Source organism: Streptomyces sp. NPDC006265 (assembly GCF_040613555.1).
Classification (GTDB): Bacteria; Actinomycetota; Actinomycetes; order Streptomycetales; family Streptomycetaceae; genus Streptomyces.
In genome coordinates, this window is the sequence record NZ_JBEXSH010000004.1 from 1 (window position 1) to 42,842 (window position 42,842).

Consider the following 42,842-nt stretch of genomic DNA (forward strand, 5'->3'; position numbering starts at 1 on the left):
AACCGGGGATACCCCATTTGTGGGGTATCCCCGGTCGGGATCGCTCAGGTCATCGAGACGCCTGTGGTGTTCAGACGAGCTCGGTGACGGAACCGCCGGCGGCGGTGATCTTCTCCTTGGCGGAGCCGGAGACGGCGTCGACCGTCACCTGCAGCGCCACGGAGATCTCGCCCTGGCCGAGGACCTTGACGAGGCTGTTCTTGCGAACGGCCCCCTTGGCCACCAGACCCTCGACGGTGACCTCGCCACCCTCGGGGTAGAGCGCGGCCAGCTTGTCGAGGTTCACGACCTGGAACTCGGTCTTGAACGGGTTCTTGAAGCCCTTCAGCTTCGGGAGGCGCATGTGGAGGGGCATCTGGCCACCCTCGAAGCGCTCCGGAACCTGGTAACGGGCCTTCGTGCCCTTGGTACCACGACCGGCCGTCTTACCCTTCGACGCCTCACCACGACCGACACGGGTCTTGGCGGTCTTGGCGCCCGGGGCGGGACGGAGGTTGTGGATCTTGAGCGGGTTCTGCTCCGCCATGATCAGTCGACCTCCTCGACCGTCACGAGGTGGCGGACGGTGTGCACCATGCCGCGGAACTCGGGACGATCCTCCTTGACGACCTGCGTGTTGATGCCCTTGAGACCAAGGGAGCGCAGGGTGTCACGGTGGTTCTGCTTGCTGCCGATGTACGACTTCGTCTGCGTGATCTTGAGCTGTGCCATTACGCAGCACCAGCCCCGGCACGCGCACGCAGCAGAGCCGCGGGGGCGACGTCCTCGAGCGGCAGACCACGGCGGGCCGCGATCTCCTCGGGACGCTGCAGACCCTTCAGGGCCTCCACGGTCGCGTGCACGATGTTGATCGCGTTCGACGAACCGAGCGACTTCGACAGCACGTCGTGGATACCGGCGCACTCGAGCACGGCACGCACCGGGCCACCGGCGATAACACCGGTACCGGGGGACGCGGGCTTGAGCAGCACGACGCCGGCAGCCTTCTCACCCGTGATCGGGTGCGGGATGGTGCCCTGGATGCGGGGGACCTTGAAGAAGTGCTTCTTGGCCTCCTCAACACCCTTGGCGATGGCGGCCGGCACCTCCTTGGCCTTGCCGTATCCGACACCCACGGTGCCGTCACCGTCGCCCACCACGACCAGCGCGGTGAAGCTGAAGCGACGACCACCCTTCACAACCTTGGCGACGCGGTTGATCGCGACGACGCGCTCAACGTACGCGGTCTTCTCGGCGGCAGCTGCGCCGCCGTCACGGCCCTTCCGGTCCCGCCGCTCGCCGCCACCGGCACCGCCACCGCGGCGCTGGGGTCCAGCCATTGGAATTACCTCTCTCTGTCTCCGCTAGCTACGGAACCAGGACTCAGAACTTGAGTCCGGCCTCGCGGGCGGCGTCCGCCAGGGCGGCGATGCGCCCCGCGTACTGGTTACCACCACGGTCGAACACGACGGCCTCGACGCCGGCGGCCTTGGCGCGCTCGGCGACCAGGGCGCCGACCTGCTTGGCCTGCGCGGACTTGTCGCCCTCGCCACCGCGGATCGAAGTGTCCAGGGTGGACGCCGACGCCAGGGTGTGACCCTTGATGTCGTCGATCACCTGGGCCACGATGTGGCGGTTCGAGCGGGTAACGACCAGACGCGGACGCTCCGCCGTACCGTTGATGTGCTTACGGATCCGGATGTGGCGGCGCTTGATCGCGGCGCGCTTGTAGGCGTCGCCCTTAAGGATCTTCTGTCCGTATGCCATGGCTTACTTACCCGCCTTTCCGACCTTGCGGCGGATGACTTCGCCCTCGTACTTGACGCCCTTGGCCTTGTACGGGTCGGGCTTGCGCAGCTTGCGGATGTTGGCCGCAACCTCGCCGACCTTCTGCTTGTCGATGCCCTCGACCGAGAAACGGGTCGGGGACTCCACCTTGAAGGTGATGCCCTCGGGGGCCTCGACCAGGATCGGGTGGCTGTAGCCCAGGGAGAACTCCAGGTTGGAGCCCTTGGCCACGACACGGTAACCGACACCGCTGATTTCGAGCTTCTTGATGTATCCCGTGGTCACACCGGTGATCATGTTCGCCACCAGCGTGCGGGACAGGCCGTGCAGGGCCTTGCTCTGCCGCTCGTCGTTGGGCCGCAGCACCTGAAGGGTGCCGTCCTCGGCCTTGGCGATGTCGATCGGCGCGATGACGGTGTGGGTCAGTTCGCCCTTGGGGCCCTTGACCGCGACCGTACGGCCGTCGATGGTGACGTCCACGCCGGCGGGAACCGGGATGGGGAGCTTGCCGATACGCGACATTGCTGTCTCTCCTCCGTTCCCGAGTTACCAGACGTAGGCGAGGACTTCCCCACCCACGCCCTTCTTCTGCGCCTGCTTGTCGGTCAGGAGCCCGTGCGACGTGGAGATGATGGCCACGCCCAGGCCGCCCAGAACCTTCGGCAGGTTGGTGGACTTCGCGTACACCCGGAGACCGGGCTTGGAGATCCGCTTGATGCCCGCGATGGAGCGCTCACGGTTGGGGCCGAACTTCAGCTCCAGGACGAGGTTCTTGCCGACCTCGGCGTCCTCGACCTTCCAGCCCGTGATGAAGCCCTCCTGCTGGAGGATCTCCGCGATGTGCGACTTGATCTTGGACGCCGGCATCGTCACGGAGTCGTGGTACGCCGAGTTCGCGTTCCGCAGACGCGTCAGCATGTCTGCGATCGGATCAGTCATGGTCATGAATTGGCCTGTGGCCTCTCTCGCCGGGGTTTCCTGGTGCGCCATCCCTCTCCCCGATCCGAGACGGGACGGGTGCGGCGCGGTGGACCTACGGCGTAGTAAGTCGTAAGGGCGGCGGCAGACGCCCAACCCCACAAGCCTAAGGCATGTGGGCTGGGCGTCCTGCCGCCCCAGATGCTTACCGAGAGCCCTGCAAATCCCCTATTTGGGGGATTACCAGGAGCTCTTGGTCACGCCCGGCAGCTCGCCACGGTGAGCCATCTCACGAAGGCACACGCGGCACAGGCCGAACTTGCGGTACACGGAGTGCGGGCGGCCACAGCGCTGGCAGCGGGTGTAGCCACGCACACCGAACTTGGGCTTGCGAGCAGCCTTAGCGATCAGAGCCTTCTTCGCCATCTCGCTCACGCCTCCTTGAAGGGGAAGCCGAGGTGACGAAGGAGCGCACGGCCCTCAGCGTCGTTGGTCGCCGTGGTCACCACGGTGATGTCCATACCCCGGGTGCGGTCGATCTTGTCCTGGTCGATCTCGTGGAACATGACCTGCTCCGTGAGACCGAAGGTGTAGTTGCCACGGCCGTCGAACTGCTTGGGGGACAGGCCGCGGAAGTCGCGGATGCGCGGCAGCGCGAGCGACAGGGTGCGGTCCAGGAACTCCCACATGCGGTCGCCACGGAGCGTGACGTGGGCACCGATCGGCTGGCCCTCACGCAGCTTGAACTGCGCGATGGACTTGCGGGCCTTGGTGACGGCCGGCTTCTGACCGGTGATCGTGGTGAGGTCGCGGATGGCGCCCTCGATCAGCTTGGAGTCGCGGGCGGCGTCGCCCACACCCATGTTGACCACGATCTTGACGAGACCGGGGATCTGCATGACGTTCTCGTACTTGAACTCGTCACGCAGCTTGCCCGTGATCTCCTCACGGTACTTCTGCTTCAGACGCGGGCTGGTGGTGGTCGTCATCAGATGTCCTCACCCGTCCGCTTGGCAACGCGGATCTTGTTGCCTTCGTCGTCGAAGCGGTAACCGACGCGGGTCACGACCTTGTTGCCGTCCTTCTCCACGACCAGCTGGACGTTGGAGACGTGGATCGGCGCCTCGGTGGTGACGATGCCGCCGGCCTGCGAACCGCGAGCCGTCGGACCGGCCTTGGTGTGCTTCTTGACCCGGTTGACACCCTCGACCAGGACGCGGTCCTCACGGGGGAAGGCCGCGATGACCTTGCCCTGCTTGCCCTTGTCCTTACCGGTGATGACCTGAACCAGGTCGCCCTTCTTGATCTTCATGCTCACAGCACCTCCGGCGCGAGGGAGATGATCTTCATGAACTTCTTCTCGCGCAGCTCCCGGCCGACCGGGCCGAAGATACGGGTGCCACGAGGGTCGCCGTCGTTCTTGAGAATGACGGCGGCGTTCTCGTCGAAGCGGATGTACGAGCCGTCCGGACGGCGGCGCTCCTTGACGGTGCGAACGATGACCGCCTTGATGACGTCACCCTTCTTCACGTTGCCGCCGGGGATCGCGTCCTTGACGGTGGCGACGATGACGTCACCGACACCCGCGTAGCGGCGACCGGAGCCGCCGAGCACACGGATGCAAAGGATCTCCTTCGCACCAGTGTTGTCGGCGACACGCAGTCGCGACTCCTGCTGGATCACGTCTATCTCCTGATTGTCTGCCGGTTCCCGGGGCGGGCTGCGAAACTCGCACACCCGCCCCGAGCCTGGCGGAACGATGCCTAGGGGGTCCCCCTAGGAGGGATTACTTGGCCTTCTCGAGGATCTCGACGACGCGCCAGCGCTTGGTCGCGGACAGCGGCCGGGTCTCCATGAGGAGGACACGGTCGCCGACACCCGCGGCGTTCTGCTCGTCGTGGGCCTTGAGCTTGCTCGTACGGCGGATGACCTTGCCGTACAGCGCGTGCTTGACGCGGTCCTCGACGGCGACGACGACGGTCTTGTCCATCTTGTCGCCGACGACCAGGCCCTCGCGGGTCTTGCGGAAACCGCGGTCCGTCTTGGTCTCTTCAGTCACGTTGCTCTCGCTCATCAGGCGCTCTCCACCGTCTCGATGCCCAGCTCGCGCTCACGCATCAGGGTGTAGATCCGCGCGATGTCCTTGCGGACGGCCTTGAGCCGACCGTGGTTCTCGAGCTGACCCGTCGCCGCCTGGAAGCGGAGGTTGAACAGCTCTTCCTTGGCCTCGCGGAGCTTCGCGAGAAGCTCCTCGTTGCCCAGCTCGCGCAGCTCAGACGCCTTGGTACCGGCCGACATCACGCTTCACCTGCCTCGCGCTTGACGATCTTGCACTTCATCGGCAGCTTGTGAGCCGCACGGGTCAGGGCCTCGCGCGCGATCTTCTCGTTGGGGTACGACAGCTCGAACATCACACGTCCGGGCTTGACGTTGGCAATCCACCACTCAGGAGAACCCTTACCGGAACCCATGCGGGTCTCGGCGGGCTTCTTGGTGAGGGGGCGGTCCGGGTAGATGTTGATCCAGACCTTGCCGCCACGCTTGATGTGGCGGGTCATCGCGATACGAGCCGCCTCGATCTGGCGGTTCGTCACGTAGGCCGGGGTCAGCGCCTGGATGCCGTACTCGCCGAACGCAACCTGCGTGCCACCCTTGGACATGCCGTTGCGCTTGGGGTGGTGCTGCTTGCGGTGCTTGACCCTACGGGGGATCAGCATGACGGTCAGGCCTCCGTTCCGGTGCTCTCAGCCGGAGCGGCGGCGGGAGCCTCGGCCTTGGGGGCCTCGGCGCCGGCAGCCTGCTGCGGCTTACGACCGCGCCCGCCACGCTCGCCACCGCGGCCACCACGGGCCGGGCGGTCGGCGCCACCACGGGCCGGGCGGTTACCCGCACGGGCCGCAGCGTTCTCGGCGCGGACCTCGGCGATGTTCTTGACGTCGCCCTTGTAGATCCAGACCTTCACGCCGATGCGGCCGAAGGTCGTCTTGGCCTCGAAGAAGCCGTAGTCCACGTTCGCGCGGAGCGTGTGCAGGGGCACACGGCCCTCGCGGTAGAACTCCGAGCGGGACATCTCGGCGCCACCGAGGCGGCCACCGCACTGGATCTTGATGCCCTTGGCGCCGGCCTTCATCGCCGACTGCATGCTCTTACGCATGGCGCGGCGGAAGGAGACGCGGGAGGAGAGCTGCTCGGCGACGGCCTGGGCAACCAGCTGAGCGTCGGTCTCGGGGTTCTTGACCTCGAGGATGTTCAGCTGGACCTGCTTGCCGGTGAGCTTCTCGAGGTCACCGCGGATGCGGTCGGCCTCGGCGCCGCGGCGGCCGATGACGATGCCCGGACGAGCGGTGTGGATGTCCACACGCACGCGGTCACGGGTGCGCTCGATCTCGACCTTGGAGATGCCGGCGCGCTCCATGCCGGACGTCATCATCCGACGGATGGCGACGTCTTCCTTGACGTAGTCCTTGTACAGCTTGTCGGCGTACCAACGCGACTTGAAGTCGGTCGTGACACCGAGCCGGAACCCGTGCGGGTTTACCTTCTGGCCCATTACCGGGTTCCTTCCTTGCTGCTGACGACCACGGTGATGTGGCTGGTCCGCTTGCGGATCCGGTAGGCACGGCCCTGGGCGCGCGGACGGAACCGCTTCAGGGTCGGGCCCTCATCGACGTAGGCCTCGGAGACGAAGAGGCTGTCGACATCGGTGTGGTCGTAGTTGTGCGCGGCGTTGGCGATGGCGCTGTCGAGCACCTTGCCGACCGGCTGGCTCGCGGCCTGCGGGGCGAAACGCAGGACCGCCTGAGCCTCCGTGGCGTTGAGGCCACGGATGAGGTCCACCACGCGGCGGGCCTTCATGGGCGTGACGCGGATGTACCGCGCCTGGGCCCTGGCTTCCATGGTTGTCCTTCCAGTGTCTGTCATGGTCATTCCACCCCGCGCTTAGCGGCGCTTCGACTTCCGGTCGTCCTTGACGTGACCCCGGAAGGTGCGCGTCGGCGAGAACTCGCCGAGCTTGTGGCCGACCATCGACTCGGTGACGAACACCGGAATGTGGGTCTTGCCGTTGTGCACCGCGAGCGTGTGGCCGAGCATGGCCGGCACGATCATGGAGCGACGGGACCAGGTCTTGATGACGTTCTTGGTGCCGGCTTCGTTCTGGGCGTCCACCTTCTTGATCAGGTGGTCGTCGACGAAGGGCCCCTTCTTCAAGCTACGAGGCATCTCAACCCGTCCTTAGCGCTTCTTGTTCGTCTTGCGGCGGCGGACGATGTACTTGTTCGACGCCTTCTTGGGCGAACGAGTACGGCCTTCCTTCTTGCCCCAAGGGGACACCGGGTGACGACCACCCGAGGTACGGCCTTCGCCACCACCGTGCGGGTGGTCCACCGGGTTCATGACCACACCACGCACGGTCGGGCGAACGCCCAGCCAGCGCTTACGGCCCGCCTTACCCCAGTTGATGTTGCTCTGCTCGGCGTTGCCCACCTCGCCGACCGTGGCGCGGCAGCGCTGGTCGACCAGACGGATCTCACCGGACGGCATGCGGAGGTGGGCCATCGAGCCCTCCTTCGCGAGCAGCTGCACCGAGGCGCCGGCGGAGCGGGCGAACTTCGCGCCGCCGCCCGGACGCAGCTCGATGGCGTGCAGCGTGGTACCGACCGGGATGTTGCGCAGGGCAAGGTTGTTGCCCGGCTTGATGTCGGCCCCGGGACCGTTCTCGACGCGGTCACCCTGCTGCAGGTTGCGCGGGGCGAGGATGTAGCGCTTCTCGCCGTCGGCGTAGTGCAGCAGCGCGATGCGCGCGGTGCGGTTGGGGTCGTACTCGATGTGCGCGACCTTCGCCGGCACGCCGTCCTTGTCGTGACGACGGAAGTCGATCACGCGGTAGGCGCGCTTGTGGCCACCACCCTGGTGGCGGACGGTCACACGACCGGAGTTGTTACGGCCACCCTTGCTGTGCAGGGGGCGGACCAACGACTTCTCCGGCGTGGACCGCGTGACCTCGACGAAGTCGGCGACGCTGGAGCCACGACGGCCCGGCGTAGTCGGCTTGTACTTGCGGATTCCCATTTCTCAGTCCTCGTCCGATATCGGACGATCCGACCCGCTTACGCGGTCGGACCGCCGAAGATGTCGATACGGTCGCCCTCAGCGAGGGTCACGATCGCGCGCTTGGTGGACGCGCGCTGGCCGAAGCCGGTGCGGGTCCGCTTGCGCTTGCCCTGGCGGTTGATCGTGTTGACCCCGGTGACCTTGACCGAGAAGACCGCCTGGACGGCCTGCTTGATCTGGGTCTTGTTGGCGCTCGGGTCCACGACGAACGTGTACTTGCCCTCGTCGAGAAGCGCGTAGCTCTTCTCGGAGACGACCGGCTTGAGCAGCACGTCACGGGGGTCCGTGAAGGACTTGCTCAGCGGGGTCTCGACGGTGTTCTTGCCCTCGGCGGCGTGGCGGCGCGCCTTGGCGACGCGCGCGGCCTTGGCCTTCTTCGCCGCCTTGGAGGCGATAGCGGGGTGACGGATAGCCATCAGACCTCGCTCCCTTCGGTGTCATTGGCCTTCGGGCCGGACACGAAGGACTCGAAGGCGGCCTTGGTGAAGACCACGTCGTCCGAGACGAGAACGTCGTACGTGTTCAGCTGGCCCGGCTCCAGGATGTGGATCTGGGGCAGGTTGCGGGCGGACAGCCACGCGGCCTCGTCGGCGCGGTCGACGACCAGGAGCAGGTTCTTGCGCTCCGAGATCTTGCCGAACAGCGTCTTGGCGGCCTTCGTGGAGGGGGTCTCGCCCTCGACCACGCCGGAGACGACGTGGATGCGGTTGTGGCGGGCCCGGTCGGTGAGGGCGTGGCGCAGGGCCGCGGCCTTCATCTTCTTCGGGGTCCGCTGCGAGTAGTCACGCGGCTGCGGGCCGTGGACGACGCCACCGCCGGCGAACTGCGGCGCACGGGTCGAACCCTGGCGGGCGCGGCCGGTGCCCTTCTGGCGGTACGGCTTCTTGCCGCCACCACGGACTTCACCGCGACGCTTGGTCTTGTGCGTGCCCTGGCGGGCAGCGGCGTTCTGCGCGACGACGACCTGGTGGATCAGCGGGATGCTGATCTTCTCCACGCCGAAGAACTCCGCGGGGAGCTCGACGCTACCGGTCTTCTCGCCTGCAGGCGAAAGGATGTCAACAGTGCTCATCGGTACCTCAGGCCCCCTTGGCCGCGGTGCGGACCAGGACGAGGCCGCCGTTCGGACCGGGAACCGCGCCCTTGATGAGCAGCAGACCCTTCTCCGCGTCAACGGCGTGGACGGTCAGGTTCTGGGTGGTGACACGCTCGTTGCCCATGCGACCCGCCATGCGGAGGCCCTTGAACACGCGGCCCGGGGTGGCGCAGCCACCGATGGAACCGGGCGAGCGGTGCTTGCGCTGGGTGCCGTGTCCGGCGCCGAGGCCCTTGAAGTTGTGACGCTTCATGACACCGGCGAAGCCCTTGCCCTTGCTCTTGCCGGTCACGTCGACCTTGAGGCCGGCCTCGAACACCTCGGCGGTGATCTCCTGGCCGAGGGTGTACTCGCTGGCGTCAGCGGTACGGATCTCGACGAGGTGGCGGCGGGGAGTGACGTCGGCCTTGGCGAAGTGGCCCTTGAGGGGCTTGTTCACCTTGCGCGGGTCGATCTCGCCGAACGCGATCTGGACGGACTCGTAGCCGTCGACGCCGTTCGTACGGACCTGGGTGACGACGTTGGGGCCGGCCTTGACGACGGTGACCGGAACAACACGGTTGTTCGCGTCCCACACCTGCGTCATGCCGAGCTTCTCGCCCAGGATGCCCTTGATCTGCTTAGCCATTCTCAGATCACCGGCCTTCAGAGCTTGATCTCGATGTCGACACCGGCCGGGAGGTCGAGTCGCATCAGAGAGTCAACGGTCTTGGGGGTCGGGTCGAGGATGTCGATCAGGCGCTTGTGCGTGCGCATCTCGAAGTGCTCGCGCGAGTCCTTGTACTTGTGCGGCGACTTGATGACGCAGTACACGTTCTTCTCAGTGGGCAGCGGCACCGGGCCCGCGACCGACGCACCAGTACGCGTCACCGTCTCGACGATCTTCTTCGCCGAGGAGTCGATGACCTCGTGGTCGTAGGCCTTGAGCCGGATGCGGATCTTCTGTCCCGCCATGGCTACTCAGTAGTCCTGTCTCTCGTAACGCTCTGGAACCCGGTGTTCACTTCGTTCTCTCCGACCCACGCGGTCGGGCGTGTCGCACTCTCGCTGACATGGATGCCCCTTGTTCGAACATCCCTGCGGGATTGCACACGGCCCTGCCGGAACCGCGAGCCGGGGGCGGCTGCGTCAATCGTCCGACGCGGGCCCACCGGGTGCCTGGCCGGTGCCGCACTGACACTTCCCGAAAGATTCCCGTACGTCCGCCCCAGCGCTGCCGTGTGGCAGTTAGGGCGACGAGTACTGTGGGACTCGCTTCCGGTCCCCCCGGCGGGAGGCGCGCAGCATCAACACTCGACCGAGCAACTCGGACAGTCTGCCATATGGGGCAGGGCCGACGCCAATCGAGCCGAGGAGAATACCCCGGGGGTGACTTAGGTCAAACACAAGGCCGGACGGGTCCGGGCCTGTCCCCCTCGACAAGCCGCTCCAGCTCTGCGTCGTAGGCCCGGTAGCCGGCCTTCTCCACTCGGGTGCGTCGGACGCCGGGCGGAGGATGGGGGGGAGGGGACGACGCGCCACATACGGTGGATGTCGGCGGGCGTGATCCGGTCGCGGCCCGGTTCGGCGAGGCCGCATGCACGGAGGATCTCCGCGATTCCGGCGGTTCCCTCCCCGGCTCGGTGCCGGCGGCGAGGGCGGCGGTGACGAGGGCATGCAGCAGCCGGGTCACTGGCATCAGGACGGTACTGCCCGGCTGGGAGAAGTTCGGATGCCAGTGAGCTGACGGACCCCTTCAACGAACTGCGCTTCCCCGTCGGAGGTGAGACCGCCGAGGCGGCTGCCGTGGTTAACGGCCCCTGACGAACTGGGCGAGTCGCGTGAGCTGTAGTCCGGCACGATTGATGGCGATATCTGAATCTCCTCACCACGTGCTCGGGTTGGCTCCAGAGTTGCTCGGCTTGATTCCCCAGATAAGGGCGCACCCTCCAGTCGGCCGCAAAGGGAGAGGCCGCCCGGTGGCCGGCTGCATCACGGGCGCGCGGCTCGACCCTGCGGGCCTCAGCAGTCGAAGCGATGGGTATAGGGGGTGTCGGGGCAGGCGCGACAGACGAAGAAGTACATGCCGCCGAGGTCGGCCAGGGCCATGCGGTGCCCGAACGCGTCGAGAGCGGCGGGATCGGCCTCGGCCATCCAGCACGGAGTCGCGGTCTCATCCTGGCTGGAGGCCCAGTCATTCAGGGGGAGCCACCGGCCCATGCTCGGCTCCGTCGCGGTGACGCTGAGCAGGTGTTCCATGCGGGTGCCGCAGCCTGCGCAGTCAGGCCAGTCGGGCGGCTGAGTCCACCCCGGGTAGCCCCCGACCTTGCTCTGTTGCGTGGTCGCAACTTCGAAGTAGTCGTAGCCCTTTTCTTCTTGCAGGGCCTCGAACCGCTGGTCAAGCAACTCGCTGAGTCCCTCCGGCAAGTCCCAGTTCGGGTACTCCACGGCCGGAGTGGGGGAAACGGTGCATGGGCGAGGCAGGTAGTCCTCGTCCGCGGTATGCGGGCGAGGCGGCTCCCCGGCCATGGCGCCGGCGGACGTCAGCGCGGCGTTGCGCCAATGGAGCCGGGGGTTGGCCGCGTGCTGATCGTCCTCATGAACGAGCGGGCACCACAGAATCTGCAACAGATCGGTGCCGGCAGGGAAGACCAGGCTGGGCACATCCCGTGCGTACAGCTGGACTACCGGGACCATCGCGACCGGATCCGGCCCGACGGGCGGTTCGAGCGGCTTGTAGTGGCCCGGTTCGGCGCAGATCGGCCAGGCCTCGTCGGCTGGCCACAGCAGCGGCCCGCCGACAGAACTGTCACCCGCTCCCGGCTGCCCGGCCCGGGGGTAGAGGAGGGTGACATCACGCGCCGTACCGATCAACTCCGGAAAGACGGCCTCGACATCGCAGGGAAGCGGAGCCAGCGGCCGGGGCCCGGTCGGCTGATCTACGGCGGTGCCCTGCTGCGCGTTCCCTGACGGCATGGCGCCTCCCTGCGGCTGATGGTCCCAACGCGCCGACCTTAGCCCGCGCGCGACCCGGCCCAGCAAGGGGCATGGCGCTCCCTGAAGCTCTCCACTGCCCGCCGGGGGCTGTCCCCACCTCCGCTCTCCGGCCCACCGGATGGCTCGCCCCCCGCTCCCCCAGGCACCGTGAGGACATCGACCACACAGCAGGGGGACCCATCCGTGCGCACCGCCACCGTCACCGCCACAGCCACCGCCCTCACCCTGGCCCTCGCCGCAGCCGCCACGGCGCCCGCCACGGCCGCCTCCACCCCCGGCAAGCCGGGCACCGACGGCCTCTGGCGCATGGACGGCTACGGCACCGTCCTCTCGCTCGACGGCGACACCCTCCAGGAGTTCCAGACGACATCCGTCAGCTGCCTCAAGGGTGACAGTGCCCGGCGGACCGGCCCCGGCACGTACGCGACCGCCGACGGCGCCACACTGACCGTCCGGCCCGGCCCCGGCGCCAACCGTGCCACCCTGGGCTACGACACCTCGGTCGGACACCGCTCGCTGCGGCGGGTCCGGGAACTGCCGGCCGACTGCACCCGCCCCACCCCCGAGGACGCCCGCGCCGCCTTCGATGTCTTCTGGCACTCCTTCGCCGAGAACTACCCCTTCTTCGCCGCGAAGGGCGTCGACTGGCAGGCCATGAGGGACCGTTACCGGCCCGAGGTGCACGCGGACACCACCCGCAAGGAGCTCTTCGGCATCTTCAGCGACATGGTGCGGCCTCTCCACGACGCCCATGTCGCCATCCTGGACGAGGGCCAGGTCTTCGCCCAAGTGCGGCCCGGGACCGAGCCGCCCTCCCCCGAACTCGACGCCAAGGTCAAGAAGTTCATCACCGAGCGCGACCTCGAAAACGCCCCGTACCGCCAGGACTTCGCCAACGGCCGCATCACCTACGCCGACCTCCCCGGCCGTGCGGATCAGGGCTACTTCCGCATATCCGGCTTCGCCGGCTACACCGCCGAGAACGCCCCCTACCCCGCCCACCTCGCCGAGCTGGACAAGGCCCTCGACGCCATCCTCACCACCGAGCGCACCCAGCGCCTCAAGGGCCTGATCATCGACCTGCGCATCAACGGCGGCGGCTCCGACGCCCTTGGCATCCACACCTGCAAGAAGCAGGTGAAAGAACCCGACCGAACCCCACCCCCCTCCCAGCCGCAGGGCTGCCTCACCCTCGCGGGTGAACATCACCAACTCAGCTGGATTCAGGGGGCCCTCGCCTGCCGACACCCGAACCGGCGGCACCCCCACTCCGGCCTGGTGCACGACGATGCCCGCCACACCACCCGCTTCACGGTGATCGGCAACCACCTGGCCCAGCACCCGGAGCTGTCCCTGCTCGCGATCGGGCTGTCGGTGCACATCCAGTCGCTCCCGGCCGGCGCCCGCATCGACATCAAGTCCCTTGCCGCCCGCTTCCCGGAGGGCACCATCCGCATCGCCGCGGCCCTGCGCGAGCTGGAGACGCACGGCTACCTGCGCCGCACCCGCGAGCGCGTCCCGGACGGCCGGATCATCACCCGCACGACCTCCTGCAACCAGCCGGGTCACGGCGGTAGGGACGCCCCGCGCCCCGCTCCGAGGAAGCGGACGAGACAGCCCGGCGGCAAACCCCTCCCCGCGGTACCGCGCCCGGCATACCCGGCCCCCGCCCTCCTCCAGCAGGCCACGGACCTCCTCAGCCGGCTCCGCCGCGACGACTCCCGCCTCCTCCTGTCCACGTGCGACACCGCCCACCTCGCCCCGGGCGTCGCCGCGTGGCTGGAACGCGACGTCTCCCCGGCCGCCGTACGGCACGCCCTGACGGCGGACCTGCCACCGGAGCCCCTGCACCGCCCGGCCGCCCTCCTGGCCCACCGCCTCACAGCCCAACTGCCACCCCCACCGCCCTTCGCCCCACCGCAGGCGCCCCCGCCGCCCACCCGGCACCCCCTCCAGACCTGCGACGGCTGCGACCGCGCCTTCCGCGCACCGGGCCCCGGCCGCTGCCGCGACTGCCGATCATGTCTCCTGGAGACCGCCTGACGCCGGAGAAGCGCCCATCGCCCTACCGCCCATGCAGAAGCGGCCATGACCGTCGCCTCGGACGGCGTGCAGCCGGGAGTTCCTCTCACCGGAAGCGGGCCGTGCGGTCCTTCACGACGGACTTCCCCCGGCGAACGGGTTGCCGTGCCCAGGCAACTGCCCACCCGGTGGCACGTACCGCAACCGCCCCGTCGGATCGGTCACCGGCGTGAACCCGGCGACCTGCAGAAGGGCGGCGTACTTGGCTCTGTAACGCCGGTTGACGGCGAGCCCGACCGGTACGAGGGCCATCACCGCGGCCCAGACGGCGGCAGTGATGACGACGGCCGTGGCGCCCGAGCCGAGCCCGAACCCGGCCATGACCGCCAGCGGAACGGCGCCGACGCCCGCCAACAGAATCCGCTGTCTGTCGGTGTGCTTGGCCGTGATGTCGAAGGTGATACGGGCCTTGAGAAGCTCGATCGCTCCGGGGTCGAGGGGCGGCAGAGCACCCCCGTCGCCCGCGTCCGGGTACGCCGCCCGGTTCCGCTCAGCCCGTACGCTGGCCTCCGGACTCGGGTCGGGCACGATCAGCAACACGTACCCGTCGCCCTGCGGTCCCCCGCCCTGTCGTACGTCGGCGTACGCATATCCGAACTGCTGGGCGATGAATGCAAGCCGGGTGAGCTTCTTCATGGTCGCCCTGGCCGGAGCGACCTCGACGGGCCCCCCGCTCGCCATCCGCCTCAGCATCTTCCGCACGTGCTTGTTACTCATGTCCCCCCACACTCACGTCCCCCGTGCACCAACAGCAAAAGGGCCCGCACGACCGAAGTCGTACGGGCCCCTTCGAGCCACTCAGGTCAGTAGACCCTCAAGCCAGTCCGAGGACTCACTTGTTGATCTTGGTGACCTGGCCGGCGCCCACGGTCCGGCCACCCTCACGGATGGCGAACTTCAGGCCCTCCTCCATGGCGACGGGCTGGATGAGCTCCACCTTCATCTCGGTGTTGTCACCCGGCATGACCATCTCGGTGCCCTCGGGGAGGGTCACCACGCCGGTCACGTCCGTCGTACGGAAGTAGAACTGCGGGCGGTAGTTGTTGAAGAACGGCGTGTGGCGGCCACCCTCGTCCTTGGACAGGATGTAGGCCTGCGCCTCGAACTCGGTGTGCGGGGTGACCGAGCCCGGCTTGATGATGACCTGGCCGCGCTCGACGTCCTCGCGCTTGATGCCACGGAGGAGCAGACCGACGTTCTCACCGGCCTGGCCCTCGTCGAGCAGCTTGCGGAACATCTCGATGCCGGTGACCGTGGTGGTGGTCTTCTCCTGCTTGATGCCCACGATGTCAACGGTCTCGTTGACCTTGAGGACACCACGCTCGATGCGACCGGTGACGACGGTGCCACGACCGGTGATCGTGAAGACGTCCTCGATCGGCATCAGGAACGGCTTGTCGACGTCACGCTCGGGCTGCGGGATGTTCTCGTCCACGGCCTTCATGAGCTCGAGGACGGAGTTGCCCCACTCCTTGTCGCCCTCGAGGGCCTTGAGCGCCGAGACCTTGACGACCGGCAGGTCGTCGCCCGGGAACTCGTACTCGGAGAGGAGCTCACGGACCTCGAGCTCGACGAGCTCCAGGATCTCCTCGTCGTCCACCATGTCGGCCTTGTTCAGGGCGACGACGATGTACGGAACGCCGACCTGGCGGGCCAGGAGCACGTGCTCCTTGGTCTGCGGCATCGGGCCGTCGGTGGCGGCGACCACGAGGATGGCGCCGTCCATCTGCGCCGCACCCGTGATCATGTTCTTGATGTAGTCCGCGTGACCGGGGCAGTCGACGTGGGCGTAGTGACGCGTCTCGGTCTGGTACTCGACGTGCGCGATGGAGATGGTGATACCGCGCTGGCGCTCCTCAGGAGCCTTGTCGATCTGGTCGAAGGCCGAGGCCTCGTTCAGGTCCGGGTACGCGTCGTGCAGCACCTTGGTAATGGCGGCCGTGAGGGTCGTCTTACCGTGGTCGATGTGACCGATGGTGCCGATGTTGACGTGCGGCTTAGTCCGCTCGAACTTCGCCTTCGCCACTGGGGTCCTCCTGAGAGTGGTTCTGGTACGCCTTACTCATCGGCGCCAGGTGATCTTTGCTGGAAAGCCCGGGCCTCGGGGCATTCTCACCACGATTGCGGCGGAATGCCCCTCGAGCACCGGAGTCAAGCCTACGGCGTGTAGACGCGGTGCGTTACTCGCCCTTGGCCTTCGCGATGATCTCCTCGGCGACGTTCCGGGGAACCTCGGCGTAGGAGTCGAACTGCATCGAGTAGCTTGCGCGACCCGACGTCTTGCTGCGGAGGTCTCCGACGTAGCCGAACATCTCCGAGAGGGGCACGAGGCCCTTCACGACGCGGGCACCGGCCCGCTCCTCCATGGCCTGGATCTGACCACGGCGGGAGTTGATGTCGCCGATGACCTCACCCATGTAGTCCTCGGGCGTGGTGACCTCGACGGCCATCATCGGCTCGAGCAGCACGGGGCTGGCCTTGCGCGCGGCCTCCTTGAAGGCCTGCGAACCGGCGATCTTGAACGCCAGCTCGGAGGAGTCGACCTCGTGGTAGCCACCGTCGATCAGGGTGACGCGCACACCGGTCATCTCGTAGCCGGCGAGGATGCCGAACTGCATGGCCTCCTGCGCACCGGCGTCGACCGAAGGGATGTACTCCTTCGGGATGCGACCACCGGTCACCTTGTTCACGAACTCGTACGAGGCGTCGCCGCCCTCGATCGGCTCGATCGCGATCTGCACCTTGGCGAACTGACCGGTACCACCGGTCTGCTTCTTGTGGGTGTAGTCCACGCGCTCGACGGCCTTGCGGATCGTCTCACGGTAGGCGACCTGCGGCTTGCCGACGTTGGCCTCGACCTTGAACTCACGGCGCATACGGTCGACCAGCACCTCGAGGTGCAGCTCGCCCATACCGCCGATGATGGTCTGGCCCGTCTCCTCGTCCGAGTGGACCTGGAACGACGGGTCCTCCTCGGCGAGGCGCTGGATCGCGACGCCCAGCTTCTCCTGGTCGCCCTTCGACTTGGGCTCGATGGCGACCTGGATGACCGGCGCCGGGAAGTCCATGGACTCCAGGATGACCGGGTTCTTGTCGTCGGACAGCGTCTCACCGGTGGTGGTCTGCTTCAGACCCATCACGGCGACGATGTCACCGGCGCCCACCGACTCGATCTCCTCACGCTTGTTCGCGTGCATGCGGTAGATCTTGCCGATGCGCTCCTTCTTGCCCTTCACCGAGTTCAGCACGGCGGTGCCGGACACGAGGCGGCCGGAGTACACGCGGACGAAGGTGAGCTTGCCGAGGTGCGGGTCGCTCATGATCTTGAACGCCAGCGCGGCGAGGGGCTCGTCCTCCGACGGCTTGCGCGCGATGACCTGCTCCGGGTCCTTGACGTCGTGGCCCTCGATGGCCTCGACGTCGAGCGGGGTGGGCAGGTAGCGCACGACCGCGTCGAGCAGGGGCTGAACGCCCTTGTTCTTGAACGCGGTGCCGCAGAACACGGGAGTGACGGTGGTGCCGCCGCTCTTGCCGGACGCGATGGTGATACGACGGATCGCGGCGTAGAGCTGCTCCACGGTGGGCTCGGTGCCCTCCAGGTACAGCTCCATCAGCTCTTCGTCGTTCTCGGCGACGGCCTCGAGCAGCTTGCCGCGGTACTCCTCGGCAGCCTCGGCGTGGGTGTCCGGGATGTCGACGGTGTCGTACATCTCGCCCTTGGTCGCCTCGGCCGACCAGACCAGGGCCTTCATCGTCACGAGGTCGATGACGCCCTTGAAGTCCGCCTCGGCACCGATCGGCAGCTGCATGACCAGCGGCTGAGCGCCCAGGCGGTCCGAGATCATGTCCACGCAGCGGTGGAACTCGGCGCCGGTACGGTCCAGCTTGTTGACGAAGCAGATACGCGGCACGCCGTAACGGTCGGCCTGACGCCACACCGTCTCGGACTGCGGCTCGACACCGGCGACACCGTCGAACACCGTCACGGCACCGTCGAGCACACGCAGGGAGCGCTCCACCTCGACGGTGAAGTCGACGTGCCCCGGGGTGTCGATGATGTTGATGGTGTAGTCGTTGTCCTCGAGCGGCCAGTGACAGGTGGTCGCAGCAGACGTGATCGTGATGCCACGCTCCTGCTCCTGCTCCATCCAGTCCATGGTGGCAGCGCCGTCGTGGACCTCACCGATCTTGTAAGACACACCGGTGTAGAACAGGATCCGCTCGGTGGTGGTCGTCTTGCCCGCGTCGATGTGGGCCATGATCCCGATGTTGCGGACCTTGGCCAGGTCAAGTGAAGTGGTAGCCATAAGGCTTCAGTCTTCTCTCGGTCTCGATGTGGGTAGCGACTACCAGCGGTAGTGCGCGAAGGCCTTGTTGGACTCGGCCATCTTGTGGGTGTCCTCGCGCTTCTTCACAGCGGCACCGAGGCCGTTGGACGCGTCGAGAAGCTCGTTGAGCAGGCGCTCGGTCATCGTCTTCTCACGGCGGGCGCGGGAGTAGCCGACCAGCCAGCGCAGCGCGAGCGTGTTGGCGCGACCGGGCTTGACCTCGATCGGAACCTGGTACGTCGCACCACCGACACGGCGGGACTTGACCTCGAGGGTCGGCTTGATGTTCTCCAGCGCGCGCTTCAGCGTGATGATCGGGTCGTTGCCCGTCTTCTCACGCAGACCCTCCATGGCGCCGTAGACGATGCGCTCGGCGGTGGAGCGCTTGCCGTTCAGCAGCACCTTGTTGATGAGCGACGTCACCAGAGGAGAACCGTAGACCGGGTCGATGATGACCGGGCGCTTCGGGGCGGGGCCCTTACGAGGCATTCTTACTTCTCCTTCTTGGCGCCGTAGCGGGAACGGGCCTGCTTGCGGTTCTTGACACCCTGGGTGTCGAGGGAGCCACGGATGATCTTGTAACGAACACCCGGCAGGTCCTTCACACGGCCGCCGCGCACGAGCACGATGGAGTGCTCCTGCAGGTTGTGTCCCTCACCCGGAATGTAAGCGGTGACCTCGATCCCGCTGGTCAGACGCACACGCGCGACCTTACGCAGGGCCGAGTTCGGCTTCTTCGGGGTGGTCGTGAACACACGCGTGCAGACGCCCCGGCGCTGAGGGGAACCCTCGAGTGCGGGCGTCTTGTTCTTCTCGACCTTGTCCTGCCGGCCCTTCCGGACCAGCTGCTGGATCGTAGGCACTACTTCTCCGGTTTCTGTGTGCCGAATGGTGAAGCTAACCTGGAACATCTCCGACCCACGCGGTCGGGTGTGTCGAACCCGCGGACTCCCGCCGCGAGGCAGAAACAGCGCAGATTACGGTGGCCGGTGTCAACTCGCCGTGCGGTTCATGGCACACACGCGAGCCAGGGCACACCCCAGGCACAAGGTCTGAGCGTACCTACCGCATTCGCTGCGGTCAAAACAAATGGGCACCGCCCGCATCGCCAGGCGGGACATGTCAAGCCCCCGGACCCTTGTCGATCTTCGATTCGGCGACCCGTGTCCGATATGCACACCTTCACGATGCTACGACGGACACCACCGTGAGCAATACCAGAACGAGTGCCCAGCCGGCCGTGGACAACCACCCCAGCACCAGACCGGTCAGCGCGAGCCCGTCCCCCAGTTCTCCCCGGCTGCGGATCTCGGCCCGGGCCACATGCCCCAGCACGACCGCCGGGATCCCGGTGAGCCCCATCGTCGGCACGCACAGCAGCCCGCACACCCCGGCCGCGACGGCCTTCCCGTTGGTCCGCGCCCGCGGCACGGGCATGAACGTCGTCGGCACGGGCAGGACCGAGGCCGGCTGCGGCAGCGGCCCCTGAGGCAGATCCGCGACGAGCAGCGCCAGCTCCCCCACGGTCCGCGCCGCGTACGCCCGCCCGACCCGCTTCTCGAACTCGCCCTGCTCCATCCGCCCCTCGCCGTACCCGGCTCTGAGCACGTCCACGGCCCGCTCCCGATCGGCGTGCGACGCGAGCATCGACGAAGCACCAAGGCCCTGCCAGGGCTGCCAGGACGGATAGTGCGGCTGCGACACGGTGCACCTCCCCGAAGGCCGGAGTCCTTCCATGATGCGCCGAAGCGCGGGGTTCCGGCACCGGTGCGTCGACGACAGGGCGTCGTATGTCGGCCAGACAGCCGGCAGACGAACTCCAGGGCCGGGAGACTCCCCGGCCTCGCCGCCGTACGCCGGGACGCGCTGAAGGCCCGCAGGAACGGCGTCCGGGCCGGTCCCACCCGGGACACCCGCCCGCGGAACGCCGAAGGGCGGCCACCCCGCAGGATGACCGCCCTTCGACTCAAGCGACTCGCTTACTGGTTGTACGGACCGTAGTCGTAGTCCTCCAGCGGAACGGCCTGGCCGGAGCCCGTGCCGAACGGCGAGTAGTCGATGTCGTCGTAGCCGACGGCCGAGTACATCGCGGCCTTGGCCTCCTCGGTCGGCTCGACCCGGATGTTGCGGTAGCGGGACAGACCCGTACCGGCCGGGATGAGCTTACCGATGATGACGTTCTCCTTGAGGCCGATGAGGCTGTCGGACTTGGCGTTGATCGCCGCGTCCGTCAGAACTCGGGTCGTCTCCTGGAAGGAGGCGGCCGACAGCCAGGATTCCGTCGCCAGCGAGGCCTTGGTGATACCCATCAGCTGCGGACGACCGGAGGCCGGGTGACCGCTCTCCTGGACCACACGACGGTTCTCGGTCTCGAACTTCGAGCGCTCGACCAGCTCACCGGGCAGCAGCTCGGCGTCGCCGGACTCGATGATCGTCACGCGGCGGAGCATCTGCCGGATGATGATCTCGATGTGCTTGTCGTGGATCGACACACCCTGCGAGTTGTAGACCTTCTGGACCTCGCCGACCAGGTGGACCTGGACGGCACGCTGGCCCAGGATGCGCAGCACGTCGTGCGGGTTGGTGGCACCCACGGTGAGCTTCTGGCCCACCTCGACGTGCTCGCCCTCGCTGACCAGGAGACGGGCACGCTTCGAGATCGGGAACGCCGTCTCGTCGCTGCCGTCGTCCGGGGTGACGACGATCTTCTTGGTCTTCTCGGTCTCCTCGATCCGCACGCGGCCCTGGGCCTCGGAGATCGGGGCGACGCCCTTCGGGGTACGGGCCTCGAAGAGCTCGACGACACGCGGCAGACCCTGGGTGATGTCGTCACCGGCCACACCACCGGTGTGGAAGGTACGCATCGTCAGCTGGGTACCGGGCTCACCGATGGACTGGGCGGCGATGATGCCGACCGCCTCGCCGATGTCGACCAGCTTGCCGGTGGCCAGCGAACGGCCGTAGCACATCGCGCAGGTGCCGACGGCGGACTCGCAGGTCAGGACCGAGCGGGTCTTGACCTCCTCGACGCCGCGCTTGACGAGCTCCTCGATGAGGACGTCGCCCAGGTCGGTGCCGGCCGGGGCCAGCACCTGTCCCTCGACCACGATGTCCTCGGCGAGGCAGCGCGCGTACACGGAGGTCTCGACGTCCTCCGTCTTGATCAGCGCGCCCTCGGCGTTCCGGTCGGCGATCTTCAGACGCAGACCGCGCTCGGTGCCGCAGTCCTCCTCGCGAATGATGACGTCCTGGGAGACGTCGACCAGACGACGCGTGAGGTAACCCGAGTCGGCGGTACGCAGAGCGGTGTCCGCCAGACCCTTACGGGCACCGTGCGTGGAGATGAAGTACTCCAGCACGGACAGGCCCTCACGGAAGGATGCCTTGATGGGACGCGGGATCGTCTCGTTCTTCGCGTTCGACACCAGACCACGCATACCGGCGATCTGACGCATCTGCATCATGTTGCCTCGTGCACCCGAGTTCACCATCATGAAGATCGGGTTGGTCTTCGGGAAGTTGTCGTTCATCGCCTCGGCGACCTCGTTGGTCGCCTTGGTCCAGATCGCGATGAGCTCCTGCGTGCGCTCGTCCTTGGTGATCAGACCGCGCTCGTACTGCTTCTGGACCTTCTCGTCCTGCGCCTCGTAGCCCTTGACGATCTCCTTCTTCGCCTCGGGAACGACGACGTCGGAGATGGCCACGGTCACGCCGGAACGGGTGGCCCAGAAGAAGCCGGCCGCCTTCAGGTTGTCGAGCGTCGCCGCCACGATGACCTTGGGGTAGCGCTCGGCGAGGTCGTTGACGATCTCGGAGAGCTGCTTCTTGCCGACCTCGTAGTCGACGAACGGGTAGTCCTCGGGCAGCAGCTCGTTGAAGAGCGCACGGCCCAGGGTGGTGTTCAGCCGGAAGGTGTCACCCTGCTGCCACTCGGGCTCGCCCTCCTCACGCGCCGGCGGCATCCAGCCACGCGGCGGGATGGTGCCGACCGGGAAGCGGACGTCGATCTTCGACTGGAGCGACAGCTCGCCCGCGTCGAAGGCCATGATCGCCTCGGCGACCGAGGCGAAGGAACGGCCCTCGCCCTTGAGGTCGCGCATCTCGCCGTCGGTGGTGAGGAAGAACAGACCGAGGACCATGTCCTGGGTCGGCATCGTCACCGGGCGGCCGTCGGCCGGCTTGAGGATGTTGTTCGAGGACAGCATCAGGATGCGGGCCTCGGCCTGCGCCTCCGCGGAGAGCGGCAGGTGGACGGCCATCTGGTCACCGTCGAAGTCCGCGTTGAACGCGGTGCAGACGAGCGGGTGGATCTGGATGGCCTTGCCCTCGACCAGCTGCGGCTCGAAGGCCTGGATGCCGAGGCGGTGCAGCGTGGGCGCACGGTTCAGCAGAACCGGGTGCTCCGCGATGACCTCTTCCAGCACGTCGTACACGACCGTGCGGCCGCGCTCGACCATGCGCTTGGCGCTCTTGATGTTCTGCGCGTGGTTCAGGTCGACCAGGCGCTTCATCACGAACGGCTTGAAGAGCTCCAGCGCCATCGCCTTCGGCAGACCGCACTGGTGCAGCTTCAGCTGCGGACCGACGACGATCACGGAACGCGCGGAGTAGTCCACACGCTTACCGAGCAGGTTCTGACGGAAGCGGCCCTGCTTGCCCTTCAGCATGTCGCTGAGGGACTTCAGCGGGCGGTTACCGGGACCGGTGACCGGACGACCGCGGCGGCCGTTGTCGAACAGCGCGTCGACGGCCTCCTGGAGCATGCGCTTCTCGTTGTTCACGATGATCTCGGGCGCACCGAGGTCGAGAAGGCGCTTCAGGCGGTTGTTCCGGTTGATCACACGGCGGTACAGGTCGTTCAGGTCGGAGGTCGCGAAGCGGCCACCGTCCAGCTGCACCATCGGGCGAAGGTCCGGCGGGATGACCGGCACGCAGTCGAGCACCATGCCCTTGGGGCTGTTGCTGGTCTGCAGGAACGCGGAGACGACCTTCAGGCGCTTGAGCGCACGGGTCTTCTTCTGGCCCTTGCCGGTACGGATGATCTCGCGGAGGCGCTCGGCCTCCTCGTCGAGGTCGAAGGACTCCAGGCGCTTCTGCAGCGCCGCGGCACCCATCGAGCCGTCGAAGTACGTGCCGAAGCGGTCACGCAGCTCGCGGTAGAGCAGCTCGTCGCCCTCGAGGTCCTGGACCTTGAGGTTCTTGAACCGGGTCCACACCTCGTCGAGGCGGTCGATCTCGCGCTGCGCACGGTCGCGCAGCTGCTTCATCTCGCGCTCGGCACCCTCGCGCACCTTGCGGCGCACGTCGGCCTTGGCGCCCTCGGCCTCCAGCTCGGCCAGGTCGGTCTCGAGCTTCTTGGCGCGGGCCTCCAGGTCGGCGTCGCGGCGCTGCTCGACCTGCTGGCGCTCGACGGAGACGTGAGCCTCCAGCGAGGGCAGGTCGCGCGTACGGCGCTCCTCGTCGACGTACGTGATCATGTACGCCGCGAAGTAGATGACCTTCTCGAGGTCCTTGGGGGCCAGGTCGAGCAGGTAGCCCAGACGCGACGGGACGCCCTTGAAGTACCAGATGTGCGTGACCGGGGCGGCGAGCTCGATGTGGCCCATCCGCTCACGGCGCACCTTGGCGCGGGTGACCTCGACGCCACACCGCTCACAGATGATGCCCTTGAAGCGGACACGCTTGTACTTGCCGCAGTAGCACTCCCAGTCCCGGGTCGGACCGAAGATCTTCTCGCAGAAGAGTCCGTCCTTTTCGGGCTTGAGCGTGCGGTAGTTGATCGTCTCGGGCTTCTTGACCTCGCCGTGGCTCCACTGACGGATGTCGTCAGCGGTGGCCAGACCGATCCGGAGCTCGTCGAAGAAGTTGACGTCGAGCACTATGCGTCAATCCCTCTCAGGGTTGTAAGTCATGGGGTCTGATACGGGGGTCCTGGGGCCGGCGGACCTTGATCGCTCAAGGTCCGCCGAAACTCCCGTCAGACCTCTTCGACGCTGCTCGGCTCACGCCGGGACAGGTCGATGCCAAGCTCCTCCGCAGCGCGGAAGACGTCCTCGTCGGTGTCGCGCATCTCGATGGACATGCCGTCCGAGGACAGCACCTCCACGTTGAGGCACAGGGACTGCATCTCCTTGATGAGCACCTTGAAGGACTCGGGGATGCCGGGCTCGGGGATGTTCTCGCCCTTGACGATGGCCTCGTAGACCTTCACGCGGCCGGTCACGTCGTCGGACTTGATGGTCAGCAGCTCCTGGAGGGCGTACGCGGCGCCGTAAGCCTCCAGCGCCCACACCTCCATCTCACCGAAGCGCTGGCCACCGAACTGGGCCTTACCACCCAGCGGCTGCTGGGTGATCATCGAGTACGGACCGGTCGACCGGGCGTGCAGCTTGTCGTCGACCAGGTGGTGCAGCTTGAGGATGTACATGTAGCCGACCGAGATCGGCTCCGGGAACGGCTCGCCGGAGCGGCCGTCGAACAGCGGCGCCTTACCGGTCGGGAGCACCATGCGCTCGCCGTCGCGGTTCGGGATGGTGTGGTTCAGCAGACCCGCCAGCTCGTCCTCACGCGCACCGTCGAAGACGGGGGTGGCGACGTTGGTCCCCGGGGCGACCTGGTCGGCCTCGATGGCCTGCAGGCGCTGCGCCCAGTCGTCCGCGAGACCGGAGACGTCCCAGCCGCGGCTGGCGAGCCAGCCGAGGTGGATCTCCAGGACCTGTCCCGGGTTCATTCGGGACGGCACACCGAGCGGGTTGAGGATGATGTCGACCGGGGTGCCGTCCTCCAGGAACGGCATGTCCTCGATCGGCAGGATCTTCGAGATGACGCCCTTGTTGCCGTGACGGCCGGCGAGCTTGTCACCGTCGGTGATCTTACGCTTCTGCGCGACGTACACGCGCACCAGCTGGTTCACACCGGGGGGAAGCTCGTCGCCCTCCTCACGGTCGAAGACGCGGACGCCGATGACCTTGCCGATCTCGCCGTGCGGCACCTTCAGCGAGGTGTCACGGACCTCACGGGCCTTCTCACCGAAGATGGCGCGCAGCAGGCGCTCCTCCGGGGTCAGCTCGGTCTCACCCTTGGGCGTGACCTTGCCGACGAGGATGTCACCGGCGACGACCTCGGCACCGATACGGATGATGCCGCGCTCGTCGAGGTCGGCGAGGACCTCCTCGGAGACGTTCGGGATGTCCCGGGTGATCTCCTCGGGGCCGAGCTTGGTGTCACGGGCGTCGACCTCATGCTCCTCGATGTGGATCGAGGAGAGGACGTCGTCCTGCACGAGGCGCTGCGACAGGATGATCGCGTCCTCGTAGTTGTGACCCTCCCACGGCATGAACGCCACGAGCAGGTTCTTGCCCAGCGCCATCTCGCCGTTCTGGGTAGCCGGACCGTCGGCCAGGACCTGGCCCTCGATGATCCGGTCGCCCTCGTTGACGATGACCTTCTGGTTGACCGAGGTGCCCTGGTTGGAGCGGGCGAACTTGGCCAGGCGGTACGTGATGTACGTGCCGTCGTCGTTGGCGGTGGTGATGTAGTCCGCGGAGACCTCCTGGACCACACCGGGCTTCTCGGCCTTGACCACGTCGCCGGCGTCGACCGCGGAGCGGTACTCCATGCCGGTGCCGACGAGCGGGGACTCGGACTTAATCAGCGGCACGGCCTGACGCATCATGTTCGCGCCCATGAGGGCACGGTTGGCGTCGTCGTGCTCGAGGAAGGGGATCATGGCGGTCGCGACCGACACCATCTGGCGCGGCGAGACGTCCATGTAGTCGACGTCCTCGCCGGTGACGTAGTCGACCTCGCCGCCCTTACGGCGGACCAGCACCCTGGCCTCGGCGAAGCGGAGGTCGTCCGTCAGCTGCGCGTTGGCCTGCGCGATGACGAAGCGGTCCTCCTCGTCGGCGGTCAGGTAGTCGACCTCGTCGGTGACCTGGCCCTCGAACACCTTGCGGTAGGGGGTCTCCACGAAACCGAACGCGTTGACCCGGCCGTAGGAGGCGAGCGAGCCGATCAGACCGATGTTCGGGCCTTCGGGCGTCTCGATCGGGCACATGCGGCCGTAGTGCGAGGGGTGCACGTCACGGACCTCGAAGCCGGCCCGCTCACGGGACAGACCACCCGGGCCAAGAGCCGACAGACGGCGCTTGTGGGTGAGACCCGACAGCGGGTTGTTCTGGTCCATGAACTGCGACAGCTGGCTGGTGCCGAAGAACTCCTTGATGGAGGCGACGACCGGCCGGATGTTGATCAGGGTCTGCGGCGTGATCGCCTCGACGTCCTGGGTCGTCATCCGCTCGCGGACGACACGCTCCATACGCGCCAGACCCGTGCGGACCTGGTTCTGGATGAGCTCGCCGACGCTGCGCAGGCGGCGGTTGCCGAAGTGGTCGATGTCGTCGGTCTCGACGACGATGTTCGTACCGCTGTCGCCGACCGTCTCGGTCTCGCCCGCGTGCAGCTTCACCAGGTACTTGATCGTCGAGATGATGTCCTCGACGGTCAGGATGCCCGCGTCCAGCGGAGCGTCCGCACCCAGCTTCTTGTTGACCTTGTAGCGGCCGACCTTGGCCAGGTCGTAGCGCTTGGGGTTGAAGTAGAGGTTCTCGAGCAGCGTCTGCGCGGCCTCACGCGTGGGGGGCTCGCCCGGACGCAGCTTGCGGTAGATGTCGAGCAGCGCGTCGTCCTGGCCCTGGGTGTGGTCCTTCTCCAGGGTGGCGCGCATCGACTCGTACTCGCCGAACTCCTCGAGGATCTGCTCGGTGGTCCAGCCGAGCGCCTTGAGCAGGACGGTGACGGACTGCTTGCGCTTGCGGTCGATGCGGACACCGACCATGTCGCGCTTGTCGATCTCCATCTCCAGCCAGGCACCCCGGGACGGGATGATCTTGGCGGAGAAGATGTCCTTGTCGGACGTCTTGTCGATGGAGGAGTCGAAGTAGACACCGGGCGAACGGACGAGCTGCGACACCACGACACGCTCGGTGCCGTTGATGACGAAGGTGCCCTTGTTCGTCATGAGCGGGAAGTCGCCCATGAAGACCGTCTGGGACTTGATCTCGCCGGTCTCGTTGTTCGTGAACTCAGCGGTGACGAAGAGCGGGGCCGCGTACGTGAAGTCGCGGTCCTTGCACTCGTCGATGGAGTTCTTCGGCGGCTCGAAGCGGTGGTCGCGGAAGGTCAGCGACATCGACCCGCTGAAGTCCTCGATCGGGGAGATCTCCTCGAAGATCTCCTCGAGCCCGGACTTGGTGGGGACGTCCTGACCGTTCTCGAGAGCCTCCTCGACCCGACTCTGCCAGGCGGTATTGCCGAGCAGCCAGTCGAAGCTCTCGGTCTGCAGCGCGAGCAGGTTCGGAACCTCGAGAGGCTCCTTGATCTTTGCAAAAGAGATGCGCAGCGGGGCAGTGCTGGCAGCGTTGTTCGTATTCGCGGTCGAGGCGTTGCGCGAGGCGGCCAAGAGGGGGTCCTTCCGAGGGCTCGGACTCACTACGCGCGTACCGGCCCCTCTCCCGTACACGGAGACAAGCTGCGTCGGTCCGGCCGAAAGGCCAGGTCAACGGATCTTGTCGTCGATGCTCGGGCGAGGGCAGACCCCTGGTGACGGGCAGGGGACAGCTAACAGGCAGCGCAAAGGGTCAGTGTAGCCACTTGGCACACTGATGTCCAGTGCGGGTCCTGAAACCCGTGTTCACCCTCGTTGTTCCACTCCTGCGACACGGCGCTGCCCTCAACGCACGTTAGTACTGCCCTCTTCGCCGCCGATCCATGCCTCGGATTCGGATCCTGTGACGACGCGTCCTGAGAATTGCGCGCTGCGTGCGGTTCGTCAAGGCCCCTCTGCCCGATCCGGGGCCGCCCGGAGACACGACGAAGATCACCATACCCCCCGTCACAAAGGGTTCAAGGCAACCGTGGCCGGCCCCCGGGAACGCCGAAGAGCGACCACCCGGATGGATGATCGCTCTTCCGTGCTTACGCGTTACACGTCCGGCGGGACGTGTTGTGGATCCTGACGGATCCGAGGGTGTTACTTGACCTCGACGGAGGCGCCGGCACCCTTGAGGGACTCGGCGGCCTTCTCGGCGGCGTCCTTGGCGACCTTCTCGAGAACGGGCTTCGGGGCGCCGTCCACGAGGTCCTTGGCCTCCTTCAGACCCAGGGAGGTCAGCTCACGCACGACCTTGATGACCTGGATCTTCTTGTCGCCGGCACCCGTGAGGATGACGTCGAACTCGTCCTGCTCGGCCTCGGCCTCGGCCGGGGCGGCGGGGCCGGCCGGGCCGGCGACGGCGACGGCCGCGGCGGCGGTGACGTCGAACTTCTCCTCGAACGCCTTCACGAACTCGGAGAGCTCGATGAGGGTCATCTCCTCGAACTGCGCGAGCAGGTCTTCCTGGCTGAGCTTCGCCATGATGGCGGTCCTTCCACTAAATCGGCAGGTGCCGGATGTACATGTGAGGCGGGCGTACGTCTGGCCCGCGACGGTCGCCGCGTTCAGGCAGCGGCGGCCGGGATGCGAGCCGAGTTACTCGGCACCGCCCTGCTCGTCCTGCTTGGCACGGAGCGCGTCCACGGTGCGGACGAGCTTCGAGGGAAGCGCCTGGAAGAGCTGAGCAGTCTGGGACTGCTTGCCCTTGAAGGCACCCGCCAGCTTGGAGAGCAGAACCTCGCGGGACTCGAGGTCCGCAAGCTTCTTGATCTCATCGGCGGACATCGCCTTGCCGTCAAGGACGCCGCCCTTGATGACGAGGCTGGGGTTGTCCTTGGCGAAGTCACGGAGACCCTTCGCCGCCTCGACCGGGTCACCGGTCACGAAGGCGACGGCCGACGAACCCGCAAAGAGGTCGTCCAGCGTCGTGATCCCGGCCTCGTTGGCCGCAATCTTGGTCAGCGTGTTCTTCGCCACACGGTACTGAGCGTTCTCACCGAGTGAACGACGCAGCTGCTGGAGCTGCGCGACGGTGAGACCGGTGTACGCGGTAACGACGGCAGCGTTGGAGTTGCGGAACTTCTCCCGCATCTCCTCGACGGCATCGACCTTGTCAGGCCTCGCCATGAGCCTCGGCCTCCTTCCGGGTGTGTCGGACCGCGCGGACCCGAAGGAGGACTGGGGAAAACGAAACGCCCCGGCGCAAGCGCACGGGGCGTAGCTCGACCGGTTTCGCACGCACGGGGCGGCGGACTCCGGGAGCTTCTCCAGTGTCACCTGCGCGGGTCGTCCGCCGTTCAGCGGATCCTTCGGCCACCGCGCCCTCTGATGAGCGCGCGGTAACGACCAGCGGTCTTTGGCTTCTGTAGGAGAGTACGGGAACGGATCGCCGTCAAGCAAATCCGCCCGTACGGCTGATCAGCGCGGGGCGGATCAGCCCTGCTCCAGCTCCTTGAACATCTCGCCGAGGTCCGCGACGTCCTTGGCCGGCGGGGCCGTGACGGTGACCGGCTTGTTGTAGTCGAGGAAGGTGATGGTCATGTCCATCGGGCCCTTGTCGGCCTGGCCCTTCATGCGGAACTGCTTGGTGTGGTCCTCACCGTCGACCCACATGTCCATCGTGAGCTTGTCGACGCCCAGCTTCTCGTACTGCTTGATGCTCTTCTCGCGCTGCTTGCCGGTCTCCGCCTTGTCGTCCTTGAGCGAGGCGCGCAGGTCGTCGAGGGTGACCGTGCCCGTGTAGTGGGTGGTCTCGACGCCTTCGACCTTCTCGCTGCCGACCTTCTTCACGTCCTTGGCGCCCGTGAGGAAGGTGGACTCGGCCGCCGGGTTCTGCTCGGCCTGGCTCGTGGACCCCATGCGGTCCATGTCCTTGGCCGCGTCGGAGCCGGACAGATCGAACTTCAGCCAGCGCTTGCCGTCCATCTCCTTGGCCATCTCGGCTCCCCCGCCGAGGTACATGGCCTTGTCGACGAGACGGATCTCGACGGTTTCACCGGCGCCCTGGTCGGGCGCCTTCATCTTCATGCTCATTGCGATCGTCGGCTTCAGGCGCATGGACGCCTCGCCCTCGACGCGGCCCGACTCCGGGACGGTGCCCTTCATGCGGTACTGGAGGGACGTGATGTCCTCCGTGTTCTTCGCCGCCTTGGCGACGGCCGCCGCGGGCGTCATCTCCGGCGAGTCCTCGGAACCGCAGCCGACCGCACCGGCGGCGAGCAGCAGGGCGCACAGCCCGGCGGCAGGTATGGATGTCCTCATTGATTCCCCCCAAGGAACACATGCTTGCTTCACAGCAAGGCGGTGAGCCTATCCCAGAGGGGGACAAGTGATCTATCGGATTTGACGGGGTCTCAGGGCGTGCCCGTCTGCTTTCGCATCAGGTCCTTGAAGTCCCCGGTGTCGGACCGCGGGGGGCGCTCGGCCCGGACGGCCGCGCCGTAGTCGGCGTAGTGCGCCGTCTGGGTCATCAGGCCCGTGGCCATCCGCGCCTTCTCGACCTTCTTGACCAGCAGGTTCCGCTTGTCCACCCAGATATCGACGGTCTCGCTGGTCACTCCGGCCTCGGTGAGCTGCTTGCGCAGGCCGGCGTCGGTGATGCCGGCCGCTGTCACGGTGCCGGACCAGTGCGTGGCCGACCGGCCGCGGACGGTCTCCTCGCCGACCTTCCTGACGTCTCCGGAGGACAGCAGGAGCTTCACGGACTGGTTGGGCGTGCTGCTGCGCATCTGGTCGCCGAGGTGACCGCCCGATCCACCGGTGAGGGCTTCGAGGTCCTCGTACGCATACCGGATCCAGTGCTTGCCGCCGGCCTTCTCGGCGAACTTCTCACCCATGCGCGCGTAATACGCCTCGGGCAGGTAGCGGGCCTCCATCGAGGTGGTGCCGAGCCGGCGCATGGTGTCGGCCACGGTGCCGCCGGTGTACGTGATGGTGAGGGTTCCGGTGATGCCGTCGTTCCAGCCGAGGGTGCCGTCGGCGGTCATGGACATCAGCGAGCCCATGGTCGTCGTGGACTCGACCCGGGCGGACTCGGCGTGCTCGGTTGCCCGCTCGGCGGAGCGCAGGGCCGCGAGGGTGCGGCCGCGCGGGGCCCGGTCGTCCTGGCCGGGGCCGTCGGAGGAGTCCTGGGACGTGCAGGCGGCCACCCCCGTCAGCGCGGTCGCCACCGCGAGCACCAGGCCCACGCGGCGCACGGTCGTGCCCTGCATACGTCCCCCGTTCGCATCCGGTTCCCGCACGTTAACCCAGGCCACCGGCGTACGTACCGGAAAAGGGAACGGGCCCCGCACCTGTAAGAGGTGCGGGGCCCGTGACCGGTTGGGTGAGCCGTCAGGCTCAGACCGCAGCCGGGTCCTCCTCGACGAGGAGGTTGCGGGTGCGGTTGGAGTCGATCGGAATGCCGGGGCCCATCGTGGTGCTGATGGCAGCCTTCTTGATGTAGCGACCCTTGGCGGCGGACGGCTTCAGACGGAGGATCTCCTCCAGCGCCGCGCCGTAGTTCTCCACCAGCTTGGTGTCGTCGAACGACGTCTTGCCGATGATGAAGTGCAGGTTCGCGTGCTTGTCGACACGGAACTCGATCTTGCCGCCCTTGATCTCGGTGACGGCCTTGGTGACGTCGGGGGTGACGGTACCGGTCTTCGGGTTCGGCATCAGACCACGCGGGCCGAGCACACGGCCGAGGCGGCCGACCTTGCCCATGAGGTCCGGGGTGGCGACGACGGCGTCGAAGTCCAGACGGCCCTTCGACACCTCGTCGATCAGCTCGTCGGCGCCGACGATGTCGGCGCCCGCGGCACGCGCGGCCTCGGCACGGTCACCGGTCGCGAAGACCAGGACCCGGGCGGTCTTGCCGGTGCCGTGCGGAAGGTTCACGGTGCCACGGACCATCTGGTCGGCCTTGCGCGGGTCGACACCCAGGCGGAAGGCGACCTCGACGGTGCCGTCGAACTTGGTCGTGGAGGTCTCCTTGGCGAGACGGACGGCCTCGAGCGGGGCGTAGAACTTCTCCCGGTCGACCTTGGCGTCCGCAGCGCGAAGGGACTTGCTGCGCTTGCTCACTACTGCTCCTGTGGATTCTTAGGAGTCGTGGTCCGGGCCGAGCAGGCCCCGCCACTACTGCTGGTGGTGGTTGGGGCTCAGCCCTCGACCGTGACGCCCATGGAGCGGGCGGTGCCGGCGATGATCTTCTCGGCGGCGTCCAGGTCGTTGGCGTTGAGGTCGGGCATCTTGGTCGTGGCGATCTCGCGGACCTGGTCACGCGTGATCTTCGCGACCTTGGTCTTGTGCGGCTCGCCGGAGCCCTTCTCGATGCCCGCGGCCTTCAGGATCATCTTCGCGGCCGGCGGCGTCTTGGTGATGAAGGTGAAGGAACGGTCCTCGTAGACCGTGATCTCCACCGGGATCACCCAGCCACGCTGCGACTCGGTCGCGGCGTTGTAGGCCTTGCAGAACTCCATGATGTTCACGCCGTGCTGACCCAGCGCGGGGCCGACCGGCGGGGCCGGGTTGGCGGCACCGGCCTGGATCTGGAGCTTGATGAGCCCCGTGACCTTCTTCTTCTTGGGAGGCATAGCTCTCCGGGTCCTTTCGATTCGGGTCCTGCCTGCGTACGGGGACCACCCGGACGCAGGCATACCGCACAACGATAACGGGTATAGATGTGCGGCTAAAAACCGCGCAGGTCAGGCGGCCGCTCGAGCGATCGCCTGACCTGCGCGGAAGCGGTGAGTCCGGAAGTCAGTTCTTCTGGATCTGGTCGAAGGAGAGCTCGACCGGCGTCTCGCGGCCGAAGATCTCGACCAGGCCCTTGACCTTCTTCGAGTCCGGGTTGATCTCGTTGATGGTCGCCTGCAGCGTCGCGAACGGGCCGTCGGTGACGGTGACCGAGTCGCCGACCTCGAAGTCCAGCACCTGGACCTCGACCTTGCGCTGCGGAGCCGGCTTGCCCTCGGCCTCGGCGGCCTCGCGGGCGGCCTTCTCCTCGGCCTCGGGGGCGAGCATCTTGACGATCTCGTCCAGGGTCAGCGGGTACGGGTCGTAGGCGTTGCCCACGAAGCCGGTGACGCCGGGTGTGTTGCGGACGACGCCCCAGGACTCGTTCGTCAGGTCCATGCGGACGAGGACGTAGCCCGGAAGCTTGTTCTGCTTGATCGTCTTGCGGTCGCCGTTCTTGATCTGGACGACCTCTTCCTGCGGCACCTCGGCCTGGAAGATGTAGTCCTCGACGTTCAGCGAGACGGCGCGCTGCTCCAGGTTGGTCTTCACGCGGTTCTCGTAGCCGGCGTAGGTGTGGATGACGTACCACTCGCCGGGCAGGACCCGCAGTTCCTCGCGGAGCTTCTCGATCGGGTCGCGGTCGTCCTCGGGCTGTTCCTCGAGTTCTTCCGCGGCCTCTTCGGCGTCCTCGGTCTCCGCCTCGGCGGCGTCGTCCGCGACGGCGTCGGCAGCCTCGACCTCGGCGGAGGCCTCGGTGTCCTCGCTGTCCGCGCCCTCGACGATGTCGAGCTCGTCCTCGACGGACTCGACAGGCTCGATGGCGTCGTTCACGTTCGGGTCAGACACGGTGGCTGCTTCTTCCTGGATACATGGGGGTGGAACATGCGAAAGGAGCGCCGGGTACCTCGGCGCTCTTCGCGGACTGCTCAGCCGAACACGTACTTGGCGGCGTTGCTGAGCCCATAGTCAATCACAGTGACCAGGCCGATCATGATGACGACGAAGATGATCACCACGGTCGTGTAGGTCGTCAGCTGGTTGCGGCTCGGCCAGACGACCTTGCGCAGTTCCGCGACGATCTGGCGGTAGAAGATGGCGAGCCGCTTCAGTGGGCCCTTCTTGCCGCGCTTGCCGCCCTTGCGAGTCTTCCTGGACTCCGGCGCCTCGTCCTGGGCATCAGGCATGTCGATGGAGCCCACGGCGTCCGTCACTCGTCCTCACCTGATTCCGGGTCGTGGCCGTGCCGCGCCCGGTCTGAGCCGCACGGCGGTGCATTGCTGTACGTACATGCGCACACATCCTGGCGAAGGTGTGTGTAGCAGGGCCGGAGGGACTTGAACCCCCAACCGCTGGTTTTGGAGACCAGTGCTCTACCAATTGAGCTACGACCCTTTGTGTGTCCCCCAACGTACCGCATCCATCCGGATGCCTGGTGTGCACCGAACGGGCGCGGCCTGCTGAAGGCCAACGAGGTGAGAGTGTACGTGCTCGGCGGCCGGTCGTCGAACAGAAAGGGCCCGCGGCAGGGCTCGTTGACGGAAGATCGCCTCCGGAACCGGGGGCGGACTGACGAGAATCCGCTGAAGATCGCCCAGGCCGTGCGGGCAATCCGCACTGTTGTTCAGGGGTTTGCCCGACGTTGTTCAGTCTGTGAAACCCCCGTGCCGCGCGCGTTTCCGGTCTGAAACGATGGGGCCCATGAGCCCTGCAACCCCTCCCACCGAGCGCCGGGTCTCCGCCCGAGTCGGCGCGATCTCCGAGTCCGCCACCCTCGCCGTTGACGCCAAGGCCAAGGCCCTCAAGGCAGCCGGGCGGCCGGTGATCGGCTTCGGCGCCGGTGAGCCCGACTTCCCGACCCCGGACTACATCGTCGAGGCCGCGATCGAGGCCTGCAAGAACCCGAAGTTCCACCGCTACACGCCGGCCGGCGGCCTGCCCGAGCTGAAGGCCGCCATCGCCGCGAAGACACTGCGGGACTCCGGCTACGAGCCCGACGTCTCGCAGATCCTGGTCACCAACGGTGGCAAGCAGGCCATCTACGAGGCCTTCGCCGCGATCCTCGACCCGGGTGACGAGGTCATCGTGCCCGCGCCGTACTGGACGACCTACCCGGAGTCGATCCGGCTGGCCGGGGGTGTCCCGGTAGAGGTCGTCGCCGACGAGACGACCGGCTACCGGGTGACCGTCGAGCAGCTGGAGGCGGCCCGTACGGAGAAGACGAAGGTCGTCCTCTTCGTCTCGCCGTCCAACCCGACCGGCGCTGTCTACAGCGAGCAGGAGACCGAGGCCATCGGCCGCTGGGCCGTCGAGCACGGCCTGTGGGTGATGACCGACGAGATCTACGAGCACCTCGTCTACGGCGAGGCCTCCGCCGTGTCGCTGCCGGCGGTGCTGCCCGAGCTGCGCGACAAGTGCGTCGTGGTCAACGGTGTCGCGAAGACGTACGCGATGACCGGCTGGCGTGTCGGGTGGATCATCGGCCCGAAGGACGTCGTCAAGGCCGCGACCAACCTGCAGTCGCACGCCACCTCGAACGTGTCCAACGTCGCCCAGGCCGCCGCACTGGCCGCCGTCTCCGGTGACCTGGACGCCGTGGCGACGATGCGTGAGGCCTTCGACCGGCGCCGCAAGACCATCGTGCGGATGCTGAACGAGATCGACGGCGTGGTGTGCCCGGAGCCGGAGGGTGCGTTCTACGCCTACCCGTCGGTGAAGGCGCTGGTCGGCAAGGAGATCCGGGGCCGGCGGCCCAAGGACACGGTCGAACTCGCCGCGCTGATCCTGGAGGAGTCCGAGGTCGCGGTGGTGCCGGGTGAGGCGTTCGGCACGCCCGGGTACCTGCGGCTGTCGTACGCGCTGGGTGACGAGGATCTGGTCGAGGGTGTGAGCCGGATCCAGAAGCTGCTGGCGGAGGCCAAGGACTGATTCGACCTCCTGATGTGAGTGGATCGAGCGGGCCGTTCCCCTTGCGGGGAGCGGCCCGCTCTGTCGTGTGCGCGTGCGAGCAAGACCACGTTCGGGGAAAACGCTGTCGGGACGGCTGAGGCATGCGGCAGGATCCTGGGATGGAGCGTGAACGTGATGTCTCTGAGCTGCCGAAAGCCCATCTGCACCTGCACTTCACCGGGTCGATGCGGCCCTCGACCGTGCTGGAACTGGCCGACAAGCACGGGGTGCGGTTGCCCGACGCGCTGACCGAGGCCCTGGTCGGCGGGGAGCCGCCGAGACTACGGGCTACGGACGAGCGGGGCTGGTTCCGCTTCCAGCGGCTGTACGACGCGGCGCGCTCGTGCCTGCGGGAGCCGGAGGACATCCAGCGGCTGGTGCGGGAGGCCGCGGAGGAGGATCTGCGGGACGGGTCGGGGTGGCTGGAGATCCAGGTCGACCCGACGTCGTACGCGCCGCGGATGGGCGGGCTGATTCCGGCGCTGGAGGTCATCCTCGACGCGGTGGAGACGACGTCGCGGGAGACCGGTCTCGGGATGCGGGTGCTGGTCGCGGCGAACCGGATGAAGCATCCGCTGGACGCGCGGACGCTGGCGCGGCTGGCGACGAGGTACGCGGACCGGGGGGTGGTCGGGTTCGGGCTGTCGAACGACGAGCGTCGGGGGATGGCGCGGGACTTCGACCGGGCGTTCGGGATCGCACGCGAGGCCGGGTTGCTGTCGGCGCCGCACGGGGGTGAGCTCGCGGGGCCGTCGTCGGTGCGGGACTGCCTGGACGATCTGGGGGCGAACCGGGTGGGGCACGGGGTTCGGGCGGCGGAGGATCCGCGGCTGATGAAGCGGCTGGCGGACCGGCAGGTGACGTGCGAGGTGTGTCCGGCGTCGAACGTGGCGCTGGGGGTGTACGAGAAGCCGGAGGACGTGCCGCTGCGGACGCTGTTCGAGGCGGGGGTGCCGTTGGCGCTGGGCGCGGACGACCCGTTGCTGTTCGGGTCGCGTCTTGCCGCACAGTACGAGATCGCGCGGCGGTATCACGGGTTCACGGATGCGGAGCTGGCGGAGGTGGCTCGGCAGTCGGTGCGGGGGTCGGCGGCGCCGGAGGGTGTGAAGACGAAGCTGCTGGCGGGGGTGGACGACTGGTTGGCGTCGTAGGGGGCGGACGTGCTGCGCCTGACGCCGGGTGGTGGGTCGGGGCCGCGCCGGGGGGGGTGTCCGTCCACGGAACGGCGCGATGAGGTCGGACGCCGACTGACTCCCCGTTGACGCGCCAACCGCTGCGGGCGGACACCCCCGACACGACCCCTTGCGCACGACGGCGGGTGCGGGAGCGTCGTGGCTCGCCCAGCTGCGGGCACGCGCGACACCCCCGCTGCGGGCATGCGTGCCGCTAGGGGCGGCACGGGGGGGCGCTGACGCCCCCCGCTGCGCCGGGCTGCGAAACCCCCCGGCCTCAGCACCGACGCAGCGGCACCCGCGACGCACGGTCGCGGGCCCGCCCGGCCTCAGTACCGGCGCCGGGTGCCTACAGGCTGACCCCGACCGTGACCGGCTCGTTGACGAGGGTGATTCCGAAGGCCTCGCGGACTCCGGCCACGACCTCGCGGGCCAGGGCGAGGAGATCCTCGGTCGTCGCACTCCCCCGGTTCGTGAGTGCCAGCGTGTGCTTCGTGGAGATGCGGGCCGGACCGTCGCCGTAGCCCTTGGTGAAGCCGGACTTGTCGATCAGCCAGGCCGCGGAGGTCTTGGTGTGGCCCTCACCGGCCGGGTACGCGGGGGGCTCCACCCCGTCGCCGAGCCGCTCACGCACACGGGCGCGGAACGCCGCGAAGTCCGTGTCCGTGAGGATCGGGTTGGTGAAGAAGGAGCCGGCCGACCAGGTGTCGTGGTCCTCGGGGTCCAGAACCATGCCCTTGCCCGCGCGCAGCTTGAGCACCGTCTCGCGGGCCTGCGCGAGCGGGACACGATCGCCCGCTTCCACACCGAGCGCACGGGCCGTCTCGGCGTACCGCAGGGGCGCGGAGAGGCCCTCGGCGTCCTCCAGGGAGAAGCGGACGCGCAGGACCACGTACCGCTCGGGGTCGGACTTGAAGCGGCTGTGGCGGTAGGAGAAGACGCAGTCCTCGTTGGCCAGCGTGACCGTCTCGCCGGTGCGGCGGTCGTAGGCGACGACCTCGGTGATCGTCGAGGAGACCTCCTGGCCGTAGGCCCCGACGTTCTGGATGGGGGTCGCGCCCGCCGAGCCGGGGATGCCGGCCAGGCATTCGATGCCGGCCAGCCCCGCCCCGACCGTACGGGCGACCGCGTCGGTCCAGATCTCGCCGGCCGCGAGCTCAAGGCTCGTGCCGTCGAGGGAGTAGCCCTTGGTGGCGAGGACGAGGGCGGTGCCCTCGAAGCCCTTGTCGCCGATGACCAGGTTCGAGCCGCCGCCGATGAGCAGCAGCGGGGTGCCCGCCTCGTCGGCTTCGCGGACGGCGGCGATCACCTCGTCGTCCGTCGTCGCGGTGACCAGCCGGGTCGCGGGGCCGCCCAGGCGGAAGGTCGTCAGCGGGGCGAGGGGGGCGTCGTGGAGTTCCTGCACGGGCTCAAGAGTACGAGACGGCACTGACAGGGCCGGGCACGCGTGCGTGTGGCCCCGCTCCGCAGGGGAGTGGGGCCGCACGCACGCGTCGTGGACTGTCAGGGCAGGCGGCGGAGCGCCTCGGACCAGGGCAGCGGGAGTTCGTCGCTGCTCACCTGCCAGGTGGTGAAGGCCGAGTCCTTCATCTGCGGGGCGAGGCCCCGGGAGGAGGGGCCGTGGGCACCCGCCCGGACGAAGGCGTGGAGCGCGTCCTTGGACTCCCAGGCCGACAGGGTCCAGAAGGTCCGCTTCAACGGCTTCGCCTTCAGGGCCGCTCCGTAGGCGCCGGGGCTACGGCGGACCTGCCGCCAGACGGCGGGCGTCCCGGCGAGGAACCTCAGGGCTCCCCAGAGCGTGCGGGTCTCGAAGCGAGAGGCGAAGACGTGCACCTCGGTGGCGCGGGGGCGGGGTGTTCGGGGACGGTCCAGGGAAGAGTGGGCATGCCGCTTCTCCTCGTTCGGGTTCCTTCGGGGTCAGTGGGCGGCCGTCTGAAGCACCGGTGCCGGTTCGGCCGACTGCGTCTGCCGTTCCGTGCGCCGCCGGGTCGGTATCAGCAGAGCGGCGATGCCGGCGAGGGCGACCACCGCGGAGCCCGTCACCAGAGCGGGCCGCATGCCGTCGACGAAGGTCTGGCCGGTCTCGTAGCCGCCCCGGGCCGCGAAGATCGACGCCATGACGGCGATGCCGAGCGCCCCGCCCACCTCGCGCAGCGCGTTGTTGGCCCCGGAGGCGATGCCCTGCTCCGACGGCCGCACGCTGGACATCACCAGGTGCGAGGCGGGGGCGAAGTACAGCGCCATGCCGATGCCGCTGACGATCAGGGCGGGCAGTTGCGAGCTGTAGGAGGCGTCCGCCGTGGCCACCACCGCCATGTAGCCGAGGCCCAGGGCCTGCAGGAAGAGGCCCGTGGCAACGACCGGGCGGCCGCCGATGCGGTCGGCCAGGATGCCGGCGATGGGGGCGACCAGCATCGGCATGCCGGTCCAGGGCAGCATCCTGAGGCCCGCCTCGGTGGGCGAGTAGTCGAGGACGCCCTGCATGTACTGGCTGAGCAGGAAGATCGAGCCGAACATGCCGAGGAACATCAGCAGGCTCGCCGCGTTGATGCCGGCGAAGGCACGGGAGCGGAACAGCCGCATCGGGAGCATGGGGTTCTCGGCGCGGGTGCTGTAGAGGATGAAGCCGGCGAGCAGCGCGGAGCCCGCGAACAGGCCCGTCAGGACGAGGGAACCGGTCCAGCCGTCGGCCGGGCCGCGGACCAGGCCGTAGACGATGCCGAAGAGACCGCCGCTGGCGAGCAGGGTGCCGGGGACGTCGAGCGGGGCTCCGGTGCCGTGGGACTCGGCGAGGCGCAGCCGGGCGAGCGGCAACAGGGCCAGGCCCAGCGGGACGTTCAGCCAGAAGATCCACTGCCAGGAGATGTGTTCGGTGAGGGTGCCGCCGACGAGCGGTCCGGAGGCGACGGCGAGTCCGTTGACGGCGCCCCAGATGCCGTACGCCATGCCGCGCTTGGCGACGGGCACGGCAGCGGTCAGCAGGGTGAGCGTCAGCGGCATCATCACGGCCGCGCCGACGCCCTGGACCGCGCGGGCGGCGATGAGGGAGTCGATGCCGGGCGCCATGGCCGCGGCGGCGGAGGCGCCGGTGAAGACGGTGAGTCCGGCGATGAACAGCCGGCGGCGGCCGAAGCGGTCGCCGAGGGCCGCGCCGAACATCAGCAGGACGGCGAAGGTGAGCGTGTAGGCGCTCACGGTCCATTCCAGGTCGTGCAGTCCCCCGCCGAGGTCCTCGCGGATGGAGGGCAGGGCGGTGGTGACGACGAGGTTGTCGAGGGCCGCCATGAATCCGGCGACGCTGGTGATGACGAGGGCCCAGGCGGCTCCCCCGCGACGTGCGGTCTGCTGTGACATCGCTCCCCCATGGAGTGTGTGCCGTGATCTATTAGTTATTGATTACTAACTTTCGAGGTCATGAGAAGGGCCTGGCTCCTCGCCCTGAAACAGTCAGCTGTCGGACTCCGACGGGGCCAGTCCCGCCCAGACCCGGTGATCGGCCGGGAAGCCCATGGCCACCAGGCAGTTGATGAGCATGCCCTGGGCGAGGAAGGTCGTCGTCTCCTGGGGATCGGCGCCCAGCGGCAGGTGGATGGTGTCCCACAGTCGCATCCAGCCCGCACGCACGGCCTCGCCGAACTCGCGGTCCCCCTCCTCCTCGGCGGCCGTCACGGCGAGGTACATCTGCATCTGCATCATCAGCCGCTCGGGCTGCTCGGAGATGGTCTCGACGTACGCGCCACCCATGGCGCGGCGGGCCTCTTCGCCCTCCAGCCCCTCGGCCGCCTCCGCGAACATCCGGATGGTGTCCTCGACGCACCGCTCGGCCGCTGCCAGGAAGATGGCCTTCTTGCCCGGGAAGAGGCGGAAGAGATACGGCTGCGAGACGCCGACCCGGCGGGCGATCGCCTCGGTCGAGGTGCCGTGGTAGCCGCCGCGGGCGAACTCCGTCATCGCCGCCCGGATGACGCTCTCACGTCGCTCTTCCGCACTCATCCTTGCCATGCATTCGAAGTTAGTGCTCAATCACTAACTATGTCAAGCGATGGTCTGCGCGCCCCCATGAAAGAAGGGGCGCCCATGATGAAGGGGCGCCCCCCGGTGGAGAGCGCCCCCTTCAGCGTGTCGCGGCCGGGTCAGGCCAGTCGCACGACCGCCCTGGACATGCCCAGCACCTTCTGCCCGGCGCAGGTCGCCGTCAGGTCCACGCGGACCGTGTTGTCGTCGAGCTTGGCGGCGACCTTGCCGGCCACCTCGATCACGGCGCCCTGGTCGTCGTTCGGGACGACGACCGGCTTGGTGAAGCGGACGCCGTACTCGACGACCGCGCCCGGGTCGCCGGTCCAGTCGGTGACCACGCGGATCGCTTCGGCCATGGTGAACATGCCGTGCGCGATGACGTCGGGCAGGCCGACCTCCTTGGCGAACTTCTCGTTCCAGTGGATCGGGTTGAAGTCGCCGGAGGCGCCCGCGTACCGGACGAGGGTCTCGCGGGTCACGGGGAAGGTCTGCGCGGGCAGTTCGGTTCCGACTTCGACGTCGGAGTAGGAGATCTTCGCGGTCATGGAATCGCTCACGCCTCCTCGGCCGCGCGGGCCACGAGCTTGGTCCAGGCGGTCACGACGTGCTCGCCGGCCTCGTCGTGGACCTCACCGCGGATGTCCACGATGTCGTTGCCCGCGAGGGACTTGATCGCCTCGATGGTCGAGGTGACCGTGAGCCGGTCGCCGGCGCGGACCGGGCGGCGGTAGGCGAACTTCTGGTCGCCGTGCACCACGCGGCTGTAGTCCAGGCCGAGCTGCGGGTCCTGGACGACCTGGCCGGCGGCCTTGAAGGTGATCGCGAAGACGAAGGTCGGCGGGGCGATCACCTCGGGGTGGCCGAGTGCCTTGGCGGCCTCCGCATCCGTGTACGCCGGGCTGGCGTCCCCGACCGCCTCGGCGAACTCACGGATCTTCTCCCGGCCCACCTCGTAGGGCGCGGTGGGCGGGTACGTCCGCCCCACGAAGGACTGGTCGAGCGCCATGGCTCGGTACCTCCTGGTAGCTCTACTGACCGGTACGCGGTCCCTCAACGACGCGAGGCCGCCCCCGATCTCTCGGGAACGGCCTCGTGTACGAGCCTGAATTATCGCGTTTCGCGGTGCGCGGTGTGCGCATTGCAACGCGGGCAGTGCTTCTTCATCTCAAGACGATCCGGGTTGTTACGCCGGTTCTTCTTGGTGATGTAGTTCCGCTCCTTGCACTCCACGCAGGCCAGCGTGATCTTCGGGCGGACGTCGGTGGCAGCCACGTGAGTGCTCCTAAGACGAACGGATGGACTTATTCAACGCAAGAAAGAGTAGCCGATCGAAGGACCGACCCCGCAATCGGCTACTGTCAGTAGCGGTGACCGGACTTGAACCGGTGACACAGCGATTATGAGCCGCTTGCTCTACCGACTGAGCTACACCGCTTTGATGTGGTCCGGACCCCGTCTTGCGACGGGAGCCAGTCACACCAGAGCCCCAAAACGGAATCGAACCGTTGACCTTCTCCTTACCATGGAGACGCTCTGCCGACTGAGCTATTGGGGCGAGCGATGAAGACATTACACGCTCGGCCGCCGTTCACCCAAATCCGTTTCGAGGCACCGACCCCCGGGCGCCCGGACCGTCCTCCCGGCAGCCCCGTGGGTGCCTCCCGCCCCGCGAGCGGACCACGCCGGTACGACTATTGCGCTCCTCCCGGCCTCGTGCTCGGGCAGCGGGGTGCGCGGGAAGTAGCGGTCGGCCTCGCCCGCCACCAGGTTCT

Annotated in this window: 47 protein-coding genes, 3 tRNA genes and 2 pseudogenes; 4 read left to right on the forward strand and 48 right to left on the reverse strand. The window is 67.6% G+C overall.

Annotation, left to right across the window (positions count from 1 at the left end; genetic code table 11):
- Positions 1-70 precede the first annotated feature (70 nt).
- The 22 genes from rplO to ABZ281_RS01045 form a co-directional block, all read right to left on the reverse strand.
- A complete protein-coding gene (rplO, locus tag ABZ281_RS00940) occupies positions 71-526 on the reverse strand; it encodes a 50S ribosomal protein L15 (protein ID WP_030839644.1) in 456 nt (151 codons plus the stop codon).
- 2 nt (positions 527-528) lie between these two features.
- Complete coding sequence (rpmD, locus tag ABZ281_RS00945) at positions 529-711, reverse strand: 50S ribosomal protein L30 (protein ID WP_005481207.1); 183 nt, start codon at positions 709-711, stop codon at positions 529-531.
- Complete coding sequence (gene rpsE / locus ABZ281_RS00950; RefSeq protein WP_030671799.1) at positions 711-1,319, reverse strand: 30S ribosomal protein S5; 609 nt, start codon at positions 1,317-1,319, stop codon at positions 711-713. Before rpsE ends, rpmD begins: the two co-directional genes overlap by 1 nt.
- 43 nt (positions 1,320-1,362) lie before the next feature.
- Positions 1,363-1,746: a 50S ribosomal protein L18 gene (rplR, locus tag ABZ281_RS00955; protein WP_007494754.1), complete on the reverse strand. Its 384-nt coding sequence runs from the start codon at positions 1,744-1,746 to the stop codon at positions 1,363-1,365.
- A 3-nt stretch (positions 1,747-1,749) separates the two neighbouring features.
- Positions 1,750-2,289, reverse strand: a complete 540-nt coding sequence (gene rplF, locus ABZ281_RS00960; RefSeq protein WP_356650799.1) for a 50S ribosomal protein L6 — start codon at positions 2,287-2,289, stop codon at positions 1,750-1,752.
- A gap of 24 nt (positions 2,290-2,313) precedes the next feature.
- Entirely contained in the window at positions 2,314-2,712 is a 399-nt protein-coding gene (gene rpsH / locus ABZ281_RS00965; protein WP_030839654.1) for a 30S ribosomal protein S8, read from the reverse strand.
- A 213-nt stretch (positions 2,713-2,925) separates the two neighbouring features.
- Positions 2,926-3,111 carry a type Z 30S ribosomal protein S14 gene (locus tag ABZ281_RS00970; RefSeq protein ID WP_003948630.1) on the reverse strand — a complete coding sequence of 62 codons (186 nt, stop codon included), beginning with the start codon at positions 3,109-3,111 and terminating at the stop codon, positions 2,926-2,928.
- Between the two features lie 5 nt (positions 3,112-3,116).
- Positions 3,117-3,674, reverse strand: a complete 558-nt coding sequence (gene rplE, locus ABZ281_RS00975) for a 50S ribosomal protein L5 (protein ID WP_030839657.1) — start codon at positions 3,672-3,674, stop codon at positions 3,117-3,119.
- Positions 3,674-3,997 (reverse strand): 50S ribosomal protein L24, encoded by a 324-nt coding sequence (gene rplX / locus ABZ281_RS00980; RefSeq protein WP_003992365.1) that lies wholly within the window; start codon positions 3,995-3,997, stop codon positions 3,674-3,676. The genes rplE and rplX overlap by 1 nt, the downstream gene beginning before the upstream one ends.
- A 2-nt stretch (positions 3,998-3,999) precedes the next feature.
- A complete protein-coding gene (gene rplN, locus ABZ281_RS00985; protein WP_184591446.1) occupies positions 4,000-4,368 on the reverse strand; it encodes a 50S ribosomal protein L14 in 369 nt (122 codons plus the stop codon).
- Between the two features lie 103 nt (positions 4,369-4,471).
- A complete protein-coding gene (rpsQ, locus tag ABZ281_RS00990) occupies positions 4,472-4,759 on the reverse strand; it encodes a 30S ribosomal protein S17 (protein ID WP_356650802.1) in 288 nt (95 codons plus the stop codon).
- On the reverse strand, positions 4,759-4,983 hold the full coding sequence (gene rpmC / locus ABZ281_RS00995; protein ID WP_003974259.1) for a 50S ribosomal protein L29: 225 nt from the start codon (positions 4,981-4,983) through the stop codon (positions 4,759-4,761). The genes rpsQ and rpmC overlap by 1 nt, the downstream gene beginning before the upstream one ends.
- Complete coding sequence (gene rplP, locus ABZ281_RS01000) at positions 4,983-5,402, reverse strand: 50S ribosomal protein L16 (RefSeq protein WP_003992362.1); 420 nt, start codon at positions 5,400-5,402, stop codon at positions 4,983-4,985. Before rplP ends, rpmC begins: the two co-directional genes overlap by 1 nt.
- A 5-nt stretch (positions 5,403-5,407) precedes the next feature.
- Positions 5,408-6,235: a 30S ribosomal protein S3 gene (gene rpsC / locus ABZ281_RS01005; protein ID WP_030839666.1), complete on the reverse strand. Its 828-nt coding sequence runs from the start codon at positions 6,233-6,235 to the stop codon at positions 5,408-5,410.
- Positions 6,235-6,582: a 50S ribosomal protein L22 gene (gene rplV, locus ABZ281_RS01010; protein WP_030839668.1), complete on the reverse strand. Its 348-nt coding sequence runs from the start codon at positions 6,580-6,582 to the stop codon at positions 6,235-6,237. Before rplV ends, rpsC begins: the two co-directional genes overlap by 1 nt.
- Positions 6,583-6,624: 42 nt before the next feature.
- A complete protein-coding gene (gene rpsS / locus ABZ281_RS01015) occupies positions 6,625-6,906 on the reverse strand; it encodes a 30S ribosomal protein S19 (protein ID WP_003992359.1) in 282 nt (93 codons plus the stop codon).
- A gap of 12 nt (positions 6,907-6,918) precedes the next feature.
- Complete coding sequence (rplB, locus tag ABZ281_RS01020; RefSeq protein WP_030839671.1) at positions 6,919-7,755, reverse strand: 50S ribosomal protein L2; 837 nt, start codon at positions 7,753-7,755, stop codon at positions 6,919-6,921.
- Positions 7,756-7,793: 38 nt separating this feature from the next.
- Positions 7,794-8,213 carry a 50S ribosomal protein L23 gene (gene rplW / locus ABZ281_RS01025; protein ID WP_031105224.1) on the reverse strand — a complete coding sequence of 140 codons (420 nt, stop codon included), beginning with the start codon at positions 8,211-8,213 and terminating at the stop codon, positions 7,794-7,796.
- The gene (gene rplD, locus ABZ281_RS01030) at positions 8,213-8,869 is read right to left on the reverse strand and encodes a 50S ribosomal protein L4 (protein ID WP_356650805.1); all 657 of its coding nucleotides are present in this window, start codon (positions 8,867-8,869) and stop codon (positions 8,213-8,215) included. Before rplD ends, rplW begins: the two co-directional genes overlap by 1 nt.
- A 7-nt stretch (positions 8,870-8,876) precedes the next feature.
- Complete coding sequence (rplC, locus tag ABZ281_RS01035; protein ID WP_356650807.1) at positions 8,877-9,521, reverse strand: 50S ribosomal protein L3; 645 nt, start codon at positions 9,519-9,521, stop codon at positions 8,877-8,879.
- A 17-nt stretch (positions 9,522-9,538) separates the two neighbouring features.
- A complete protein-coding gene (rpsJ, locus tag ABZ281_RS01040) occupies positions 9,539-9,847 on the reverse strand; it encodes a 30S ribosomal protein S10 (protein WP_003948644.1) in 309 nt (102 codons plus the stop codon).
- Between the two features lie 1,047 nt (positions 9,848-10,894).
- Complete coding sequence (locus ABZ281_RS01045; RefSeq protein ID WP_356650809.1) at positions 10,895-11,914, reverse strand: hypothetical protein; 1,020 nt, start codon at positions 11,912-11,914, stop codon at positions 10,895-10,897.
- Between the two features lie 261 nt (positions 11,915-12,175).
- Here ABZ281_RS01045 and ABZ281_RS01050 point away from each other — a divergent pair.
- Together ABZ281_RS01050 and ABZ281_RS01055 are read left to right on the forward strand one after the other, a co-directional pair.
- Positions 12,176-12,991 (forward strand): annotated as a pseudogene (locus ABZ281_RS01050) (S41 family peptidase); the annotation flags it as partial.
- Between the two features lie 99 nt (positions 12,992-13,090).
- Complete coding sequence (locus ABZ281_RS01055; protein WP_356650840.1) at positions 13,091-13,912, forward strand: helix-turn-helix domain-containing protein; 822 nt, start codon at positions 13,091-13,093, stop codon at positions 13,910-13,912.
- A 111-nt stretch (positions 13,913-14,023) separates the two neighbouring features.
- Here the strand turns inward: ABZ281_RS01055 and ABZ281_RS01060 are convergent, their stop codons facing one another.
- The 17 genes from ABZ281_RS01060 to ABZ281_RS01140 all read right to left on the reverse strand — a co-directional run bounded on the left by ABZ281_RS01060 (position 14,024) and on the right by ABZ281_RS01140 (position 34,327).
- Positions 14,024-14,668 (reverse strand): hypothetical protein, encoded by a 645-nt coding sequence (locus tag ABZ281_RS01060; protein WP_356650811.1) that lies wholly within the window; start codon positions 14,666-14,668, stop codon positions 14,024-14,026.
- Positions 14,669-14,783: 115 nt separating this feature from the next.
- On the reverse strand, positions 14,784-15,977 hold the full coding sequence (tuf, locus tag ABZ281_RS01065) for an elongation factor Tu (protein ID WP_030839706.1): 1,194 nt from the start codon (positions 15,975-15,977) through the stop codon (positions 14,784-14,786).
- Positions 15,978-16,131: 154 nt separating this feature from the next.
- Complete coding sequence (gene fusA, locus ABZ281_RS01070; protein ID WP_097219227.1) at positions 16,132-18,258, reverse strand: elongation factor G; 2,127 nt, start codon at positions 18,256-18,258, stop codon at positions 16,132-16,134.
- Positions 18,259-18,297: 39 nt separating this feature from the next.
- Positions 18,298-18,768 (reverse strand): 30S ribosomal protein S7, encoded by a 471-nt coding sequence (gene rpsG, locus ABZ281_RS01075; protein WP_003992340.1) that lies wholly within the window; start codon positions 18,766-18,768, stop codon positions 18,298-18,300.
- Between the two features lie 2 nt (positions 18,769-18,770).
- Positions 18,771-19,142, reverse strand: a complete 372-nt coding sequence (gene rpsL / locus ABZ281_RS01080; RefSeq protein ID WP_003948652.1) for a 30S ribosomal protein S12 — start codon at positions 19,140-19,142, stop codon at positions 18,771-18,773.
- Positions 19,143-19,461: 319 nt separating this feature from the next.
- The gene (locus tag ABZ281_RS01085; RefSeq protein ID WP_356650814.1) at positions 19,462-19,983 is read right to left on the reverse strand and encodes a DUF1707 and DUF4190 domain-containing protein; all 522 of its coding nucleotides are present in this window, start codon (positions 19,981-19,983) and stop codon (positions 19,462-19,464) included.
- A 275-nt stretch (positions 19,984-20,258) separates the two neighbouring features.
- On the reverse strand, positions 20,259-24,158 hold the full coding sequence (locus tag ABZ281_RS01090) for a DNA-directed RNA polymerase subunit beta' (RefSeq protein ID WP_356650816.1): 3,900 nt from the start codon (positions 24,156-24,158) through the stop codon (positions 20,259-20,261).
- A gap of 98 nt (positions 24,159-24,256) precedes the next feature.
- Positions 24,257-27,742, reverse strand: a complete 3,486-nt coding sequence (rpoB, locus tag ABZ281_RS01095) for a DNA-directed RNA polymerase subunit beta (protein WP_030839719.1) — start codon at positions 27,740-27,742, stop codon at positions 24,257-24,259.
- Positions 27,743-28,312: 570 nt separating this feature from the next.
- Positions 28,313-28,696, reverse strand: a complete 384-nt coding sequence (rplL, locus tag ABZ281_RS01100; protein ID WP_030839722.1) for a 50S ribosomal protein L7/L12 — start codon at positions 28,694-28,696, stop codon at positions 28,313-28,315.
- A 114-nt stretch (positions 28,697-28,810) separates the two neighbouring features.
- Entirely contained in the window at positions 28,811-29,341 is a 531-nt protein-coding gene (gene rplJ, locus ABZ281_RS01105) for a 50S ribosomal protein L10 (protein WP_283973857.1), read from the reverse strand.
- A gap of 306 nt (positions 29,342-29,647) precedes the next feature.
- A complete protein-coding gene (locus tag ABZ281_RS01110) occupies positions 29,648-30,475 on the reverse strand; it encodes a DUF1396 domain-containing protein (protein ID WP_356650819.1) in 828 nt (275 codons plus the stop codon).
- Between the two features lie 92 nt (positions 30,476-30,567).
- Positions 30,568-31,425 carry a hypothetical protein gene (locus tag ABZ281_RS01115; protein WP_356650821.1) on the reverse strand — a complete coding sequence of 286 codons (858 nt, stop codon included), beginning with the start codon at positions 31,423-31,425 and terminating at the stop codon, positions 30,568-30,570.
- Positions 31,426-31,552: 127 nt separating this feature from the next.
- Positions 31,553-32,278 carry a 50S ribosomal protein L1 gene (gene rplA, locus ABZ281_RS01120; protein ID WP_356650823.1) on the reverse strand — a complete coding sequence of 242 codons (726 nt, stop codon included), beginning with the start codon at positions 32,276-32,278 and terminating at the stop codon, positions 31,553-31,555.
- Between the two features lie 77 nt (positions 32,279-32,355).
- Positions 32,356-32,790, reverse strand: a complete 435-nt coding sequence (gene rplK / locus ABZ281_RS01125; RefSeq protein WP_003992325.1) for a 50S ribosomal protein L11 — start codon at positions 32,788-32,790, stop codon at positions 32,356-32,358.
- Positions 32,791-32,956: 166 nt separating this feature from the next.
- A complete protein-coding gene (nusG, locus tag ABZ281_RS01130) occupies positions 32,957-33,781 on the reverse strand; it encodes a transcription termination/antitermination protein NusG (protein ID WP_356650825.1) in 825 nt (274 codons plus the stop codon).
- A gap of 80 nt (positions 33,782-33,861) precedes the next feature.
- Positions 33,862-34,146, reverse strand: coding sequence for a preprotein translocase subunit SecE (secE, locus tag ABZ281_RS01135; RefSeq protein WP_356650827.1), 285 nt, complete (start codon positions 34,144-34,146; stop codon positions 33,862-33,864).
- 108 nt (positions 34,147-34,254) lie between these two features.
- A tRNA-Trp gene (locus ABZ281_RS01140) sits at positions 34,255-34,327 on the reverse strand.
- Positions 34,328-34,633: 306 nt separating this feature from the next.
- Between ABZ281_RS01140 and ABZ281_RS01145 the strand changes: the two genes are divergently transcribed.
- Positions 34,634-35,860: a pyridoxal phosphate-dependent aminotransferase gene (locus ABZ281_RS01145; protein ID WP_356650829.1), complete on the forward strand. Its 1,227-nt coding sequence runs from the start codon at positions 34,634-34,636 to the stop codon at positions 35,858-35,860.
- A 140-nt stretch (positions 35,861-36,000) separates the two neighbouring features.
- Positions 36,001-37,032, forward strand: a complete 1,032-nt coding sequence (locus ABZ281_RS01150; protein ID WP_356650830.1) for an adenosine deaminase — start codon at positions 36,001-36,003, stop codon at positions 37,030-37,032.
- Between the two features lie 370 nt (positions 37,033-37,402).
- Here the strand turns inward: ABZ281_RS01150 and ABZ281_RS01155 are convergent, their stop codons facing one another.
- The 9 genes and pseudogenes from ABZ281_RS01155 to ABZ281_RS01195 all read right to left on the reverse strand — a co-directional run bounded on the left by ABZ281_RS01155 (position 37,403) and on the right by ABZ281_RS01195 (position 42,625).
- Positions 37,403-38,458, reverse strand: a complete 1,056-nt coding sequence (locus ABZ281_RS01155) for a UDP-N-acetylmuramate dehydrogenase (RefSeq protein WP_356650832.1) — start codon at positions 38,456-38,458, stop codon at positions 37,403-37,405.
- Between the two features lie 98 nt (positions 38,459-38,556).
- Positions 38,557-38,939: pseudogene (locus tag ABZ281_RS01160) on the reverse strand (DUF3291 domain-containing protein).
- 31 nt (positions 38,940-38,970) lie between these two features.
- Positions 38,971-40,407 carry an MFS transporter gene (locus ABZ281_RS01165; protein ID WP_356650834.1) on the reverse strand — a complete coding sequence of 479 codons (1,437 nt, stop codon included), beginning with the start codon at positions 40,405-40,407 and terminating at the stop codon, positions 38,971-38,973.
- A 93-nt stretch (positions 40,408-40,500) separates the two neighbouring features.
- Positions 40,501-41,055 carry a helix-turn-helix domain-containing protein gene (locus ABZ281_RS01170; RefSeq protein WP_356650836.1) on the reverse strand — a complete coding sequence of 185 codons (555 nt, stop codon included), beginning with the start codon at positions 41,053-41,055 and terminating at the stop codon, positions 40,501-40,503.
- Positions 41,056-41,186: 131 nt separating this feature from the next.
- Positions 41,187-41,615, reverse strand: a complete 429-nt coding sequence (locus ABZ281_RS01175) for a MaoC family dehydratase (protein WP_356650842.1) — start codon at positions 41,613-41,615, stop codon at positions 41,187-41,189.
- Positions 41,616-41,623: 8 nt separating this feature from the next.
- The gene (locus ABZ281_RS01180; RefSeq protein ID WP_356650838.1) at positions 41,624-42,076 is read right to left on the reverse strand and encodes a MaoC family dehydratase N-terminal domain-containing protein; all 453 of its coding nucleotides are present in this window, start codon (positions 42,074-42,076) and stop codon (positions 41,624-41,626) included.
- Between the two features lie 101 nt (positions 42,077-42,177).
- Complete coding sequence (rpmG, locus tag ABZ281_RS01185; RefSeq protein WP_003948671.1) at positions 42,178-42,342, reverse strand: 50S ribosomal protein L33; 165 nt, start codon at positions 42,340-42,342, stop codon at positions 42,178-42,180.
- A gap of 90 nt (positions 42,343-42,432) precedes the next feature.
- A tRNA-Met gene (locus ABZ281_RS01190) sits at positions 42,433-42,505 on the reverse strand.
- 47 nt (positions 42,506-42,552) lie between these two features.
- Positions 42,553-42,625 (reverse strand) — tRNA-Thr (locus tag ABZ281_RS01195).
- Between the last annotated feature and the right edge of the window lie 217 nt (positions 42,626-42,842).

What these genes read in the sequence shown, in the direction of transcription:
- rplO (WP_030839644.1), bottom strand. Translation starts at nt 526, where the DNA reads ATGGCGGAGCAGAACCCGCTCAAGATCCACAACCTCCGTCCCGCCCCG.
- rpmD (WP_005481207.1), bottom strand. Translation starts at nt 711, where the DNA reads ATGGCACAGCTCAAGATCACGCAGACGAAGTCGTACATCGGCAGCAAG.
- rpsE (WP_030671799.1), bottom strand. Translation starts at nt 1,319, where the DNA reads ATGGCTGGACCCCAGCGCCGCGGTGGCGGTGCCGGTGGCGGCGAGCGG.
- rplR (WP_007494754.1), bottom strand. Translation starts at nt 1,746, where the DNA reads ATGGCATACGGACAGAAGATCCTTAAGGGCGACGCCTACAAGCGCGCC.
- rplF (WP_356650799.1), bottom strand. Translation starts at nt 2,289, where the DNA reads ATGTCGCGTATCGGCAAGCTCCCCATCCCGGTTCCCGCCGGCGTGGAC.
- rpsH (WP_030839654.1), bottom strand. Translation starts at nt 2,712, where the DNA reads ATGACCATGACTGATCCGATCGCAGACATGCTGACGCGTCTGCGGAAC.
- ABZ281_RS00970 (WP_003948630.1), bottom strand. Translation starts at nt 3,111, where the DNA reads ATGGCGAAGAAGGCTCTGATCGCTAAGGCTGCTCGCAAGCCCAAGTTC.
- rplE (WP_030839657.1), bottom strand. Translation starts at nt 3,674, where the DNA reads ATGACGACCACCACCAGCCCGCGTCTGAAGCAGAAGTACCGTGAGGAG.
- rplX (WP_003992365.1), bottom strand. Translation starts at nt 3,997, where the DNA reads ATGAAGATCAAGAAGGGCGACCTGGTTCAGGTCATCACCGGTAAGGAC.
- rpsQ (WP_356650802.1), bottom strand. Translation starts at nt 4,759, where the DNA reads ATGAGCGAGAGCAACGTGACTGAAGAGACCAAGACGGACCGCGGTTTC.
- rpmC (WP_003974259.1), bottom strand. Translation starts at nt 4,983, where the DNA reads ATGTCGGCCGGTACCAAGGCGTCTGAGCTGCGCGAGCTGGGCAACGAG.
- rplP (WP_003992362.1), bottom strand. Translation starts at nt 5,402, where the DNA reads ATGCTGATCCCCCGTAGGGTCAAGCACCGCAAGCAGCACCACCCCAAG.
- rpsC (WP_030839666.1), bottom strand. Translation starts at nt 6,235, where the DNA reads ATGGGCCAGAAGGTAAACCCGCACGGGTTCCGGCTCGGTGTCACGACC.
- rplV (WP_030839668.1), bottom strand. Translation starts at nt 6,582, where the DNA reads ATGGAAGCCAGGGCCCAGGCGCGGTACATCCGCGTCACGCCCATGAAG.
- rpsS (WP_003992359.1), bottom strand. Translation starts at nt 6,906, where the DNA reads ATGCCTCGTAGCTTGAAGAAGGGGCCCTTCGTCGACGACCACCTGATC.
- rplB (WP_030839671.1), bottom strand. Translation starts at nt 7,755, where the DNA reads ATGGGAATCCGCAAGTACAAGCCGACTACGCCGGGCCGTCGTGGCTCC.
- rplW (WP_031105224.1), bottom strand. Translation starts at nt 8,213, where the DNA reads ATGGCTATCCGTCACCCCGCTATCGCCTCCAAGGCGGCGAAGAAGGCC.
- rplD (WP_356650805.1), bottom strand. Translation starts at nt 8,869, where the DNA reads ATGAGCACTGTTGACATCCTTTCGCCTGCAGGCGAGAAGACCGGTAGC.
- rplC (WP_356650807.1), bottom strand. Translation starts at nt 9,521, where the DNA reads ATGGCTAAGCAGATCAAGGGCATCCTGGGCGAGAAGCTCGGCATGACG.
- rpsJ (WP_003948644.1), bottom strand. Translation starts at nt 9,847, where the DNA reads ATGGCGGGACAGAAGATCCGCATCCGGCTCAAGGCCTACGACCACGAG.
- ABZ281_RS01060 (WP_356650811.1), bottom strand. Translation starts at nt 14,668, where the DNA reads ATGAGTAACAAGCACGTGCGGAAGATGCTGAGGCGGATGGCGAGCGGG.
- fusA (WP_097219227.1), bottom strand. Translation starts at nt 18,258, where the DNA reads ATGGCTACCACTTCACTTGACCTGGCCAAGGTCCGCAACATCGGGATC.
- rpsG (WP_003992340.1), bottom strand. Translation starts at nt 18,768, where the DNA reads ATGCCTCGTAAGGGCCCCGCCCCGAAGCGCCCGGTCATCATCGACCCG.
- rplL (WP_030839722.1), bottom strand. Translation starts at nt 28,696, where the DNA reads ATGGCGAAGCTCAGCCAGGAAGACCTGCTCGCGCAGTTCGAGGAGATG.
- rplJ (WP_283973857.1), bottom strand. Translation starts at nt 29,341, where the DNA reads ATGGCGAGGCCTGACAAGGTCGATGCCGTCGAGGAGATGCGGGAGAAG.
- ABZ281_RS01110 (WP_356650819.1), bottom strand. Translation starts at nt 30,475, where the DNA reads ATGAGGACATCCATACCTGCCGCCGGGCTGTGCGCCCTGCTGCTCGCC.
- ABZ281_RS01115 (WP_356650821.1), bottom strand. Translation starts at nt 31,425, where the DNA reads ATGCAGGGCACGACCGTGCGCCGCGTGGGCCTGGTGCTCGCGGTGGCG.
- rplK (WP_003992325.1), bottom strand. Translation starts at nt 32,790, where the DNA reads ATGCCTCCCAAGAAGAAGAAGGTCACGGGGCTCATCAAGCTCCAGATC.
- ABZ281_RS01145 (WP_356650829.1), top strand. Translation starts at nt 34,634, where the DNA reads ATGAGCCCTGCAACCCCTCCCACCGAGCGCCGGGTCTCCGCCCGAGTC.
- ABZ281_RS01150 (WP_356650830.1), top strand. Translation starts at nt 36,001, where the DNA reads ATGGAGCGTGAACGTGATGTCTCTGAGCTGCCGAAAGCCCATCTGCAC.
- ABZ281_RS01165 (WP_356650834.1), bottom strand. Translation starts at nt 40,407, where the DNA reads ATGTCACAGCAGACCGCACGTCGCGGGGGAGCCGCCTGGGCCCTCGTC.
- ABZ281_RS01170 (WP_356650836.1), bottom strand. Translation starts at nt 41,055, where the DNA reads ATGGCAAGGATGAGTGCGGAAGAGCGACGTGAGAGCGTCATCCGGGCG.
- ABZ281_RS01175 (WP_356650842.1), bottom strand. Translation starts at nt 41,615, where the DNA reads ATGACCGCGAAGATCTCCTACTCCGACGTCGAAGTCGGAACCGAACTG.
- ABZ281_RS01180 (WP_356650838.1), bottom strand. Translation starts at nt 42,076, where the DNA reads ATGGCGCTCGACCAGTCCTTCGTGGGGCGGACGTACCCGCCCACCGCG.